The sequence below is a fragment of the Massilia niastensis DSM 21313 genome (assembly GCF_000382345.1).
GTDB lineage: Bacteria > Pseudomonadota > Gammaproteobacteria > Burkholderiales > Burkholderiaceae_D > Telluria > Telluria niastensis.
Genome location: NZ_KB908077.1, coordinates 173,014 through 230,684 on the forward strand (window position 1 = coordinate 173,014; position 57,671 = coordinate 230,684).

40 protein-coding genes (1 of these 40 running past the window's edge) are annotated in these 57,671 nt (G+C 67.4%); 23 read left to right on the forward strand and 17 right to left on the reverse strand.

The window, feature by feature from the left end; genetic code table 11:
• Positions 1 to 372: 372 nt before the first annotated feature.
• On the forward strand, positions 373 to 1,350 hold the full coding sequence (locus H162_RS0102020; RefSeq protein WP_020651772.1) for an aldo/keto reductase: 978 nt from the start codon (positions 373 to 375) through the stop codon (positions 1,348 to 1,350).
• A gap of 110 nt (positions 1,351 to 1,460) precedes the next feature.
• On the opposite strand, the gene H162_RS0102025 is transcribed toward H162_RS0102020, so the two are convergent.
• Both H162_RS0102025 and H162_RS32470 read right to left on the reverse strand, forming a co-directional pair.
• Positions 1,461 to 2,882: an MBOAT family O-acyltransferase gene (locus tag H162_RS0102025; protein ID WP_020651773.1), complete on the reverse strand. Its 1,422-nt coding sequence runs from the start codon at positions 2,880 to 2,882 to the stop codon at positions 1,461 to 1,463.
• A 10-nt stretch (positions 2,883 to 2,892) separates the two neighbouring features.
• Positions 2,893 to 5,613 (reverse strand): AMP-binding protein, encoded by a 2,721-nt coding sequence (locus H162_RS32470; RefSeq protein WP_051109860.1) that lies wholly within the window; start codon positions 5,611 to 5,613, stop codon positions 2,893 to 2,895.
• A 438-nt stretch (positions 5,614 to 6,051) separates the two neighbouring features.
• Here H162_RS32470 and H162_RS0102035 point away from each other — a divergent pair, with 438 nt between their 5' ends.
• Complete coding sequence (locus tag H162_RS0102035; protein ID WP_020651774.1) at positions 6,052 to 6,678, forward strand: DsbA family oxidoreductase; 627 nt, start codon at positions 6,052 to 6,054, stop codon at positions 6,676 to 6,678.
• Between the two features lie 102 nt (positions 6,679 to 6,780).
• Here H162_RS0102035 and H162_RS0102040 read toward each other — a convergent pair whose 3' ends face one another.
• Genes H162_RS0102040 through H162_RS0102055 form a run of 4 tightly spaced genes read right to left on the reverse strand, consistent with a single transcriptional unit; the run spans position 6,781 to position 12,873 of the window.
• Complete coding sequence (locus tag H162_RS0102040) at positions 6,781 to 7,488, reverse strand: ABC transporter permease (protein WP_020651775.1); 708 nt, start codon at positions 7,486 to 7,488, stop codon at positions 6,781 to 6,783.
• On the reverse strand, positions 7,488 to 8,366 hold the full coding sequence (locus tag H162_RS0102045; protein WP_020651776.1) for a formate dehydrogenase accessory sulfurtransferase FdhD: 879 nt from the start codon (positions 8,364 to 8,366) through the stop codon (positions 7,488 to 7,490). The genes H162_RS0102040 and H162_RS0102045 overlap by 1 nt, the downstream gene beginning before the upstream one ends.
• A complete protein-coding gene (fdhF, locus tag H162_RS0102050) occupies positions 8,363 to 11,161 on the reverse strand; it encodes a formate dehydrogenase subunit alpha (protein WP_020651777.1) in 2,799 nt (932 codons plus the stop codon). The genes H162_RS0102045 and fdhF overlap by 4 nt, the downstream gene beginning before the upstream one ends.
• Complete coding sequence (locus tag H162_RS0102055) at positions 11,158 to 12,873, reverse strand: NADH-ubiquinone oxidoreductase-F iron-sulfur binding region domain-containing protein (RefSeq protein WP_020651778.1); 1,716 nt, start codon at positions 12,871 to 12,873, stop codon at positions 11,158 to 11,160. Before H162_RS0102055 ends, fdhF begins: the two co-directional genes overlap by 4 nt.
• Positions 12,874 to 13,047: 174 nt before the next feature.
• On the opposite strand from H162_RS0102055, the gene H162_RS0102060 reads away from it, so the two are divergent.
• Entirely contained in the window at positions 13,048 to 14,538 is a 1,491-nt protein-coding gene (locus H162_RS0102060) for a class I adenylate-forming enzyme family protein (RefSeq protein WP_020651779.1), read from the forward strand.
• 16 nt (positions 14,539 to 14,554) lie between these two features.
• Here the strand turns inward: H162_RS0102060 and H162_RS0102065 are convergent, their stop codons facing one another.
• On the reverse strand, positions 14,555 to 14,794 hold the full coding sequence (locus H162_RS0102065; protein WP_020651780.1) for a hypothetical protein: 240 nt from the start codon (positions 14,792 to 14,794) through the stop codon (positions 14,555 to 14,557).
• Between the two features lie 228 nt (positions 14,795 to 15,022).
• Between H162_RS0102065 and H162_RS0102070 the strand changes: the two genes are divergently transcribed.
• Positions 15,023 to 17,287, forward strand: coding sequence for a family 1 glycosylhydrolase (locus H162_RS0102070; RefSeq protein WP_026354121.1), 2,265 nt, complete (start codon positions 15,023 to 15,025; stop codon positions 17,285 to 17,287).
• A gap of 346 nt (positions 17,288 to 17,633) precedes the next feature.
• Here H162_RS0102070 and msbA read toward each other — a convergent pair whose 3' ends face one another.
• Together msbA and H162_RS0102080 are read right to left on the reverse strand one after the other, a co-directional pair.
• A complete protein-coding gene (gene msbA / locus H162_RS0102075) occupies positions 17,634 to 19,364 on the reverse strand; it encodes a lipid A export permease/ATP-binding protein MsbA (RefSeq protein ID WP_026354122.1) in 1,731 nt (576 codons plus the stop codon).
• Positions 19,354 to 20,607, reverse strand: a complete 1,254-nt coding sequence (locus H162_RS0102080) for an O-antigen ligase family protein (protein WP_020651783.1) — start codon at positions 20,605 to 20,607, stop codon at positions 19,354 to 19,356. The genes msbA and H162_RS0102080 overlap by 11 nt, the downstream gene beginning before the upstream one ends.
• Positions 20,608 to 20,661: 54 nt before the next feature.
• Between H162_RS0102080 and H162_RS29910 the strand changes: the two genes are divergently transcribed.
• From H162_RS29910 to H162_RS32475, 9 genes are all read left to right on the forward strand, one after another.
• Entirely contained in the window at positions 20,662 to 21,501 is an 840-nt protein-coding gene (locus tag H162_RS29910) for a glycosyltransferase family 2 protein (protein ID WP_040786145.1), read from the forward strand.
• Between the two features lie 339 nt (positions 21,502 to 21,840).
• The gene (locus H162_RS0102090) at positions 21,841 to 23,067 is read left to right on the forward strand and encodes a hypothetical protein (protein ID WP_020651785.1); all 1,227 of its coding nucleotides are present in this window, start codon (positions 21,841 to 21,843) and stop codon (positions 23,065 to 23,067) included.
• Between the two features lie 6 nt (positions 23,068 to 23,073).
• Positions 23,074 to 25,398 (forward strand): CHAT domain-containing protein, encoded by a 2,325-nt coding sequence (locus tag H162_RS0102095; RefSeq protein ID WP_020651786.1) that lies wholly within the window; start codon positions 23,074 to 23,076, stop codon positions 25,396 to 25,398.
• Positions 25,399 to 25,401: 3 nt separating this feature from the next.
• On the forward strand, positions 25,402 to 26,193 hold the full coding sequence (locus tag H162_RS0102100) for an ABC transporter permease (protein ID WP_020651787.1): 792 nt from the start codon (positions 25,402 to 25,404) through the stop codon (positions 26,191 to 26,193).
• The gene (locus H162_RS0102105) at positions 26,190 to 26,792 is read left to right on the forward strand and encodes a P-loop NTPase family protein (protein ID WP_020651788.1); all 603 of its coding nucleotides are present in this window, start codon (positions 26,190 to 26,192) and stop codon (positions 26,790 to 26,792) included. Before H162_RS0102100 ends, H162_RS0102105 begins: the two co-directional genes overlap by 4 nt.
• Entirely contained in the window at positions 26,789 to 27,769 is a 981-nt protein-coding gene (locus H162_RS0102110; RefSeq protein WP_020651789.1) for an MlaD family protein, read from the forward strand. The genes H162_RS0102105 and H162_RS0102110 overlap by 4 nt, the downstream gene beginning before the upstream one ends.
• Positions 27,766 to 28,641, forward strand: coding sequence for an outer membrane protein assembly factor BamD (locus tag H162_RS0102115; RefSeq protein ID WP_020651790.1), 876 nt, complete (start codon positions 27,766 to 27,768; stop codon positions 28,639 to 28,641). The genes H162_RS0102110 and H162_RS0102115 overlap by 4 nt, the downstream gene beginning before the upstream one ends.
• Positions 28,638 to 29,480, forward strand: coding sequence for a hypothetical protein (locus tag H162_RS0102120; protein WP_020651791.1), 843 nt, complete (start codon positions 28,638 to 28,640; stop codon positions 29,478 to 29,480). The genes H162_RS0102115 and H162_RS0102120 overlap by 4 nt, the downstream gene beginning before the upstream one ends.
• A 10-nt stretch (positions 29,481 to 29,490) precedes the next feature.
• Entirely contained in the window at positions 29,491 to 31,281 is a 1,791-nt protein-coding gene (locus H162_RS32475; RefSeq protein WP_020651792.1) for an adenylate/guanylate cyclase domain-containing protein, read from the forward strand.
• A 214-nt stretch (positions 31,282 to 31,495) separates the two neighbouring features.
• Here the strand turns inward: H162_RS32475 and dnaE are convergent, their stop codons facing one another.
• On the reverse strand, positions 31,496 to 34,993 hold the full coding sequence (dnaE, locus tag H162_RS0102130) for a DNA polymerase III subunit alpha (RefSeq protein WP_020651793.1): 3,498 nt from the start codon (positions 34,991 to 34,993) through the stop codon (positions 31,496 to 31,498).
• Between the two features lie 152 nt (positions 34,994 to 35,145).
• The gene (locus tag H162_RS0102135) at positions 35,146 to 35,928 is read right to left on the reverse strand and encodes a PEP-CTERM sorting domain-containing protein (protein ID WP_084676907.1); all 783 of its coding nucleotides are present in this window, start codon (positions 35,926 to 35,928) and stop codon (positions 35,146 to 35,148) included.
• Positions 35,929 to 36,169: 241 nt separating this feature from the next.
• On the opposite strand from H162_RS0102135, the gene H162_RS29920 reads away from it, so the two are divergent.
• On the forward strand, positions 36,170 to 37,054 hold the full coding sequence (locus tag H162_RS29920; RefSeq protein WP_051109861.1) for a sulfurtransferase: 885 nt from the start codon (positions 36,170 to 36,172) through the stop codon (positions 37,052 to 37,054).
• A 74-nt stretch (positions 37,055 to 37,128) separates the two neighbouring features.
• Here H162_RS29920 and H162_RS0102145 read toward each other — a convergent pair whose 3' ends face one another.
• The 6 genes from H162_RS0102145 to H162_RS0102170 form a co-directional block, all read right to left on the reverse strand.
• Positions 37,129 to 37,737, reverse strand: coding sequence for a DUF4214 domain-containing protein (locus tag H162_RS0102145; protein ID WP_020651796.1), 609 nt, complete (start codon positions 37,735 to 37,737; stop codon positions 37,129 to 37,131).
• 173 nt (positions 37,738 to 37,910) lie between these two features.
• Positions 37,911 to 39,266, reverse strand: a complete 1,356-nt coding sequence (locus tag H162_RS0102150; RefSeq protein ID WP_020651797.1) for a TolC family outer membrane protein — start codon at positions 39,264 to 39,266, stop codon at positions 37,911 to 37,913.
• A gap of 4 nt (positions 39,267 to 39,270) precedes the next feature.
• Positions 39,271 to 40,623: an HlyD family type I secretion periplasmic adaptor subunit gene (locus H162_RS0102155; protein WP_020651798.1), complete on the reverse strand. Its 1,353-nt coding sequence runs from the start codon at positions 40,621 to 40,623 to the stop codon at positions 39,271 to 39,273.
• Positions 40,623 to 42,617 (reverse strand): type I secretion system permease/ATPase, encoded by a 1,995-nt coding sequence (locus tag H162_RS0102160; protein ID WP_020651799.1) that lies wholly within the window; start codon positions 42,615 to 42,617, stop codon positions 40,623 to 40,625. The genes H162_RS0102155 and H162_RS0102160 overlap by 1 nt, the downstream gene beginning before the upstream one ends.
• A 255-nt stretch (positions 42,618 to 42,872) precedes the next feature.
• Entirely contained in the window at positions 42,873 to 44,810 is a 1,938-nt protein-coding gene (locus H162_RS0102165; protein WP_084676909.1) for a DUF4214 domain-containing protein, read from the reverse strand.
• Between the two features lie 383 nt (positions 44,811 to 45,193).
• A complete protein-coding gene (locus tag H162_RS0102170) occupies positions 45,194 to 46,519 on the reverse strand; it encodes a FecR family protein (protein ID WP_020651801.1) in 1,326 nt (441 codons plus the stop codon).
• 264 nt (positions 46,520 to 46,783) lie between these two features.
• On the opposite strand from H162_RS0102170, the gene H162_RS29925 reads away from it, so the two are divergent.
• The 9 genes from H162_RS29925 to H162_RS0102215 form a co-directional block, all read left to right on the forward strand.
• On the forward strand, positions 46,784 to 48,616 hold the full coding sequence (locus H162_RS29925) for a CHASE2 domain-containing protein (RefSeq protein WP_020651802.1): 1,833 nt from the start codon (positions 46,784 to 46,786) through the stop codon (positions 48,614 to 48,616).
• Positions 48,613 to 49,869 (forward strand): tetratricopeptide repeat protein, encoded by a 1,257-nt coding sequence (locus H162_RS0102180; RefSeq protein WP_040786209.1) that lies wholly within the window; start codon positions 48,613 to 48,615, stop codon positions 49,867 to 49,869. Before H162_RS29925 ends, H162_RS0102180 begins: the two co-directional genes overlap by 4 nt.
• Positions 49,870 to 49,917: 48 nt before the next feature.
• A complete protein-coding gene (locus H162_RS0102185) occupies positions 49,918 to 50,244 on the forward strand; it encodes a VanZ family protein (protein WP_020651804.1) in 327 nt (108 codons plus the stop codon).
• A 19-nt stretch (positions 50,245 to 50,263) separates the two neighbouring features.
• Positions 50,264 to 51,010 carry a Crp/Fnr family transcriptional regulator gene (locus H162_RS0102190; protein ID WP_084676911.1) on the forward strand — a complete coding sequence of 249 codons (747 nt, stop codon included), beginning with the start codon at positions 50,264 to 50,266 and terminating at the stop codon, positions 51,008 to 51,010.
• A 301-nt stretch (positions 51,011 to 51,311) separates the two neighbouring features.
• Positions 51,312 to 52,112 carry an ABC transporter permease gene (locus H162_RS0102195; RefSeq protein ID WP_020651806.1) on the forward strand — a complete coding sequence of 267 codons (801 nt, stop codon included), beginning with the start codon at positions 51,312 to 51,314 and terminating at the stop codon, positions 52,110 to 52,112.
• The gene (locus H162_RS0102200; RefSeq protein ID WP_020651807.1) at positions 52,112 to 53,386 is read left to right on the forward strand and encodes an ABC transporter ATP-binding protein; all 1,275 of its coding nucleotides are present in this window, start codon (positions 52,112 to 52,114) and stop codon (positions 53,384 to 53,386) included. The genes H162_RS0102195 and H162_RS0102200 overlap by 1 nt, the downstream gene beginning before the upstream one ends.
• An 18-nt stretch (positions 53,387 to 53,404) precedes the next feature.
• Positions 53,405 to 54,448: an FkbM family methyltransferase gene (locus tag H162_RS0102205; RefSeq protein ID WP_026354123.1), complete on the forward strand. Its 1,044-nt coding sequence runs from the start codon at positions 53,405 to 53,407 to the stop codon at positions 54,446 to 54,448.
• Entirely contained in the window at positions 54,445 to 55,692 is a 1,248-nt protein-coding gene (locus H162_RS0102210) for an FkbM family methyltransferase (protein WP_020651809.1), read from the forward strand. Before H162_RS0102205 ends, H162_RS0102210 begins: the two co-directional genes overlap by 4 nt.
• Positions 55,693 to 55,695: 3 nt before the next feature.
• Positions 55,696 to 57,671 carry the 5' portion of a glycosyltransferase gene (locus H162_RS0102215; RefSeq protein WP_020651810.1) on the forward strand. 949 nt of this gene lie beyond the right edge of the window, so 1,976 of the gene's 2,925 nt are visible here — the first part of the coding sequence; its start codon is at positions 55,696 to 55,698; its stop codon lies off the right edge, out of view.

Here is a 57,671-nt window from a genome sequence, read left to right on the forward strand (position 1 = left end):
CTACTGAATGATTGATCCTCTGAAGTCTAGCATCGCGCATCGTCCCGGTTGCCGGCGACGTGGGCGCTTCGTTGGAATGTGCAATAACTGGCGCGAATCCGGCAAACGCATGGCGGCATCGGCCTGCCACACTGGACGGACGCTGCTCTCAAGTGAAACAGCATTTTTGAAGGAAGCACCATGACGACCGAGGACAATACCAGGCAAGGCAGGAGTGCGGCACAAGGTGTGAGCCGCCGCGGCTTTCTCGAAACGGGCGTCGCTGTCGGCGCTGCATTCGCAATTGCCCCACTGGCCATGGCAGCAGGACCGCGCCGGCAGGACAAGGCGGGCAATGCCGCCGCCCACACCACCCGACAAGGAGAACGTACGATGCACACGCGTCAATTAGGCAAACTGGAGGTGTCGGCCCTGGGCGCCGGCTGCATGAGCATCAGCGCAAACTACGGGCCGGCGGCGGACAGGGCGCAGGGCATCCGGGTCATTCGCGAAGCATACGAAAGGGGCGTCAGCTTTTTCGATACGGCCGAAGTGCATGGGCCGTACACGAATGAAGAGCTGGTCGGGGAAGCCTTGGCGCCGTTCCGCGACAAGGTTGCCATCGCGACCAAGTTCGGCTTCGATATCAAGAACGGAGGCTTGAATAGCCAGCCGAAACATATCCGCAAAGTGGTCGAGGAGTCGTTGAAGCGCCTTGCTACGGACCGTATCGACCTCTACTACCAGCACCGTGTGGACCCATCGGTGCCGATCGAGGATGTCGCCGGTGCCGTCGCCGAGCTGATCCGGGAAGGCAAGGTTTTGCACTTTGGCCTGTCCGAAGCTGGCCCGGACACGATCCGGCGAGCCCACAAGGTGCAGCCGGTCAGCGCAATCCAGACCGAATACTCGCTGATGAACCGTGACCCGGAACAAAACGGGGTGCTCGCCGTGTGCGAAGAGCTCGGGATCGGCTTTGTTCCATGGGGGCCCGTCGGGATGGGCTTTCTGACGGGCCGCATCGATGCACGGACCAGGTTCGACCCGACAACGGATCTGCGCTCCGGTTTCGACCGGTTCTCTCCCGACAATCTGGCAGCCAATGCTCCCATCCTGGAGCTGTTGAATCGCTTCGCCAGGAAAGAAAACGCCACGCCATCGCAGATCGCGCTGGCGTGGCTGCTGGCGCAAAAACCCTGGATCGTGCCCATTCCAGGCACGCGCAATCCTGCCCACCTTGCCGAGAACCTCGGCGCCGTCAATGTCCGGCTCTCGGAGGCAGACCTCCGCGACATCGATCGTGCTTTCGCCAGGCTTGCCGTGCACGGCGGGCGCATGAACAAAGACCAGATGAAGATCGTGGAGCCGTAAAGGACCATCGGGCTTGCCTCTTCATGTCACGACCTGGTGCTGGCACCCGGATCGCGGCCCTACTGCACGAAGTCATGTTGATGCGAGACCGGGCCGGGCGGCCCGGCCGCTCAGAACTGGAAGTAGATGAAGCCCCCGGTGCCGCGCGTCATCGCCACCACCATGTAGAGCATGGAGGCGAAGCCGGCACCGAACATCCAGGCCGGACGGGTGTTCGCGTAGGCCATGAACTGGTCGCGCCACTGCACCGGCGTGAAATGCAGGGCCGCCGCCGCGCCCAGGGCCAGCAGGCCGGCCACCGAGACCGGGAACTGGCCGTCCCTGAAGACGAACAGTCCCTCGATGTAGCTGGTGGCGAGCGCCAGGTCGGCGCTGCGGAACAGCAGCCGGGTCAGCACCACGACGACGAAGATGAAGGCGACCCGCAGCAGCAGCGTGTGGCCGCGGTAGACGACCGCGCTTTTCCCCTTGCGGGCCCGGACCTCGTCGCGGAAATGGCCGAGCGCCACCATCGAGCCGTGCAGCAGGCCATAGACGACGAAGTTCCATCCCGCCCCATGCCACAGGCCGATGGCCACGAACACGATCAGGAGATTGACGTAGGTGGGCGCGACGCCGGACTGCGCCAGCGGATCGTACAAATAATTGCGGAAGAACGAAGACATCGTGATGTGCCAGCGCTGCCAGAAATTGGCGATGCTGGTGGCCAGGTAGGGCCGGTTGAAGTTCACCGGCAGGCGATAGCCCAGCATGGTCGAGGCGCCGCGCGCCATGTCGGTGTAGCCGCTCAGGTCCAGGTAGACCTGGAAGCTGTAGCCGAACAGCGCCAGCCACAGGAAGGGCGAGGAAAAGCCGCCCGGGTTGGCGAACGCCGGCTCGACCAGGCAGACGCCGAGCGTATCGGCGAGCAGCACCTTCTTCACGATCCCGCGCATGATCAGCGCCAGGCCCTCGAAGCCCTGCTCCCGGCTCACCCGCGGATGCGGTTCGCGCAGCTGCGGCAGGAAGTAGGCGGCGGTGACGATCGGCCCGGACAGCAGGCGCGGGAAGAAGGCCATGAACATGGCGAAGTCCAGCACGCCGCACGGCTTGTCGAGGCGCCTGTGATACAGGTCGATCGGATAGGTGATCGCCTGGAAGGTCATGAACGAGATCCCGACCGGCAGCAGGATGTTCACGAAGGGCACCAGGCTGCCCGCGCCCAGCCAGGCGGACAGCGAATTGACCATCTCCCCGAAGAAGTTCAGGTACTTGAAATAGCACAGCAGGCTGATGCTGAGGACGACCGCACCCGTGATGGCGCGCCTGGCCGCGCCGGCGTCCGGCGCCCGGGCCACCGCGTTACCGGCGACGAAATTGATCGCGGTGAGCGCCAGCAGCAGGCCGCAGAAGCGCCAGTCCACCGTGGCGTAGAAATAATAGCTGGCCGCGACCAGGAGCAGCTTCTGGGCCTCGTGCCTTCCCTGCAGCAGGCGATGCCCGGCCAGCACCAGGACGAAGAAGACGAGATAGGAAAAACCGGTGATATCCAATGCGGACCTCTTATTTGCGGGCCAGTGGGCTCATGCGATGCGCCAGCGCCGTGTTCTCGAACAGCTCGTGGTAGATGATGCTCGACGCGGTCTCTTCGCCCAGGCGCGTGAAGTGGGCCGCATCGACGAAGTACTTGGGTCCTCCCGGCATCGTGTTGCCGAGGTCCACCAGGGTTACCCCGTGGTTCGTGGCCACTTCGGCGATGGTGCGGTTGAACAGGGAACCTGCCTTGTTCAGGCCCTCGTAATCGAGGCAGTGGTTGTAGAACAGCGCCGTCGTCGCCAGCCGCCTGCCCTCCTCGCCGTCGCCGGGCTTGAAGGCCCGCGCCACGGTCAGGAGCACCGGTTCGATCCCGGCGGCCGTCAAGCGGGTCACGATGCCGTCCAGGTTGGCCGCATACGAGTCCGGGAAATGCTTCTCCGGATCGACCGCGCTGGCGCGCACCGGCGTCTCGCGCAAATGCACGGTGTTCTTCGAGATCAGCTCGCGCGACATGACCCAGCGCGGCAGGCTGGGCGCCGGGAGCGGCTGCAGGTCGGGGATGCCCTTGGCGCTGGCCCGGCAGATGTTCGCCATGTCGTTGAAGCCGGCGTAGACCAGCACCATCGTCGGCTGCAGCGGGATGATGCCGCGCTCGACCAGCTGGTCCATCTCGCGCACCGAGTATCCTTCGACCCCGGCATTGATGACGTTCACCAGGCGGCCCGGCATTTCGCGCCGCAGCCGCTGCTCCAGCAGGCTGGGGAAGGTCGCATCGTTGGTCTTGGCATAGGCCCCGGACACCGTGGACGCGCCCACCACCACGATCCTCAGCTCGCCCGGGGCGGGCTTGAGCGGGACCTCGGCGCTGCGAAAGCCGAGCGAATTGGTGGTGAACTCGAGACCGTCGTCCGGATTCTCGTCCTTCATGTTGGGACGGTAGGTGCGCACGCCGTACTTCTCGTTCATCACCACGGTGCTGCCCTTGGTGACCATGTTCAGCGCGCTGCGTCCCGTCTTCAGGTACGAGCGCGCCTGCAAGACCGCCTCGCCGGCCACCAGCAGGCCGAGCATGACCAGCCCGGCCTGGAGCAGGCTGCCCTTGCGCGCGCCCTTGGCGGGGGATGCGGCGGCGGCGTCCGGCGCCGGCTGCGCGCCCTGCCGGAGGGCTTCGAGCGACGCGATCGAGCGCGCTTCCCAGTTTTCCGGCACAAAGCCCAGGTGGCTTTCCAGGGCCAGCGAGAGCTCGACCAGGCTGATCGAATCGCCGCCCAGGTCGAGGAAGCTGTCCGAAGGCCGCACGTCGGCGTTGCCGAGCACCTCGCGGTAGGCCTCGACCAGCGAGCGCGGCGCGGCGTGCGCGCGCTCAGCCGCCTCGTGGCCGAGCCGCAGCACCGCCCGGTAATCGAACTTGTTCGACGACAGGACCGGCAGGACGGCGAGGCGGATCACGGCCAGCGCCGACGAGGGCAGCGAGAAACGCTGCGCCAGGCGCGCCTTGAGGTCGTCCGTATCGACCCTGTCGGTGACGGCGGCGACGATCAGGCGGTCGTCGCCGCTGACGATCCCCTGCACCCCATAGCCGTTGATCCAGCGCTCGATCTCGTCGAGGCTGATGCGCAGGCCGACGATCTTCGAGAAGCGGCTCTTGCGCCCGATGATGGCATAGCAGCCGTTGGCCTTGCGGCAGGCCAGGTCGCCGGTCCGCAGCTCGCGCGGGCCGCTGTCCCTGGCCAGGTCGTCCGCCGACTCGGCATAGCCCATCATGACATTCGGCCCGCGGTACACCAGTTCGCCGGGAGTATCGCTGGCGCCGACCGGCGCGCCGTCCTCGCCCACCAGCTCGAAGCTGCCGCCGGGGATGGGAATGCCGATCGCGTCCACGTTGTCCAGCAGCTGCGCCGGCGGCACGTAGGCCATGCGCGGGCCGGCTTCGGTCTGCCCGTACATGACGAACATCTGCTTGCCGGCCGCCGCGGCCCATTGTCCGTACAGGCTCACCCGCTCGGCCGGCAGCCGCCCGCCGGCCTGGGCGAGGTAGCGCAGGGACGGATAGTGGCGCGAACGGAAACCCATGCGCTCCAGCAGGTCGAAGGTGAAGGGCACGCCGGACAGGCTGGTCGCCCTCTCCTGCTCGAAGAAGGTCCAGAAGCCGGCATCGGCCACCGAGCTCGCGGTCAGCAGCACCGTGGCGCCCGCGTGCAGGTGCGAGTTCAGCACCGACATCCCATACGAGTAGTACAGCGGCAGGCTGGTGATGGCGCGGTCGTCCGGCGTGATGCCGAGGTAGTCGGCGATCGAGGCGGCATTGGCCCCGATGTTGGCCTGCGACAGGCGCACCAGCTTGGGGCTGCCGGTGGTGCCGGAGGTCGACAGCAGGATGCAGAGATCCGGATGCAGCGCCACCGGACGGGCGCTGGCGAGCTGCTCGAAACCCCAGGCCTGCGCCGAGCGCCGGAACACCAGGGCGGCGCCGTAGGTGACGCTGGTGCGGTCGTCGGCGGCGGTGGACCCCGGCTCGGCCAGGATCACCGGATGGCCGCCTTTCAGGCAGGCCAGGTAGGCGACCACGCATTCGACCGTATTCTCGGCTTCCACGATGACCAGGCGCGCCGGTCCCGCCAGCGCGGCCGCCTGGGCGTCGACCGCATCCGCCAGTTCGGCATAGGTCAGCCGCCTGCCGCCGTGACAGACGATGGCGGTGCGGCTTGCGTGTTCACGCAGGCGGCACGCGAAGAAAACGTCGGGCATGCAGGGCTCCTTACCTTGCTGATTGTGGCGAAACTACCAACGCTTACGTCCCGATACCGCACTGGCGCCGATCTTGCCGCAACGCGCTCCATGCCTTCCGCATACCTCAGGAAAAAATAAGTAGGAAGACTCCTACTTAGCGTCAGTGCAATTTACTGCAAATAGCGCAGGAATTCCCATGCAGCCGCGGAGTTTCGACAGGCCGAGGTAGGATCAATCCTACGCATCTCTAGTGTAACGTGTTTATAAACATCGCAATAAAAATCGCGGCTTTCGGTTGCAACTTTGATACAGAGCACTGGATTTTTGAAACTAACAGTACAGCCATGAGGTCGGCATACCGATGTGTTCGCAGGGCACGCCCTGGGATGGCGGCTGCGATGGACCGGACTGGTATTTCGTGCGCCTGCCGCCGGCACGGCGGCGTAGCATGGGCGTATGAATACCTCGCCACAACTGCGCATCGACGTCTGGAGCGATTACGTCTGTCCATTCTGCTATCTCGAGCTGCCGCTGCTGCTCCGGCTCGAGGAAGAACTGGCGGGAGAGCTGCATGTCGTCTGGCGCGCCTTCGAACTGCGTCCCGACCCCAAGCCGACGCTCGACCCGGATGGCGAGTACCTGCACACGACCTGGGAACGCTCGGTCTACCCGATGGCGCGCGAGCGCGGCATGCAGCTGGCCTTGCCGCCGGTGCAGCCGCGCAGCCGCCGGGCCCTCGAAGCCGCGGCCTACGCCGAATCCCAGGGCCGTTTCGCGCCCATGCACGAAGCGCTGTTCCGCGCCTTCTTCGAGGAGGGCCGCGACATCGGCGATGTCGACGTGCTGTGCGCCATCGGCGCGCAAGCGGGCCTGGATGCGGACGCGCTGCGCTCGGCGCTGGCCGATGGCCGCCACCTCGCCGCGGTGCTGGACGATGAAAAACTGGCGGTCGCGCTGGGTGTGACGGCGGTGCCGATCATGTTCCTGCGCAGGGTCAACGCCTCGTGGGAGGACGCGATCCAGCTGCGCGGCGCCGTGCCCTACGAGATGATGAAGGGGGCAGCGGCCCGGCTGATGCTGTAGGGTGGGCAGATTCTGCCCACGCGTTCACGCGACGTCCGCCTGTCCCCGCGTGGACGGACAAGCCGTCCACCCTACCGGGACGGTCGATGCCCATGGGCGCGCTCACAGCCGTCCTCCCGCCGTATGCGCCTCGCCCTGCAGCAGCACCAGCGCACCGTTCATCAGGAGCGCCAGGGTGACCAGCACGATGCCCAGCGCGATCCCCTGCGCGAACTCGCCCTTGCTGGTCTCGAGCGCGATGGCGGTGGTGATGGTGCGGGTCTCGCCCTCGATGTTCCCGCCCACCATCAGGGCGCAGCCGACTTCCGAGATCACCCGGCCGAAGCCGCTGATCACGGCCGCCATCACGCCGTAGCGCGCCTCGTGCAGCACCGTGAACATCACGCGCAGGCGCGAGGCGCCGTGGGCCACCGCGGTCTCGGCGTAGCGCGGGTCGACCGCCTGCACCGCCGCCAGGGTGAAGGCCAGCAGCACCGGCATGCCGATCACGAACTGGCCGGCGATCACGCCCGACTGGCTGAACAGCCATTCGAGCCCGCCCAGCGGCCCGCGGCGCGACAGCAGCAGGTAGAGCAGCAGCCCGATCAGGACCGTCGGCAGCGACAGCGCCGCCTGCGCCAGCCAGACGGCGATGCGGCGGCCCGGGAAGCGGTGCATCGCGATCGCATAGCCGAGCAGCACGGCCGGCGGCGCGGCCAGCAGCAGGCCGAGCAGGCTGGTCTTGACCGAGACCCAGACGATGCGCCAGAGGGCCGCGTCGCCGCTGAACAGCAGCGCGAAAGCGTGCGAGGTAGCGTCCAGCAACGGCATCAGGCCTGGCGGGGCGGCGGCGGGGTGGGTGGCAGATCCAGCAGATGCGGCTCGAGCGCCAGCCGCTCATGGCCGGCCAGCAGCAGGAAATGGCGGCCGCTGCAACGCGCCAGCAGCGCCATGCCGACCTTCTGCGCCACCATGTGGCCCATCTGCGTGGTGCCGGAGCGCGACAGCAGGAAGGGAATCCCCATCTGCGCGCCCTTGATCACCATCTCGGAGGTCAGGCGCCCGGTCGTGTAGAACACCTTGTCCTCGCCCTGCAGGCCGTCCAGCCACATCAGGCCGGCGATGGCGTCGACCGCGTTGTGGCGTCCGACATCCTCGATAAAGTACAGCAGCTCGCCGGTATTCGTGAACAGCGCGCAGCCGTGCACCGAGCCGGCCTGCTTGTAGATCGACTGCTGGGTGCGGATGGTCTCGACGATGCGGTACACGACCGATTGCGGCAGGCGCGCATCAAGCGGCAGCGCGATGCTGTCGACTTCGTCCATCAGCCCGCCGAACACCGAGCCCTGCCCGCAGCCGGTGGTGACCACCTTCTTCGCCGTGCGCGCCTCGACATCGGCGATGCCGCTGCGCGTGACCACGGCGACGGCGTCGACTTCCCAGTCGACCTGGATCGAGACGATGTCCTCGAGCTTGCGCACCAGGCGCTGGTTGCGCAAATAGCCCAGGGTCAGCGCCTCGGGCGCGCCGCCGAGCGTCATCAGGGTGACGATCTCGCGCTTGTCGACGTACACCGTCAGCGGCCGCTCGGCCGGGATCGAGATCGTGGAATGGCGCCCGCGCTCGTCGACGGCCAGGACCTCCTGGGTCAGGCTGGCGCGCGCTTCCGAGAGCAGGGGCCGGTATCGGGTCAGGTCGGTGCAGTTCATGTTGCGGATTGTGCCACGCCTGACAGAACCAGGCCGCCGCCGAAGGAGCCCTGGCCGGCGACCTCCCCGCCCGGGCTCACGCGCACGGCGCAGTACTTGAATTCCGGGATCTTGCCGTAGGGGTCGAGCGCCGGATTGGTCAGCCGGTTGATCGCCGCTTCGTAGTAGCAGAAGGGGACGAAGATCGCGCCGCGCGGCGAACTGTCGTCGGCGCGCGCGTACAGCGCCACCTGGCCGCGGCGCGAGGCGATCGTGATCACGGCGCCCGGCCTCACGCCCAGCGCCACCAGGTCGAGCGGATGCACCAGGGCCACCGGGTCGGGTTCGAGCGCGTCCAGCACCGCGGCGCGGCGCGTCATGCTGCCGGTGTGCCAGTGTTCGAGCTGGCGGCCGGTGATCAGCACCACCGGATAGTCGGCGTCGGGCCGCTCGTTGGCCGGCACGATATCGACCGGCACGAAGCGCGCGCGCCCGCCTTCGCGCGGGAAGGCGTCGGTGAACACCACCGGCTCGCCCGCATCGCCCTCGGCGCGGCAGGGATAGGTCACCGCGCCTTCAAGCTCCAGGCGCTCCCAGGTGATGCCGGCGATGCTGGGCATCAGGCGCCGCATCTCGTCGAACACCTGCGACACATGCTCGTAGCGCCAGTCGAGGCCGAGCCGGCGCGCCATCTCCTGCACGATCCACAGGTCCTGGCGCGCCTCGCCGGGAGGATCCAGGGCCTGGCGGCCCAGCTGGACCAGGCGGTCGGTATTGGTGAAGCTGCCGGTCTTTTCCGGGAAGGCGGACGCCGGCAGCACCACGTCGGCGAGATAGGCCGTCTCGGTCAGGAAGATGTCCTGCACCACCAGGTGCTCGAGCGCGGCCAGCGCGGCGCGCGCATGGTTGGCGTCGGGGTCGGACATGGCCGGGTTCTCGCCCATGATGTACATGCCGCGCACCTTGCCCTGTCCGATGGCATCCATCACCTCGACCACGGTCAGGCCCGGCCGGGCGTCCAGCGGCACGCCCCAGGCTCCCTCGAAGCGGGCGCGCGCCGCGTCGTTGTCGACGCGCTGGTAGTCGGGCAGCATCATCGGGATCAGGCCGGCGTCCGACGCACCCTGCACGTTGTTCTGCCCGCGCAGCGGATGCAGCCCGGTGCCGGGACGGCCGATCTGGCCCGTCATCAGGGCCAGCGCGATCAGGCAGCGCGCATTGTCGGTGCCGTGCACGTGCTGCGAAATCCCCATGCCCCACAGGATCATCGAGGCCTTCGAGGTCGCATACAGGCGCGCCACGTAGCGGATGGTGTCGGCGTCGATGCCGCACACCGGCGCCATCTCTTCGGGGCTGTAGCCAGCCACGTTCCGTTCGAGTTCCTCGTAGCCGACCGTGCGCGCGGCGATGAAGGCGGGATCGACCAGGTTTTCCGTGACGATCACGTGCATCAGGGCGTTGAGCAGGGCCACGTCGGCGTCGGCCTTGAACTGCAGGAAGCGGTGCGCGTGGCGCGCCAGGTCCGGCCGGCGCGGGTCGCACACGATCAGCTTCGTTCCCGCCTTGACCGCGTTCTTGATCCAGGTCGCCGCCACCGGATGGTTCACCGTCGGGTTGGCGCCGATCAGCAGCACGACCTCGGCCCGGGTCACGTCCATCACCGGGTTCGAGACGGCGCCGGAGCCTATCCCCTCCAGCAGCGCCGCGACTGACGAGGCGTGGCACAGGCGGGTGCAATGGTCGACGTTGTTGCTGCCGAAGCCGGTGCGCACCAGTTTCTGGAACAGGTAGGCTTCCTCGTTGCTGCACTTGGCCGAGCCGAAGCCGGCCAGCGCGCGCCCGCCGTGGGTGTCGCGGATGCGCGCCAATGCGCCGCCCGCCAGCGCCAGCGCTTCTTCCCAGCTGGCTTCGCGGAACACCTCGAACACGCGCGCCGGGTCCATCGGCGCATCCGGATCCTTGGGCGCGTCCGCACGGCGGATCAGCGGCATCCTCAAACGGTGCGGGTGGTGGGCGTAGTCGAAGCCGTAGCGCCCCTTCACGCACAGCCGGCCGTGGTTGGCCGGGCCATCCCTGCCCTCGACCGACACGATCCGGTTGTCCCTGATCCGGTAGGTCAGCTGGCAGCCCACCCCGCAATACGGACACACGGAATCGACCTCGCGCTCGGGCCTCACCAGGGCCGCGCCGCGCGCGGGGGTGAGCGCGCCGGTCGGGCAGGCCTGCACGCATTCGCCGCAGGACACGCAGGTCGAGGCGCCGAGCGCATCGTCCTGGTCGAACACGATCTTCGCCTCCTCGCCGCGCCAAGCCAGGCCGATGACGTCGTTGACCTGCACGTCGCGGCAGGCGCGCACGCAGCGCGTGCACTGGATGCAGGCGTCCAGGTTGACCGCGATGGCGGGATGCGACAGGTCGGGCGCCGGCTGCTCGCGGCCAGGGAAGCGCGATCCCTCCACGCCGAGCCGGTCGGCCCATTGCGCCACTTCGTTGGTCGGGGTGTAAGCCGGCTCGCCAATGTCCGACAGCAGCAGTTCCAGCACCATCTTCTGCGCGGCCAGGGCGCGCGGGCTGTCGGTCGCGACCTTCATGCCCTGCGTGGGATGGCGGCAGCAGGACGGCGCCAGCACGCGCTCGCCGTCGATCTCGACCATGCAGGAGCGGCAGTTGCCGACCGCCTCCATGCCCGGCTTGTAGCACAGGTGCGGCACAGCCACGCCTTCGCGCGCGGCGATGTCGATCAGGGTGTCGTGCGCCAGCGCCTCGACCTCGCGGCCGTTGAGCAGGAAGCGCACTGTCTGGACGGCTGCGTTCATGGTTGGACCTCGAGTTCGTGCGGGAAGTAGCGGATCACGCAATCGAAGGGATTCGGGGCCGCCTGCCCGAGGCCGCAGATCGACGCGTCGCGCATGACCTGGGACAGCTCGCCCAGCAGGCCGGTCTCCCAGCGCGGCTGTTCCATCAGCGCCAGCGCCTTGGCGGTGCCGCTGCGGCAGGGCGTGCACTGGCCGCAGGATTCGCTGCGGAAGAAGCGCAGCAGGTTGCGCGCGGCATCGACGGCGCGGTCCTGCTGCGACAGCACGATCACGGCGGCCGAGCCGATGAAGCAGCCGTAGGGCTGCAGGGTGTCGAAGTCGAGCGGGATGTCGGCCAGCGAGGCCGGCAGGATGCCGCCGGAGGCCCCGCCCGGCAGGTAGGCGTACAACTTGTGCCCGTCCTGCATGCCGCCGCAGTATTCCTCGACCAGTTCGCGCAGGGTGATCCCGGCCGGGGCCAGCTTCACGCCCGGCTCGCGCACCCGGCCCGAGACCGAGAACGAGCGCAGCCCATGCCGTCCGTGGCGGCCCTGCCCCGCGAACCACGCGGCGCCGTTCTCGAGGATGGCGCGCACCCAGTACAAGGTCTCGAAGTTGTGCACCAGGGTCGGGCGGCCGAACAGGCCTTTCTGGGCCACATAGGGCGGGCGCAGGCGCGGCATGCCGCGCCGTCCCTCGATCGATTCGAGCATGGCCGACTCTTCGCCGCAGATATAGGCGCCGGCGCCGCGGCGCAGGTGGATGGGCGGCAGGCCGGCCACGGGTGGCCGGGCGCCAAGCTGCGCCAGTTCGGTCTCGAGGATGGCGCGGCAGCCGTGGTATTCGTCGCGCAGGTAGATATAGATCGCCTCGGCCCCGACCGCCCAGGCGGCGACCAGCATTCCTTCCAGGAAGCGGTGCGGGTCGCGCTCGAGGTAGCTGCGGTCCTTGAAGGTGCCCGGTTCGCCCTCGTCGAGATTGACCGCCATCAGGCGCGGTCCCGGTTCGGCGCGCACGATGCGCCATTTGCGCCCGGCCGGAAAACCGGCGCCGCCCAGCCCGCGCAGGCTGGACGCTTCCATCGCGGCGATCGTGTCCTCCACCGTACGGCTCCCGTCCATGCACTCGGCCAGCAGGCGGTAGCCGCCCCCGGCCACGCAGGCATCCAGGCCGATATAGGGTTCCGGCACCTGCTCGACCGCGCCACTGGCGACCCGGGCCAGCACCGCCTCGGGGTCGGCGTGCGGCACCGGATGCCGGCCGACCACCGCCACCGGCGCCTGCTCGCAGCGCCCGACGCAGGGCGCGCCGATGACGCGCACGCCCTCGCCCAGCAGCGCCGGCAGGCGTTCGAGCAGCGCACCGCTGCCGGCCAGCTCGCACGACAGGCTTTCGCACACGCGCACGGTGAGCGCGGCCGGGGCCGGGCCCTCCCCGACGAGGTCGAAATGGTGGTAGAAGCTGGCGACCTCGAAGACCTCGGCCTGCGCCAGGCCCAGCTCGTTTGCGAGCGCGGCCAGGTGCGCGCTCCCAAGGGCGCCGAAGCGGTCCTGGAGCGCATGCAGGTATTCGATCAGCAGATCGCGCCGGCGGGGGGCAGTACCAAACTGCGCGCCCAGCAGCGCGCGCACGTCGTCCTGCGCCTGCGGGTCGAGCTGGCGCCCCCTGGGAGCCTCGCGCTTGCGCTGGCGGCTGGCGCCCTGCACGGCAATCGGAATGATGGGGTGGTTCATTGGACAGCCCTGTTTCGTCTCGTTGTCCGGTCCGCGCGGCCGGCTTCTCTTGATTGAAGTATAAACCCCTGTCCCGGCCTGCGGCTAACAATACTTGCCTTGAAGGCAATGCTGCTTGCGGCATGGCGCGCCAGCGGTTATAAAGTTCTCCCGCCTCCCCTTCAGCCACCCAGCATGCATACCCCTTCCCTCACCCGCATCAGCGACATCGTCCGCCTCGGCGCGGCCCGCGCACCCGACGCGCCGGCCCTGGTCGAGGACGGCCGCAGCTGGACCTATGCCCAGCTGCTGGCCCAGGTCGACGCTTACGCGCAGCTGCTGCCCGAACTCGGCGTGCGCCCGGGCGACCGCGTCATGCTGGTGGCCGAGAACTGCGTCGCCCAGGTGGCCCTGCTGTTCGCCATCGCCCGCCTCGACGCCTGGAGCGTGAATGTCAACGCCCGCCTCAGCGCGGGCGAACTGGCGGCGATCCGCGCCCACAGCGGCGCGCGCCGGGTGCTTTATTTACCGGGCTCTCCGGACGCCGCCCTGCACGCCGAACGCGAGGGCGCGCTGCCCTGCGGCGCCCTGCTGGCCGGGCCCCTCGATGCCGGCTGCGTGCCGGAACCGGTGCGGGCCGACGGCGGCCAGGTCGCGGCCCTGGTCTACACCACCGGCACCACCGGCCAGCCGAAAGGGGTGATGCTCACGCATGCCAACCTGCTGTTCGTGGCGGCGACGTCGAGCGCGCTGCGCGGCCTGACGCCCGGCGACCACGCCTACGGCGGCCTGCCCGTCTCGCATGTCTACGGCCTGACCTCGGTCCTGCTCGGGACCCTGTACGCGGGCGCCTGCCTGCACCTGGCGCCGCGCTTCTCGGCCGAGGCGCTGCTGGAGGCGATCCGCGACGGCAGCCTGACCATCGTCCAGGGCGTGCCGGCCATGTACGCGCGCCTGCTGGCGCTGGCCGGCGCAGCGAAAGCGCCGCTGCCCTCGCGCCTGCGCTTCTGCTACGCCGGCGGCTCGCCGCTCGATCCGGTGCTCAAGCGCGATGCCGAGCGCCTGCTCGGCATGCCCCTGCACAACGGCTACGGCCTGACCGAGAGCTCCCCCACCGTCAGCCAGACCCGGCTCGACGCGCCGCGCACGGACACCTCGGTCGGCCTGCCGATCCCCGGCGTGGCGGTGCGCATCGTCGACCGCGAAGGCAGGGACGCGGCGCCCGGCGAGCCGGGCGAACTGTGGGTGCGCGGGCCCAACGTCATGAAGGGCTATTACCGCGACCCGCAGCAGAGCGCGGCGGTGCTGCGCCCGGGCGGCTGGCTGGCGACCGGCGACGTGGCGCGCCGGGAGGCCGATGGCGCCCTGTTCCTGCTGGGCCGGATCAAGGAACTGATCATCCGCTCGGGCTTCAATGTCTATCCGCTGGAGGTGGAAGCGGCGCTGAACGCCCATCCGGCCGTGCTGCAGTCGGCCGTGGTCGGCCGCGCCCTGCCGGGCGGCGAGGAGGAAGTGGTGGCCTTCGTGGAAGCGGCGCAGGAGATTGCCCCCGAGGCCCTGCAGGCCTGGCTGCGGCCGCGGCTGGCGCCCTACAAGCGGCCGTCGCGCATCGTGTTCATGGCGGCGCTGCCGGCCGCGCCCAGCGGCAAGATACTGAAGAGCAAGCTGAAGGCACTGGCGGATTGAACCTGGCGGCGTCCGCTCAGCGGCGCCGCTTCTTCCAGTTGTAATCGGGGCCGGTGACGTCGACGCCGGGATGCCCGACCACGTCGGGGTGCTCCGAACACATGGTGACGAAGCACAGGCGCTCGCCCCCGCGCTGGCGCTTGCGCAACTCTTCCATGAACTGCATGGCCAGCACCATCTCGCTGGTGTCGAACTGTTCCGAATGCGGATGGCTGACATCGTCGTCCCCGACGGTGGTCCAGTACACCATGTACATGTTTCCTCCTGTTCAAGCAGTTTGTATTCTCCCCCAAATGGAGGAGCTGCGCCTCAGCTCGCGGCAACTTATTTTTCCTGTTAGCAGAAATTAGCCGCAAAAACCTGATTAAAGCCTACAGAAAGTAGGAATTATCCGAAATTTTGCTTTTATGTGCGCCAGTTCACATAAGAGAGGGGATGCCCCCAGTAGTCTGGAGCCTGTCTTCACAGAGCAGGTATAGCCTTTATGAATTCTTTCCTTCATTCCCAGCCGGAGCACCCTCCGGACCTGGCGCTTTGGGGTGGGCTGGAATGCACAGTCAACCGTGTACGCGATAATTACTTCAGCCAGATGGAACGCAATGGCCACGCCGAGCGCCTGCAGGACATCGACCGCTTCGCTTCCCTCGGCATCAAGGCCATCCGCTATCCCGTCCTGTGGGAGCGCACCGCTCCCGATGGCATCGACTCCGCCGACTGGTCCTGGTCGGACGAACGCCTCCCCGCCTTGCAGGAACTCGGTGTCACCCCGATCGTCGGGCTGGTCCACCATGGCAGCGGCCCGCGCCATACCAGCCTGGTCGATCCAGGCTTCCCCGAAAAGCTCGCCGAGTACGCCGGCGCGGTAGCCCGGCGCTACCCCTGGGTCGAGTACTACACCCCCGTCAACGAACCGTTGACCACGGCGCGCTTCTCCGGCCTGGCCGGGGTCTGGTATCCGCACGGCTCGAGCGAGGCCACCTTCGTGCGCGCCCTGCTCGTCGAATGCCGCGCCACCGTGCTCGCGATGCGCGCCATCCGCGCGGTCAATCCCGCCGCCAGGCTGGTCCAGACCGACGATCTCTCCAAGACCTACGGCACGCCCGAGATGGAAGAGATCACCTCCTTCTTCAACGAACGCCGCTGGCTGGGCTGGGACCTGCTGTGCGGGATGGTCGACCACCACCACAAGCTGTGGAACTACCTGCTCGAATCCGACGCCACGGAAGAAGAACTCCTGTGGTTCCGCGACAATCCCTGCCCGCCCGACATCATGGGCGTCAACTACTACGCCACCAGCGAACGCTGGCTGGACCACCGCCCCGAGCGCTATCCGGAAAACCGCCGCCACGTCTACCGCGGCATTCCCCACGCGGACATCGAAACCCCGCGCGCGCTGGCGACCCCGACCCCGGGCATCGCTCCGCTGCTGATGGAAACCTGGGAGCGCTACGGCATCCCGATGGCGATCACCGAGGCCCACATCGACGCCAACCGCGAAGACCAGCTGCGCTGGCTGGTGGAGATCTGGAACTCGGCGCTGAAGGCGCGCCAGCAGGGCGCCGACGTGCGCGCCGTCACCGTCTGGGCCCTGCTCGGCTCCTTCGACTGGAACTGCCTGGTGACCGAATGCCACGGCTACTACGAGCCGGGCCCGTTCGACGTACGCGGCGCCAACCCGCGCCCGACCGCGGTGGCCACCCTGATGCGCGAGCTGTCCAGCGGGCGTCCGCTGTCGAACCCGGTGCTGCAGGGCGAAGGCTGGTGGCGCCGGCCGGGCCGTTTCCTGTGCAAGCCGATCGCCACCCGCACCGCGGTGGCGGACATCGCCGTGCGCGGCCAGTTCAAGTCGGCCCATGTGCAGCCGATCCTGATCAGCGGCGCCACCGGCACCCTGGGTTCGGCCTTCGCGCGCCTGTGCGAAAAGCGCAACCTGGCCTTCCACGTGCTGACGCGCCAGGAGATGGACATCACCGAGCCAGGCTCGGTGGAGGCCGCGATCCAGCGCTTCAAGCCGTGGGCGATCATCAATGCGGGCGGCTATGTCCGCGTCGACGAGGCCGAGGCCGACGAGGCGCGCTGCATGCGCGAGAACACGCTGGGGCCGACCGTGCTGGCCATGGCCTGCATGCGGCACGCGATCCGCTTCATGACCTTCTCGACCGACCTGGTGTTCGACGGCGCCAAGGGCCAGCCCTACGTGGAATCGGACCCGGTCAATCCGCTCGGCGTCTACGGGCGCAGCAAGATGGAAGCCGAGCGGCGCGTGCTCGACGCCGACCCGCAGGCGCTGGTGATACGCACCAGTTCCTTCTTCGGCCCCTGGGACCAGCACAACTTCGTCACGCTGGCCCTGAACGCCCTCGATTGCGGCCAGCCGTTCCGGGCGGCGCGCGACGTGACGGTGTCGCCGACCTATGTGCCCGACCTGGTGAACGTGTCGCTCGACCTGCTGATCGACCGCGAGTGCGGTATCTGGCACCTGAGCAACGGTGAAGCGCTGAGCTGGGCTGAATTCGCCCGGCGCGCCTGCGCCGCGGCCGGGGTGAGCCCGGACCGGCTCGAGGAAGTCGCGCTCGACACCTGCGGCTATGCCGCGCGGCGTCCTGGATTCAGTGCGCTGGGCAGCGAACGCGCGCTGATGCTGCCTTCGCTCGACGACGCGCTCAGGCGCTACGTGGAAGCGGTGCAGGAACGCGCCCACGGCGCCGAGACCGAACTGCCGGGCGAGGCCGCGCACTACGCAAGCTGATTACCTCACGGCCGACATCGGAAGAGCTGTCTGCCATTCGCCGCACTTCCCGTCTGGGAAGTGCGGCTTTTTTTCGGCATTCAGGGTCAGGTCTGTCATTCGGACATGGACGTACAAACCTTGCGAAATCTCAGAACGATTTTACGTATGCTGAGACTTTTTCCTCTTTCCGACCTGGTCCGTGATGCGCGGGTTGCGGCGACAAATACAAACCAGCATTCTGAGATAGAGCAAAGGTGCTCGATCGGTGTCCGAATGACAGACCTGACCCTGAATGCCGAACCCTCGCTTCCCGCCAATCAGTGAAGAGCTCTTTTCGGCTGTGGCGATGAACTGGTCTGCTGGATTATTTGACTTCCGCTGCCGTCGTGAACTGCAGCCGGTACAGGTTCGCATACATCCCGTCGAGCGCCAGCAATTCCTCATGCGTCCCCTGCTCGACGATCCGCCCATGCTCCATCACGACGATGCGGTCCGCCCGTTCGATGGTCGACAGACGGTGCGCAATCACGATCGTGGTGCGCCCCGCCATCAGGGTGTCCAGCGCCGCCTGCACCGCGCGTTCGGACTCGTTGTCAAGCGCCGAGGTGGCTTCGTCGAGGATCAGGATCGGCGCGTCCTTGTAGATCGCGCGCGCGATCGCGACGCGCTGGCGCTGGCCTCCGGACAGGCGCGAGCCGTTCTCGCCGATGCGCGTCTCCACGCCTTCCGGCAGCTTGGCCACCACGTCGGTGAGGTGCGCGGCCTTGACCGCGCCCGCCAGGCGCTCGTAGTCGATCTGCTCGGCGCCATAGGCGATGTTGGCGGCCAGGGTGTCGTCGAACAGCACCACGTTCTGGCTGACCATCGCCAGCTGGCTGCGCAGGCTGGCCAGGCGGATGTCCTTGTAGGGCACGCCGTCGAGCAGCAGGCGGCCGCCTTCCGGATCGTAGAAGCGCGTCACCAGGTTCACAAACGTGGACTTGCCGCCGCCCGAGACGCCGACCAGGGCCACCGTCTGGCCCGGCTGGACGTCGAGCGTCACGTCGTTCAGCGCCAGGCCATGCGCGTTCGGATAGCGGAAGGCCACGCGCTCCAGCACCAGGTGCCCTTTGGCGCGGCCCAGTTCACGGGTGCCGGTGTCGACCTCGGGCTGCGAATCGATCATCTCGAACACGGTTTCGGCCGCCGCGATCCCGCGCTGCATCGGGCCATTCACCTCGGCCAGCGACTTCAGCGGCGTGAGCAGCATCAGCATCATGGTGACGAAGTTGGTGAATTCGCCGACCGTCATGTTGGCCCGGATCGCCAGCACGACCACCAGCGACAGCGCCGCCGAGGTCGCGATCTGGGTGACCGGGGTGGTGGCCGCGAAGGCCACCGTCATGCGCTGCGAAAAGCCGCGCAGCGCCATGCTGCGCGCCTGGAAGCGCGCGCGCTCGTAGCGCTCGCCCGAAAACACCCGGATCACCTGGTGGCCGCGCGCGGCCTCTTCGACCACCCCGGTCATCTCGGACGTGACGCGCTGGCTCTCGCGGTTCAGGCGGCGCAGCCGGCCGGTGGTGGTGCGCACGATGACCGCCGTGAGCGGCACCACGATGATCGCCACCAGGGTCAGCTTCCAGTTCAGATAGAGCAGCGCGGCGAGCAGGCCGATCACCACCAGCACGTCGCGCACGCAGGCCACGAACACCGACTGGATCATGTCCACCACCTGGCGCACGTCGTTCACCACGGTGTTGATGATCTTGCCGGTGGTCTCCTCCTGGAAGCGCGCCACCGGCAGGCGCAGCACGCGCTCGAAGGCCATCGCGCGCAGGTCGTTCAGCACGCGCGAGATCACCCAGTTGTTCAGGTAGGCGGTGGCGAAGGTGCCGATGCCGCGCAGGATGAAGATCGAGACCAGCACCGCCGGGATCCACCACAGCGGGAAGGCGACCTTCTCCTTGAAGCCCTTGTCGAGCAGCAGTTCGAGCGCCTTGCCCAGCAGCGGCTGGGTGGCGGCGGTCAGCGCCATCGCCAGCAGCGCCATCCAGGCGCGCGATTGATAAGGTTTGACGACCGCCAGCAGGCGTTTGACGATAACTCTAGTTTCCACGTTTTTCTTTCGCATTCAGGCACAGGCCCATCAGCAGGAACACCATCAGTGCATAGAACATGCTGCCCTTGAGGGACCAGAAAATCACTTCGGTCATGCCGAAGCTGAAGAAGCACAGCACCACCAGCATGCCGGCCAGGGCCGGCGCGAACTGGGGCAACCCCATGTGGACGGCCTTCCCGACCTGGCGCGAGAAGAACAGGAAGGGCGCCAGCAGGATGGCGATCCAGGCCAGCAGGCCGAACACGCCGCCGGTCGCCAGCGCCTGGAGGGCGTCGTTGTGCAGGTGTTCCATCGGCAGGATCGCCGGGTCGAGCGTCCCGTCCTCCACCAGGTGGCGCAGCTCGGTCCGCACGGCCTTGCGGTCGAGGCCGAACAGCGGCCGCTCCTCGATCAGGATGGCGGCGCCCTTCCACAATTCAAGGCGGATGCCGACATTGCTGAACGCGCTGCCGCCTTCCATCCAGGTGCGCACGTCGGTGATGCCCTGCTCGGCGCGCTGCTGCATGCCGGTGGCCGGGATGAAGAAGGTCGCGCCGACCAGGGCGAAGCTGCCGACCAGCAGCAGCCGCACCCGGCGGCTGTGCAGCATCTGCGCGTAGCTGAGGAACAGCAGCGCGGCCAGGGCCAGCGCCACCCAGCCGCCGCGGCTGCCGGTGGTGACCGAGGCCGCCAGCCCCGCGACTGCGCCGAGCGCCGGCAGGATCGCCTTGCGCGTGCTGTGGCGGTAATCGACCGCCGCCGCCAGCGCGACCAGGCCCAGGCACAGCGCCAGGTCGCCGAAAGTGATCGCATTCAGCCAGCCGCCCGGACGCTCCATGCCCAGCCCCACGCGCTGCCAGAGGATGAAGGGCAGCGCGGCCACGGCGCCGGCCACCACGCCCCACCACAGCACCGCGCGCGGCGGGCGCGCCAGCACCACCAGCATCGCGGCGCTCAGCGCCGCCAGCATGCGCGACGGCTTGTCGAGGTGATCCAGCCCGGCCTCGGGACGCAGCAGCACGCACGCCAGCGCCAGCGCGAACTGGAAACCGAAGGCGGCGACGACCCAGCGGATCTCCTTCCAGTACGGCGCCAGCGCGGCCCACGCCTTGCGCAGCACGAACAGTACCGAGAGCAGGAACAGGAGACTGCTGAAACCGATGCCGGAGGGAGCGATGAGGCTGAGAAAAGGGAATAAGAAGACCTGGGCGCCGATCCAAAGCTGCATCGGCTCCCAGGTTTTCGTCAGCTTATTGTTCATTCACGTTCTTGTGGGATATTCTTGCCACCTTGAGCGAGTGTTTTATCGGATACCATGCAGCAAGCACAGACCATTTCAGTCGTGATCACCACGTATAACCGCCCGGACGCCCTCGCCGCGGTAGTGGAAGCCTGTTTCTTGCAGGACGACAAGAATTTTGAAATCATTATCGCTGATGACGGCTCCACTGCCAACACGCGGGAATGCATCGACCGGCTGCGCGAACGCTCGCCGGTGCCGCTCAAGCACGTCTGGCAGCCGGACGATGGCTTTCGCGCCGCGATGGCGCGCAACCGCGGCACCCTGGCGGCAACCGGCGACTATATCATTTTCCTGGACGGCGATTGCATTCCGCAGCGCGACTTCATCGCGCGCCACCGTGCGCTGGCCCGTCCGGGCTTCCTGGTATCGGGCAGCCGGATCCTGCTCAGCCCCGAACTGACCCGCAAGGTCCTGGACGAACACATCGACCTGCCGGCCATGGGTGTGTTCGACAAGCTGCGCTACCGCCTGCGTGGCGATCTGAACAAGGTGCTGCAGCTGCTGCTGCACTGGCCCGACCTGGGCCGGGTGCGCCGCAAGTTCAGCTGGCGCCGCATCAAGAGCTGCAACCTCGCGGTCTGGCGCGCCGACCTGGAAAAGGTCAACGGCTTCGACGAGAGCTTCCTCGGCTGGGGCCACGAGGATTCCGACCTGGTGGTGCGGCTGTTCCATGCCGGCGTGCTGCGCAAGGACGGCGCCTTCGCCACCGAGGTGCTGCACCTGTGGCACCGCGAAGCCCAGCGCGACCAGGAATCGAGCAACCGCAAGCTGGTGCTCGAGCGCGCCGCCGACAAGACCACCCAGGCCACGCGCGGCTTGCGCGACCATGCGGGCGAAGCCACGCCTGGCTAGGCGCAGACGGGCGAGGTGCTGGCGCTGGGCGGGTCTGGCTGCCGGGTGCGACGCCGGGCTCCATGCACCCCTGAGTGAGTCATCGCTAGCGGCCGGAACCGCATTTCACGCGCGCCATCCTGGACCAATGCATTTGGCAGGACATGGCCCATCACATCGGCTCCAGGGACGTGAATGATGCTGTTTAGCAACGAAATGTGTCTCAGCCGGCGCCCCCGGCGCCGCATTCATGGAACACTCTGTATTAAATGAACAACAAAGCAGGGTTTGGACTTGCGGTGCTTACAAATGGTTACGTAACATCCAGCAACTATTGATGCTGTATAACTATTGGAAACCATGTACCTGAAAAAGACCATCCTGGCCACCGCCATCGCCGCGGCCAGCCTGCCTGCCTTCGCCCAGCAACTGGACTGCAACAAATCCTTCGGCTTCCGCGCCGACGTGAACGGCGCGCGCGGCACGACCCTGTGTTCGGGCAATGTCGACAGCTTCATCAAGTCGGCCGAGAATTTCACGCTCAGCAACACCGGCTACACCCAATCCTCGGCGGCCTCCGCGGTGGGCCGCTTCAACGACGTCAACGTGGTGCTGCGCTACGATGCCGCCTCGAACACCCTGAACTACAACTTCGTCGAACTGGGCGAATCCGGCAGCTTCACCGGCGCCAACCGCGATCTCTCGGAAGAGCAGTTCAGCGAATTCGTGAAGAACTCGGACATCCTGGGCAAGGTCCTGCGCTACCAGGCGAAAAACTCGGCCACCAGCGCCCTGACCGGCGTCGGCGGCGTCATCCCGATGCTCGGCATGGCCGACTTCTCCAGCAGCTTCGACACCGCCAGCAACATCGGCGTGGCGGAAGGCAGCAGCGCGAATGCCAACAACCTGCTCGGCATCGGCCTGAGCTACGGCTCGTACAACATCGACGGCAATGGCGACGACGTCAAGACCACCTCGATTCCGCTGTCGTACACGATCCGCAACGCGATCGACCCGCGCCGCCAGCTGGTGCTGAGCCTGCCGCTCACCCGCGTGACCACCGGCGGCGATTCCGAGGCCTACCATGGCGGCCTGGGCGTGGCCTACCGTTTCCCGCTGAGCGACCGCTGGACCCTGACCCCGGGCGCCCGCTACTCGGTGGTGGCGTCGCGCGACCGCGCCACCGTCTCGACCGTGATGTCGGCCTCGCTGATGAGCACCTACGTGCTGCCGCTGGGCGGCGTCGACCTGGCCATCGGCAACATGATCGGCCTGTACCAGACCGGCAAGTTCTCGAGCCGCGAATTCTCGTTCGACCCGGACGTGCGCCTGAAGATGACCCGCAACGGCCTCATGGCCTCGGTCCCGACCTCGCTGTTCAATTCGAAGATGGCCGCCGAATTCTCGCTGATCGATACCCGCTACCTGGGCGACGAGCCCTTCGTCACCGACAGCCAGGAAATCGGCTTCACGCTGGGCACCAACCGCCGCGCCTCGAACGCCCGCTCGTTCACCCGCTTCGGCGCCACCTACGTGCACAGCAAGAGCTTCAAGGGCTTCACGGTCAACCTCGGCTTCTGGTTCTGATATCCGGTGAAACCCCGCACCGCCCTGCGGCGCCTGCGCCGGCACGCACGCCTGCTGGGCGTGGTGCTGGCGCTCGGCGCCTGCGCTCCGGCCTGGGCCGACCGCAGCACCGACCAGGTGGGGCTGGCGGCGGCCGGGCGCTTCGATGAACTCGAACGCCAGCTGGAAAGCCAGGCCGCGCGGGGTCCGCTCGACACGCGCGACCGCCACGCGCTGTGCTATACCTATTCGCGCATCAAGCGCTACGCGAAACTGCTGGACTGCCTGGACCAGCTGCAGGCCGGCCTGGCCGGCGGCGACCGCAGCACCCGCCTGTTCGCGCTCGAAGACGCCACCCCGGCGGTCGGCATCATGCGCGCCGAAGCCCTGGTCGAGCTGGGACAGTACGCCAATGCGGTGCGGGAAGCCGAACGCACCCTCGCCTGGCTGCAGGACGACGGCAGCGACGACCTCGACATGGTCGCCAATGCCCTGGCGATCCTCTCGGTCGCCCATACCCTGGGCGGCGACCGCGATGCGGGCCTGGCCGCGGCGCAGCGCATCGAAGCCCTGCGCATCGGCTTCCTGAGTGCGCATGCCGGCGCCAAGGCGATGGCGCTGGCGCGCGCCCGCATGGCGCTGCGCGACTATCCCGGCGTGCTGGCCGCGCTGGCCGCCGACAAGACCTTCGCGCTGAACGTGTTCCTGGACCGGCTCGCCACCGGTTCGTATTTCACCGGCGTCAACAACTGGGTCTGGGTCGAGCTGCCGCGCGCCTACATGCTGACCAAGGCCCTGATCGAGACCGGCCGCGCGCAGGAAGCGCGCGCCACGCTCGAGCGCCTGCTGGCGCTGCCGCAGACCCGCCATAACGGCGAACTCTACTGGATGCTGCTGGACGAACGGGCGCGCCTGGCCGCGGCCGACCAGGACCCGCGCGTGGCGCTGGCCAGCCTGCGCGAAGCGATCGACACGGTCGAGCAGCAACGCGCCAGCATCCATACCGAAGCCAGCAAGATCGGCTTCGTGGGCGACAAGGAAAGCCTGTACGCGCGCGCCATCGCCACCGCGCTGGCGCTGGGCGAACAGGCCCAGGCCTACGAGCTGATGGAGCGCGCCAAGTCGCGCGCCCTGGTCGACCTGCTGGCCGCGCGCGGCGCCGCGGCGCTGCAGGCGCACGACCCGGCGGCCCGCCTGGCGTTGCAGGAATTCCGGCACGCGCTTGATGACGCGTCGGTCCAGCTGCCGCTCGAGGCGGGCGCGGCGCCGGAGCGGGCGCGCAGCGCCGCCGGCCATGCCGCGCTGCTGAAGAAGGCGCACCCGGCGCTGGCCTCGCTGGTCAGCGTCGACACCCTGCCGCTGGCCGGGGTGCGCAGCCACCTGGACGCGCGCGAAACCCTGGTCGAATACCACTGGCACGGCCAGCAGCTGGTGGTGATGGCCGTCACCCGCGACGCCCTGGCCGCCGCCGTCGCCCCCAGCGACGGGCTGGAACAGCAGGTGCGGCTGCTGCGCGAAGCGATCATCGCGCGCCAGGACACGCGCGAACTGGCGGGCGCCCTGTACCGCCGCCTGCTGGCGCCGGTGGCCGGGCTGGTCGCCGGACGCGACCTCGTGATCGTCCCGGCCGGCATCCTGCATTACCTGCCGTTCGGGGTCCTGCACGACGGCGCCGACACGCTGCTGGCGCGCCACGGCCTGCGCTTCCTGCCGAGCGCCAGCGTGCAGAAGTACCTGCCGCCGGCGCGCCGCACGCCCCCGCGCCAGATGCTGGTGCTGGGCAACCCCGACCTCGGCAACGCCGAGCTCGACCTGCCGAACGCCCAGCAGGAAGCCGACCTGATCGCGCGCCTGGTGCCCGACAGCACGGTGCTGCTGCGCGAGCAGGCCTCCGAGACGCGTTTCCGCGAACTGTCCGGCCGCCACCGCTACCTGCACCTGGCGGCGCACGGCCAGTTCCGCAGCGCCAACCCGCTGGCCTCGCGCCTGGCGCTGGCGTCCGACGGCCGGCACGACGGCACGCTGACCGTGTCCGAGATCTACGGCTTGCGCCTGGACGCCGACCTGGTCACCCTGTCGGCCTGCGAGACCGGCTTGAACAAATCCACCAACGGCGACGACCTGATCGGCATGACGCGCGGTTTCCTGTACGCGGGCAGCAGCAACATCGTCGCCAGCCTGTGGGAGGTGGACGACGCCGCCACGGCCGAGCTGATGCAGCAGTTCTACCGCAACCTGCTGGCCGGGCAGTCCAAGCGCGCCGCGCTGCGCGAAGCCCAGCTGGCCCTGCGCGCGCGCCGTCCCGACCCGCTGCACTGGGCGGCGTTCTACCTGACCGGCAACGGCGAGTAAGCCATGGCGCATCCTTCGCCCGCCAGGCCGCCGGCGCCGCTGATCTACCTGCGCGAATTCGTATTTCTATGGCGCGACTGCCTGGCGGGCGCCGGCCTGCTGCGCCGCCCGCCCTACCAGCGCCGCTTCCTGCAGCTGTTCCTGGACGGCGCGGTCAAGGCGGCCGCCGGTCCCGGCCTGCGCGTTGCCGCGGTCGGGGCGCTCGCCATCGCCGCCGCGCTCGACGCGCTGTCGGCCGACACCGAGGCCGCGGTGCGCCTGCTGGTGCTGGCGCTGATGCGCGAACTGGGCCCGCTGCTGGCGGCGCTGATCGTCCTGATCCGGGTCGGCATCCCGCTCACCGGCGACATCGGCATGATGCAGGAGCGCGGCGAACTGCGCGCCCTGCGCCTGCTCGGCCTGCCCAGCCGCGAATACGTGGCGGTGCCCGCCCTGTTCGCGCTCGCGGCCCTGACCGTGGTGCTGACGCTCTACCTCCAGCTGACGGTGCTGGGCGGCGGCATCGTGCTCGGCGCCGCCCTGCTCGGCCTGTCCCCGGCGGCGGCCTTCGGCCAGGCGACGCTGCTGGTGACGCCGGGCGACCTGCTGTACACCCTGCTCAAGAGCGCGGGCTTCGGCCTGCTCATCGGCAGCCTGTGCGTGCACGACGGCCTGAAGGCGAGCGCCGACCCGGCCGGCATGCCCGACGCCCTGGCGCGCGCGGCGATGCAATGCCTGTCGCTGCTGCTGCTGCTGAACCTGCTGCTGGCCTTCCTGTTGTACCGGCCGCTGTTCGCGTCCGTCGCCCGCCCATGAAGCGCCCGGTCCTGTTCGAACTCAGCGCCGGCGGCGCCGCGCCCGTGGCCGTGCTGCAGGGCGCGACTTGCGCGCTGGCATTCGCCCGCCAGCGCGATCGCGCGGCCTTCGTCGAGCTGCTGCTGCTCGGCGCGGACGCCGGCGGCGCGCCGCCGGAGCGCTTCCAGGTCGGCCGCTGGGAATGCCGGCGCCGGGTGGCGGCCGGACGCATCGGCCTGGTGTCGCAGCAGCCGCACCTGTTCCTGCGCCTGAGCGTGTTCGACAACCTGGCCCTGGCCGACGACGGCGCGCCGCGCTTCGCCGAACGGCTGGCGCGCTGCCTGGCCGAGACCGGCCTGCTGGCGGACGTCGATCCGCGCCAGCCGGCCGCGACCCTGGACTGGACCCGGCAGGTGCAGCTGAATTTCGTCCAGGCCTGGCTGCGCGAGCCGGAATGCCTGCTGTTCGACGCCGTGTTCGACCATGACGACGGCGCCGGCCTGCTCGACCTGCCGCGCCTGTTCCGCAGCCGCTATCCATTCCGCGCCGTGTGCCACCTGGCGCCGGCCGGCCGCCTGCCCGCCGCGCTGGGCGTCACCGAGATCATCGACATCGCATGAAGGCTTCCGCCTCCCCCTGGTCCGACACCGGCCCCTCGCTGAAGCGGCGCGCCTGGCTGTTCGCGGCGCCGGCCATCGCCGGCCTGGTCGCCGTGCTGCTGCTGTTCGCCCACCGCCAGGGCGCCTTCTCGACCGAGGACAGGCTGCACTTCCTGGCGCCGAGCGCGCTCGGCATCAGCGCCGGCATGCCGGCCAAGCTGAACGGCTTCGTGGTCGGTTCGGTGCGCGAGATCGTGCTGCTGCCGCCCTCGGCCGACTCGCCGCTGCGCGTGCGGGTCGAACTCGGCATCTACAAGGACTACATGCGCTACATCCCCAAGGCCACGGTGGCGCGCCTGCTGCAGGAGGGGCTGATCGGCCAGAGCGTGATCGAGCTGCAGCCGCGCCGCTACGACGCGCGGCCGGTGGCCAGCGGCGAAGTGCTGGGCTTCGAACGCAGCCGCAACGTCGGCGAGATCGCCGAACACCTGGAACAGCAGCTGGCGCCGGTGCTGGCCAGCACGCGCAGCCTGGGCGCGGGCCTGGCCGACCCGGACGGCGACTTCCAGCAGGCGCTCAAGGGCGCCCGCATGCTGGCCGAGGCCCTGCCGGCCACCAACGCCCAGGCGCGCCAGACGCTGGCCCAGGCCAGCGCCGGCGTCGACCAGCTGTCGCAGGCGGCCGCGCGCACGCTCGGCAGCGCCGACCGCTCGCTGGCGACGGTGTCGGCGGCGGTGCCCGGACTGCTCGAGAAACTCGACCGGACCGCCGGCAACCTGGCGGCGGCCAGCGACAGCCTGCGCGTGGTCGGCGGGGCGTCCGAGGAAGCGCTGCCGGGGATCCTGGGCGAGGTGCGCCAGCTCTCCGGCGACGGCCGGCGCGTGGTCGACGGCGCCCTGGGGAGCTGGCCTTTGAGGACGATGGTGGCGCCGGCGCCCGAAGCGCTGCCGCTCGACAGCCAGCAGGGGCTGGATCTGCCGTACAGGACGCCGCGGTGAGCCTGCTGCGCCGGTCCGCCGCCACCCTGCTCCTGCCTGCCGTGCTGGCCGGCTGCGCCGCCACGCTTGACAACGCCGCGCCGGCGCGGCGCCAGGTCGCGCTGCTGAACCAGCGCGGGGTCGAACTGCACCGCAACGGCGACCCGGCCGCGGCCGCGCGCCTGTTCGAGCAGGCGGTGCGCGCGGCCCAGGCCATCGAACACGAGGACGGCATCGCGCAAGGCCTGCTGAACCTGGCGCGCGCGCGCCTGCAGCAGGACATGCCGGACGCAGCCGACGCCGCGCTCGACCGGCTGCTGGCGCCATCGGCGCTGGCCTTCCCGGCCGCGCGCCGCGCCGAGGCGCTGCTGCACAAGACCAACTTGGCGCTCCAGCGGCGCGACCTCGATGCCGCGGCGCGCTGGCACGGGCAGGCGCTGGCCGCCTGCGCCTGCGCCTGCGCGCAAGGTCCGGCCCTGCTCAACCTCGGGGCGCGCATCGCCCTCGAACGCGACGATCCGGAGGCGGCCCTGCGCGACGCCCGCGCCGCGCTGGCGCGCCACCGCAGCGACGGCAACCTGGTCGAGGCGGCGAATGCGCTGCGCCTGGCCGGCGCCGCCCAACTGGCGCGCCATGGACGCGATGGGCGCGCCGCCGCCCTGCCCGAACTCGCCGAAGCGCTGGAACTCGACAAGCGCCTGGCGCTGAGCGACAAGATCGTGCAGGACCTGGTCCTGCTCGGCCATGCGTCCGACGCCGGCGCCCGCCGCGCCTGGTGGCTGCGGGCGCGCGACGTGGCGCAGGCCGCCGGCAAGACGCGCCTCCTGGCCGACATCGACACCCTGCTGGCGGCGCCGTCCGCCCCACCCGAACCACCAAGGAACCCAGAATGAACCGTAGCGCCATTATCCTGCTGAGCCTCTGCTGCCTGGCCCTGCCGGCGCGCGCCACCCCGGCCGCCGGCGCGGCCGGCATGGTGCTCGACCTGCGCGGCAACGCCCAGGCCATTACCGGCGCCGACAGCGCCCGCCTCGACCTGCTCGGCTACGTCAGGCCGGGCCAGCAGATCCGGCTGGACGAACAGGGCCAGGCATCGGTGTCGCATTACGCCAGCAAGCTGGTCTACCTGCTGCGCGGTCCGCTGCTGGCCCAGGTCGAGGCCGGCGGCATCCGGGTACTCAAGGGCGCCCCCGCCCAGACCCGCTCGCTGTCCGAAAAGCTGGTGACGGCCGCCATCGACCCACGCCTGAGCCCGGCCGCGGTGAAGATGCGCGCCCTCGGCGACGTCGCCCTGCTGGCGCCGGCCAACCGCGCGGTGCTGACCGGCGCCCGTCCGCGCTTCGAATGGCAGGCCGAGGGCGGCACCAGCTACCGCGTCCAGGTCAGCGAACTCGACGGCCGGGCGGTGGCGGCCGGCGCCAGCGGCGACGGGCGCTGGGAGTTGCCGGCGTCGGCGGCGCTGGCGCCGGGCGCCAGTTACCGCTGGAGCGTGAGCTTCACCGGCGAAGATGGCCAGCAGTACAGCAACAGCGCCGTCTTCAGCCTGGCCTCCGCCGATGAACAGGCGGCCGCCCGGGCGCTGCGCCCGGCGCCGGACGCCGCGATCGAGGACTGGGTGCTGTACGCGGCGATCCTGAAGGAGCGCCGCATGGACGACGAAGCGCGCACGGTGTGGCGCGAGATCGCGGCGCGCCGCCCGGACCTGGAACTGGTGCGCACGCTGGCGCGCTGAACGATTCCCGATGCCGATTCCCGTGTCCCGCCGCCCGTGGTGGGCGGCGCTCGCGCTGGCCGTGGCGCTGCTGTCCGCCCTGGCCGCGCGCGTGCTCGACCCGCGCCTGTTCGACCTGGCCACCTCCGCCAACCGCGCCTGGGCGCCGCAGCCGCTGCGCCATGACGTCGTGGTGGTCGGCATCGACGACGCCTTCCTGGATGCGATCGACGAACCGCTGGCGCTGAGCCACGCCCACCTCGCCGGCTTCCTGCGCGCGGCCGCCGGCGCCGGCCCGGCCGCCGTCGGGCTCGACCTGGTGCTGCCCGAAAAGCGCTTCGACCGGGTGCTGCTGGCCGGCGACCCGCAGCGCGACCTGCACCGGCTGCTGCTGGCCGGCCTGCTCGAATCGATGCGCAGCACCCCGCTGGTGCTGGCCAAGGTCTGGGACCACCGGCGCGGCCACTTCCGCGACATCCAGATCGACTATGCCTCGGTGCTGGCCATGCAGGAGGGCCCGGTGCGCTCGACCGCGTCGGCGCTGGTGCTGGCCGACGCCGACGGCCGCGTGCGGAAGTATGCCGGCGCCGCGGTCCAGCCGGGCGGCTTCGCCTGGACCCTGGCCAGCGAACTGAGTGCGGCAATGGGCGTGCGCCGGAGCTGGGAAGGCATGATCAACTACCAGATCGGCGACGAATTCAGCTACATCCCGCTGCAGGATGTGCTGCGCCTGGCGCGCGAAGGCCGCGACGCCCGCCTGCGCGAACTATTCGGCGGCAAGATCGTCCTGCTCGGCACGGTCGAGGAGGACACCGACCTGATCGAGGCGCCGGTGCCGCTCGCCACCTGGCTGCCGGGCAAGCACGCGGTGCCCGGCGTGCTGGTGCACGCGCAGACCGTGCGCAGCATGCTCAACGGCGGGCTGATCGTGCCGGCGCCGCCCATGCTGGCCTGGGCCCTGACCCTCGCCGGCGCCCTGTTCCTGGCCGGACGCACGGGGGCGCGCAAGCTGGCGCTGCTGCTGGCCTGGTGCGCCGGCGCCCTGCTGCTCTGCCTGCTCCTGCTGCGGCAGCAGGTCTGGCTGCCGGTGGCCGGGACGGTAAGCGCCGCGCTGCTGGCCAGCCTGGCGCGTGCGCTGTGGCAGGCCTGGCACGATGCGCGCGCCAAGCGCGCCTTGCGCAGTTCCTTCGCCGGCTACGTCAGCCCGGCGGTGCTGCGGGAAATCGAGGCCGGCCGGCTCGACGCCGGCGCCGGCTCCAGCGTGTGCGAGGTGTGCGTGCTGTTTTCCGACATCCGCGGCTTCACCGCCCTGAGCGAGCGGCTGGCGCCGGAAGCCGTGGTGGCGCTGCTGAACCGCTACTTCAGCCGCATGACGGCCGTGGTGCACAAGCATGGCGGCACGGTCGACAAGTTCATCGGCGACGGCCTGATGGCCGTATTCGGCGCACCGAACGTCCTGCCCAGCAGCGAAAAGGCGGCCCTCGAGGCCGCGCACGAGATGCTGGTCGAACTGGCGGCCCTGAACGGGGAATGGCGGGACGAGCACGGCGCGCCGCTCGAGATCGGGATCGGGGTACACAGCGGCAAGGCGATCGCGGGCCACATCGGCTCGCCCGAGCGCCACGCGTTCACGGTGGTGGGCGACACCGTCAACGTGGCGGCGCGGCTGGAAGCGCTGTCGAAGGAGGTCGGCTATCCGATCGTCTGCTCGCAGGCGGTCGCCGCCGCCCTGGGCCATCCGCCGGTGCTGGCCGCTCTCGGCGAGCACCAGCTGCGCGGGCGCAAGGGCAGCCTGGCCCTGTATGGCTGGCGGCCCGCCTGATACTGGGTCCCCACCTGTGAAGGTGTCGCAAAAGTAACCGTAGGGTGGGCAGCTTTGCTGCCCACGCGTTCAGCCAGCGCATAGACGGACGATACGCATTACGTGCTTGAACGCGTGGGCGGGAAACCCGCCCACCCTACAACTGACGGCCCGCCGGCGCACCAATGAAAACGGCGCGTCCGCAGACGCGCCGTGCGGCAGACGACAGTGCGGATCAGTACTCGACCGCGACGCCCTTGGCGCCCAGCGTGAGCTCGAGCGCATGCTTGAGCGTATCCGACGGCGCCACCCGCCAGTCGTCCCCGAGCTGCATCACGCACTCGATCCCCTGCGGCCTGATGCGCAGGCTGACGGGCAGGCCGTCGGCCACGCGGTAAGGCTGCAGCACTTCGGCGATCTTGGCCGGGCTGACGCCGACCGACAGGTCCATCTCCAGCTTGTGCCCGTACTGGATGCGCGAGGCCGCGATGTCGAACACCTTCTCGGCCGTGATGCGCAGGCCGCCGTTGAAGCGGTCTTCCGATACCTTGCCGACCACCAGCAGGAACTCGTCTTCCTTGAAGATGTTCTTGTTGGCTTCGAACACCTCGTTGTAGATCGTCACCTCCACCACCGAGGTCTTGTCGTCCAGGGTGACGATCAGGATCTTGCCGCGCTGGGTCATCTGGGGGCGCACGCCGGTGATCACGCCGCACAGCATGCGCGGGTCGCGCGAGGGCTCCAGGTCCTTCAGCTTGGTCTTGGCGAAGCGGCGCACTTCCTGCGCATAGGAGTCGAACATGTGGCCCGACAGGTAGTAGCCGAGCGCGATCTTCTCTTCGGCCAGCTTCTGGCGGTCGGTCCACGGCGTGGCCTTCACGTACTCCGGCGGGGCCACCAGGTCGCTGTCGTCGCCGCCGAACAGGCTGACCTGGTTGGCCGAGGCCGCGGCCTGGTCGGCCACCTCGATCGCGAAGCTGACCGAGGCCAGCAGGATCGCGCGGTCGACGCCGAAGCAGTCCATGGCGCCGGCGCGGATCAGGGATTCGACGGTGCGGCGGTTGATCTGCTTGCGGTCCACGCGCTTGCAGAAGTCGAACAGGTCCTTGAACTTGCCGCCGCTCTTGCGCGCCGCGATGATCGCCTCGATCGCGCCCTGGCCGGCGCCCTTGACGCCGCCCAGGCCGTAGCGGATGTTGGTCACGCGCTTGCCGGTGACCGACGGCGCCTGGCCTTCCGGCGTGAAGCGGAACTGCGACTCGTTGACGTCCGGCGGCAGCACGGTCAGGTTGCACACGTCGATCGAGTCCTCGACCAGGATCTTGATCTTGTCGGTGTCTTCCATGGCCAGCGACATGTTGGCTGCCATGAACGCGGCGGTGTGGTGGACCTTGAGATAGGCCGTGTGGTACGACAGCAGCGCATAGGCGGCCGCGTGCGACTTGTTGAAGCCGTAGCCCGCGAACTTCTCCATCAGGTCGAAGATCTCGTCGGCCTTCTCGGTGGTGAGCCCGCGCTCGCCCGCGCCCTTGCGGAAGATCTCGCGGTGCTCGGCCATTTCCTCGGCCTTCTTCTTGCCCATCGCGCGGCGCAGCATGTCCGCGCCGCCCAGCGAGTAGCCGCCGATGATCTGCGCCATCTGCATCACCTGCTCCTGGTAGACCATGATGCCGTAGGTCTCGGACAGGATGCCCTCGGTGCGCGGGTCGGGATAGTCGAACTTCTCGCCGTGCTTGCGCTTGCAGAAGTCGGGGATCAGGTCCATCGGGCCTGGACGGTACAGCGCCACCAGCGCGATGATGTCCTCGAAGCGGTCGGGACGCGCGTCCTTCAGCATGCCCTGCATGCCGCGCGATTCGAGCTGGAAGATGGCGACGGTCTTGGCGTCGGAGAGCAGCTTGTACGACGCCCTGTCGGTCAGCGGCAGCGTGGCCAGGTCGAAGGCGCTTTCCGCCGGATCGAGGTCACGGATGTAGTTGACCGCGCGGTCGAGGATGGTCAGGGTGGTCAGGCCCAGGAAGTCGAACTTCACCAGGCCGACCGCCTCCACGTCGTCCTTGTCGTACTGCGACACCACGCCGGCGTCGCCGCCCTGGGTGTACAGCGGCGAGAAGTCGGTCAGCTTGCCCGGCGCGATCAGCACGCCGCCGGCGTGCATGCCGATGTTGCGGGTGATGCCTTCGACCTGCTGCGCCAGGTCGAGCAGCTGCTTGACCTCTTCCTCGTTCTCGAGGCGCTCCTTGAGCATCGGTTCCTCCTCGATCGCCTCGGCGATCGAGACCTGCTTGCCGGGCTTGAACGGGATCAGCTTGGAGATGCCGTCGCAGAAGTTGTAGCCGAAATCGAGCACGCGGCCGACGTCGCGGATCGCGCCCTTGGCCGCCATGGTGCCGAAGGTGGCGATCTGCGACACCGCGTCGCGGCCGTACAGGTCCTTCACGTGCTGGATCACCAGTTCGCGCTTTTCCTGGCAGAAGTCGATGTCGAAGTCGGGCATCGAGACGCGTTCCGGGTTCAGGAAGCGTTCGAACAGCAGGTTGTAGCGCAGCGGATCGAGGTCGGTGATCTTCAGCGCATACGCGACCAGCGAACCCGCGCCCGAGCCGCGGCCGGGGCCGATCGGCACGCCGTTGTTCTTGCCCCACTGGATGAATTCCGCAACGATCAGGAAGTAGCCCGGGAACTTCATCTTGATGATGGTCTGGTTCTCGAACTCGAGGCGCTCCTCGTAGCGCGGACGCGCTTCCTCGCGCTTGGCCGGGTCCGGGAACAGCTGCTCGAGGCGCTCTTCCAGGCCCTTCTTGGTTTCGGCGACCAGGAAGTCGTCGATGGTCATGCCGTCCGGCGTCGGGAAGTCGGGCAGCTGCGGCTTGCCCAGGGTGAGCGTGACGTTGCAGCGCTTGGCGATTTCGACCGAGTTGGCGAGCGCGCCCGGCAGGTCGGCGAACAGCGCCGCCATCTCGGCCTGCGACTTGAAGCACATCTCTTCGTTGAAGCGGCGCACGCGCTTGGCGTTGGCCAGCATCTCGCCCTCGGCGATACAGACGCGCGCCTCGTGGGCGATGAATTCGTCCTTGCTCAGGAACTGCACCGGATGGGTCGCCACCACCGGCAGGCCCAGGCGCGTGGCCAGCGCCACCGAGTGGCGCACCTGCTGCTCCTGGTTCGCCTGGCCGGCGCGCTGGATCTCGATATAGAAATGGCCCGGGAAGACCTCGGCCCAGCGCTGGGCGGCGCGTTCGGCCTTGGCCAGGTCGCCGTTCTCGATCGCCTGTCCGATGTCGCCGAAGTGCGCGCCCGACAGCACGATCAGCGCGTTCGCCTGCGGCGTCTCCGGTTCCAGGGTCGAGGTGCTGGTGGCGAGCGCCTCCAGCCATTCGGCGCGGATCTCCGCCCTGCCCTTGTACTGGTTGGTCAGCCAGGCCTTCGACAGCAGGTCGCACAGCTGCAGGTAGCCGGTGTGGTTCTTCGCCAGCAGCAGCAGGCGCGAGGGCTTGTCGCGGTTGTCGTCGTTGGTGATCCAGGCGTCGACCCCGACGATCGGCTTGATCCCCTTCCCGCGCGCGGCTTTATAAAAACGCACGAGGCAGAACATGTTGGCCAGGTCGGTGACGGCCAGCGCGGGCTGCTGGTCCTTGGCGGCCGCCTTGACGAGGTCGTCGATGCGGACGAGGCCGTCGACGATCGAGTATTCGGAGTGGACGCGCAGGTGGGTGAAGATCGGGGAAGTCATCCTGACATTTTACATTGCCGGACGGACTTGCATGAAGCGGACAGCCGCGATTGGCGTTGCTTCCAGGCACCAATTTACCGCTTCCCATAGGGGGCATGGGGCGAAAAAAAACCTGGCCGGGCAGCCAGGTTTTCGGGTCGGGCGGGAACGGCTCAGGCGCGCTTGCGGCGGGTGAATGCTGCCAGGCCGGCCAGCGCCAGGCCCATCAGCGAGATGGTGCCCGGTTCCGGGACTTCACGCACGTTCACGTTGTCGATGCGCACGGTCAGGCCCTTGTCGATGGTGGCGGTGCGGATGCCGATGGTGTCGAACGATGCGATTTTCAGCGAGCCCGTCGGTTTTGCCTGGGCGTCGGGCGTCTTGAGCGAGACCAGCTCGGCGGTGCTCGGGTTCAGCCATGCATCGAAGCTGTTGTAAACACTCGAGCCATTGCTCTTGTACAGGTGGGCGAACAGGCGGTAGGTGGTGTTTTCCACCAGATCGCTGCCGTTGATGAAGTAGCCTTCGGTGCCGCCCAGGCGCACGAACAGGTCGTTGGTGCAGCTGCTGTTGACGGCGGTGTTGCCGCAATTGGCCTTGAAGCCGATGTTCGGGCCCAGGTAGGCGTTGTCCAGGTTGCTGGAGTTGCCGAACCACAGGCCGAGGAAGTCGTTGCCGTCCACCTTGCCCGAGTACTGGAAGGAGAAATCGATGAGCACGCCGCCGTCCTGGCGTTCCGCCAGCTTCAGGTAGGCGGCCTTGTTCGAATTGCCCGAGAATTGCAGGGCCTGGTCGCCCGGCTTGGCGGTCGGTACCAGCGCGGCGACGGAACTGCCGGTCCAGCCGGTGGTCCAGGCTTCCGGCGCGGCGCCGTTCAGGGCGCTAGCGTTGATCGGAGCGGCGGTGGCGATGCCTGCACTCAGGGCCATGGTCAGGAAAGCAGTATGACGAATCATTTCTTATAATCAATCTGGTTGGGAAGAATCCACCCTGCATGCAATTTTAATGCCAGTAGGAAATTTCCCTGCAAATACAAATACTTGAGATTTTCATCAGAAGTTTCCCAATACCTACTGTCAAGTTTTCCGACACTGGGGAAGTGTCGCGAAAACGCGGCCAAACCGTCGCCAACATGCGGCCATTCAGCGCGACTGCCTTATAATATCGCCCTGCCTTTCTCAGCCGACCGCCGAAATCATGTCTTCAGTTACCTCCTACGTTAACATCGCTGCCTATAAATTCATTACGCTCGACAACCTGGAAGAAATGCGTCCGCAATACCAGGCGCTGTGTAACGACCTGGGACTGAGAGGGACGATCCTCCTGACACCGGAAGGCATCAACATGTTCCTGTCGGGTACGCGCGAAAACATCGACCGCTACCTGGACTGGGTGCGCACCGACGCCCGCCTGGCCGACCTGGAATGGAAGGAAAGCCTGTCGACCGAGCAGTCGCACAAGCGCATGCTGGTGAAGATCAAGAAAGAAATCATCACGATGCGCATGCCGCTGATCAAGCCGGAACTCGGCCGCGCGCCCTCGGTGGACGCCAGGACGCTCAAGCGCTGGCTCGACCAGGGCCACGACGACGAGGGTGTGCCGGTGGTGATGATGGAAACCCGCAACGCCTTTGAAGTCGATGTCGGCACCTTCAACAACACGCTCGACTACCGCATCGACAAGTTCACCGAGTTTCCCGAGGTGGCAGCCAGGCACAAGGACGAACTGGCCGGCAAGACGGTCGTGACCTTCTGCACCGGCGGCATCCGTTGCGAAAAAGCCGCCATCCACATGAAGGACATCGGCTACGACCGCGTGTTCCAGCTCGACGGCGGCATCCTCAAGTACTTCGAGGAAGTCGGCGGCGACCATTACACGGGCGACTGCTTCGTGTTCGACTACCGTACCGCACTCAACCCGAAGCTGGAACCGACCGAGACGGTCCAGTGCTTTGCCTGCCGCGCGGTGGTGACGCCACGCCAGCAACTGTCGCCGGCATATGTGGTCGGTGCCTCTTGCCCACATTGCGCCCCGGAGCCCGCCGCGAAGGCGAGCACCGGGGAACGCGTTGCTTCGGCATGAAATATTCTTTCAACGCGACACTGCGTTTGAAACAGGGATTTCATTGTGCGCGGACGCCGGGTCCGCGCGAATTCTCAGAACAGCGGCGGCTCGACACCGGTTGGGCTGCCAACCAGGGTGACGTCTTCCATACCGGTACCACCTGATACCATGCGGCTGATCCAGCTGTCGACATAGCCCGGGTCCTGGGCCGCGGCCGCGCTCTGCAGATTCCTCACCGTGTCGACGAAATCAACTGCGACCTGGATGGCGGCCGGGCCGGCGTAGGCCGCCACTTCGCTCGGCAGATCGAGGCGCTGGGTGAAGACAGCCGCGGCATTGGCTTTGCCGGCGAAGACCACGCCGTCGCTATTACCGGCCGCCGCCCTGGAGACGTCGTTCACCACTGCATCGATGGTGATCACTCCCCGGTTCATCAGGTCGGACCAATAGTTCAAGCCCCCCTCCTCCGCCGCACGGCCGAACAGGTTGTCATAGACCTCGTTGACGATAGCGCGGTTGTCCATGCCGGCATACTTGACGCGGTACTCCTGCGACAGTCCGAATTGGCGCGACATTTCCGCCAGCGCGTTGGGATTATTGGCGAGCGCATTCGTCCAGTATTGCAGGCCGCCCGTATCAGCCGGACGGCCGAAATATGCAACGTAGAGCTTCTGCACCGCGATCGTATTCGTATCTGCCATTTGAGCCTCCTATAGATTGGTGAACCGATGCTACTCCAACCATAAAAAAAGCGGCGCGCATACTGAAGAGTGCGCAGGTTAATTGCTTTTAGGAGATATTTCCCAAAAGATAGAAGCAAGATGAGGGGAGATGGGGATGGACAAACTCCGCTTGCGCGGAGTTTGCCATGGGATCAGCGGAAATAAGGCGTCAGTTCGCGGACCGGATCCGCCTGCAGGGTGCCTGCGGCGGCGCGCAGGCGCATCAGGCCCACCAGGTACGCATAGCGCGCCTGGGCAAGGTCACGCTGGCTGGTGAACAGCTGTTGCTGGGCATTGAGCAGGTCGAGGTTGATGCGGACGCCCCCTTTGATGCTCTGCTCGGTCGCGGTCATCAGCAGCTTTCCGGACTCGACAGCCTTGACGAGCGCCTCGATCTTGCGGCCGCTGCTCATCACAAGGCTGTGTGCTTTTCGCAACTCGACCAGGACCTGGCTGGTGCGCGCATCCAGCTCGGCCTGGGCCCGCCCGTAGGTCGCCGCGGCCTGGCGCGTGGTCGCGTTGACGGCGCCGCCCGAATAGATCGGGATATTGATCTGCACACCCAAGGTGCGGTTGGTCGATTCCTGGCCCAGGTTGGTCAGCGTTTCACTGTCGTTCTTGCTGTAGGCGGCGACGAAGTCCACGCGCGGCAAATGCCCTGCCTTGTTGCGGCCGATGTCCAGGCGCGCGTTCTCGACCGCGAGGCGGGCAGCGGCGAGCTGGTTGTTACGCTGCAGCGCCAGCCTGCTCCAGTCCTCGTAGGACACCGGGCTGAGCTCGACTGGCCGGAAATTGTTTCCCAGCTTGTCCAGTTCGCCCGGTTCCATGCCGATCACGCCCTGGAGCGTGTTACGGGCCGCCACGACATTGTCCTGCGCCTCGATCAGCTGCGCTTCCGCGAGATCGAGCCGGGCCTGGGTTTCCAGCATGTCGGTCCTGGTGCCCTCGCCTTTTTCGAACAGGCGCTGGTTGACCTTCTGGTGCTCGAGATTGGCGTCGCGCTGGACCCGGGCCAGCGCCAGCTGGTCTTCCGCGTACAGCGCGTCGAGATAGGCGGTCACCACGCGCACCGAGACGTCGTCGATGCTGGCTTCATATTGCTGCTCGCTCTGCGCGGTCTGCACCTTGCCCTGGCGGTAGCGCGCGATGCCTTCCATGTTGAAGAGCGGCTGGCGCAACTGCACCACGGCCGAACGGCTGGTATAGCGCGGATGCGTCGTCGTCGGGCGGCCGAGCTGCATGAACTCCTGGTCCGCCACGTTCTTGTTGATCGAAAAATTGCCCGCAACGTTAGGCAGCAGCTGCGAGCGGCCGAGGATGCGGTTTTCCTTGCCGCTCTCGTTCTCGAAGTAATGCATGCGGAAGGTCGGGTCGTTCTTCAGCGCGGCCTCGTAGGCCTGCTGCAGCGACACGGCGCCGGCGCCGCCGGCGCCGGTCAGCAGGAGCGCGCCGAGCGCGCAGGCGCGCAGTACCGCTCCGCGCTTGCGGTTCTTGGTGGTTCCCGTCATATGGTCAGTCCTCGCTCAGCGCAGAATGGGCACGGTCGATGATCGGCTTGATCAGGTAGTTCATCATCGTGCGCTCGCCGGTCTTGACGAACAGCTCGACCGGCATGCCGGAGCGGATGTCCATCTTGTGCTGGGCGATCTTCTTCGCGCCTTCCGGCGTGACCTTCACGTGCACCTTGTAGTACGGCACGCCGGTACGCTCGTCCACGCTGCGGTCGGCCGATACATGGGTCAGCTCGCCTTCGATGTGCGGCGTCTTGTTGGTATTGAAGGCCGAGAAGATCAGCTCGACCGGCAGGCCCGGATGCACCTTGTCGACCAGGTTGACCGGCAGCTGGCCATCGACGATCAGGGACCCATTGCTCGGAACGATGTCCATCATCTTGAAACCGGACGGCACCACGCCGCCATTGGTGAACACCGCCAGGCCGACCACCGTGCCGCTGGCCGGCGCCTTGACCTCGACGTTCGACAGTTCGAAGTGCTGCGCCTGCAGGCGCGCAGCCTGCGCTTCGGCTTCCTTCTGGAATTCGGACAGCTGGCCGCGCACTTCCTTCTGGTAATCCTGCCCGCGCTGCGAGCGGCGCAGGGTCAGCTCGACCACCTGGCGCTGGGAACGGCCGATGTTGCCGATGTCTTCCGAGATGCTGCCGTTCAGCTGGGCATAGGTGCGCTCGAGCTCGAGCAGGCGGTTGCGGGCAATATAGCCTTCCTTCGCCAGGTCGCGCATGCCGGCCAGCTGCTCCTTGAGGATGGCAACCTGCTCCTTCTTGGCTTCGCGCGATTCCTGCAGTCCGGTGATCTGCAGCTTCAGGCCGGCGATGTTTTCGTCGATGCCGCCGAGCTCATTCTGCAGCGAACCCTGGCGCGAGGACAGCAGCTGGTTCTGCAGGTTCATCAGTTCGATGACGCGCGGCTCGGCGCGGCGCTTTTCCAGCTCCGCCGGGAAGGTGATCTTCCTGAGGCCATCACGCTCGGCGGTCAGGCGCGCGACGTTCGCCAGCGCCGACAGGTACTGGGCTTCGGTAACCTCGACGGCGGACTGCGCCACGACCGGGTTCATCCGCACCAGGACCTGGCCGGCCTTGACCAGGTCGCCATCGCGCACCAGCAATTGCTGGACGGTGCCGCCGGTTTGATGCTGTACTGCCTGGCGGTTCGATTCGCTGGCCACGGTGCCGGACAGCGGCACGCCCTTGTCCAGCGGAGCGAGCAAGGCCCACAGCAGGAAGCCGCCAAAGCCGACCAGCACAACCAGCCAGCCGATGCGGCTGAAGGTACGCGCATCCGTGTTCACTTCAAGCGGCGTCGCATCATGGGTGACGACTTCCGCGCTATCGCTCTTCAACAACTTCATCAGTTCGACTCTCCACTATTGGCCGCCGGCGTGCCGGCAGCCGGGGCAGCGCTGGCGGGCGGTGCAAAGGATGGGGTGGCAGCCGCTCGTGCGGCCTGGGACGCAAAGGACGGCGCATCGGCGTTGGCGGCGTTCGCCGCGGGTGCTGCCGGCCCGGCCGCCGCCTTGGCTGCCGCTGCGGCGGCGCGGCGCGCACCGGCGGCGGCGGCCAGCGACACGGCCGGCGAACCAGGGGCTGGAGGAGCCGCCGGCCCCTCGCCCGGGGCGGCGTTCCTGGCCATCTGCTGTTGCGCAGCCTCGAGGGCCTTTTTGTTGGCTTCCTGCATGGCAGCCAGCACCTGCTGGGTCGGGCCAAAGGCCTGCACCGCGCCCTCGCGCATCATCAGGAGCTTGGTCGTCGCGCCCAGCACGCTCGGACGGTGGGTGATCAGCACGATGGTCTTGCCACGCTTGCGCAGGTCGACCACCGCATTGACCAGCGCCTGCTCGCCCGCGTCGTCGAGGTTCGAGTTCGGCTCGTCGAGCACGATCAGGGCCGGGTCGTCGTACATCGCACGGGCCAGGCCCAGGCGCTGCCGCTGGCCACCGGACAAACCGGCGCCACCGTCGCCCAGCGGCGTGTCGTAGCCTTTCGGCAGGTGCAGGATCATGTCGTGCACACCGGCGCGCTTGGCGGCCTGCACGACCTTTTCCGCATCGACCTCGCCGAAGCGGGCGATGTTCTCGCTCACGCTACCGGCAAACAGTTCGATGTCCTGCGGCAGGTAGCCGATGTTCGGGCCAAGTTCGCCCTTGTTCCATTGATAGATATCGGCGCCGTCGAGGCGCACCTTGCCCATCATCGACGGCCAGACGCCGACCAGCAGGCGCGCCAGGGTCGATTTGCCGGAACCGCTGGGGCCGATCACGCCGAGCACGTCGCCCGGAACGATGCCGAAGCTCACGTTGCGCACGATCGGCGTGGTCACGCCCGGCGGCGCGGCGGTGACGCCTTCCACGGTCAGCGCGCCCTGCGGCTTGGGCAGGGCCATGCCGGCCGAACGGGCCGGGTTCGATTCGAGCAGGCGGGTCAGGCGCTCATAGGCGCTGCGGGTGCTGCTCCAGCTCTTCCAGACGCCGATCACCTGCTGGACCGGTTGCAGGGTACGGCCGACCAGGATCGAGGCGGCGATCATCATGCCGGGGGTGATCTTGTTTTCGAGCACCAGCAGCGCGCCGAAGCCGAGCACCAGGGATTGCTGGGCGGTCTGCACGAACTTGGTGCTGCTGCCGATGACCGCAGCCTTCTGGCTGGCATCGGCCTGCAGCGACAGGAATTTGCCATGGGTCTTGAACCAGCGGCCCATCAGATTGGGCAGCATGCCCATCGACTCGATGACTTCGGCATTGCGCAGGTTGTTGGTGGCCATCGTGCTGGCGGCGATCGCCATCGTGTTGGCTTCCGACAGCGGAGCACGGGTGACCTTCTCGTTGACGATGGCCAGCACCACCAGGATCGCGGTGCCCCCCAGTGCAAACAGGCCCAGCGTCGGTTCGAACAGGAAGATGACGATCAGGTAGACCGGGAACCAGGGCGCATCGAAGAACGCAAACAATGCGTTACCGGTCAGGAACTGGCGCAGGTTGGTCAGGTCGGTCAGCGCCTGGCCGGCATTGCCGCCGGCAAGCTTCAGGTTCTGTTCGAACGCGGCCGTATAGATGCGCTTGTTGAGCGTCATGTCGAACTTGGCGCCGACCCGCACCAGCACATAGGAGCGCACCGTCTCGAGCGCCGCCACGAACAGGTAGGCGCCGAGCATCAGCACGGTCAGCATCAAGAGGGTGATTTCGTTGCGGCTGGCGAGCACACGGTCGTACACCTGCAGCATGTACAGGGACGGTGTCAGCATCAGGAGGTTGATGATGGCGCTGAAGACGCCAACGGTCAGGAAAGTACTCTTAAAAGCAAGCAGTGCCCGCTCGATGTCGTTTTTTTCGTTTAGCAGTTTTTTCATGGGCGATGGCCGTGGTGTCGATCAGTGCCGAGCTGGCCTCGGCCTGGGCCGCACATCCGCTGATCCACGGAAATTGTACGGCGTAGGCATTATGACCCAAAACGGTTGAGATTTGTGATGCACATCACAAATTATAGCAATTATGACCATACATGGTCGCGTACGTTCCACACTGTCTGGACGAAAAAAACCCGCCACCTTGCGGTGGCGGGTTTCCCTGTTTCACGCTAACCCGCCGAGGCGGGCGTCACATGATTAGGCGGTCGGAGCCTTCAGGGAGATGATGCCGTTAGCCAGCACCAGGTCTTCAGCGTCGACACCGGTCAGGGTGATGGTCTGCTCAGCAACAGCTGCGCTGTCCGAACCGTAGACTTCGGTTTCCAGGGTGACCTTGACGCCGGTCGCGGTCTGGACGAAGAACACTTCCAGCTTCGCGTTGTCGCCGTCAGCCAGCTTGCCGGTGTTCAGGGTGAAGTCGCTGCCGATGAACAGCGAGTCAGCACCAACGCGGCCGAAGCTGGTGATGGTGGTGGCATCAGCACCGTCGAACACGAAGATGTCGGCGCCAGCGGTACCTGCAGCGGTAGCACCCAGGAAGACCGGAGCCTTGAAGTCGTTGTCAGCGAATGCCTTGGTGGCAGCGGTGACAGCAGCGTTCAGGGCAGCCAGCTCTTCAGCGTTAGCCTGGGCTTCTTCGTAGGCTGCAACTGCTTCTGCCAGGTCTTCCACGTTGGTGTTAGCGGTTTCCAGCGCGGTGGTCTGGGTAGCGACAGCAGCCGACAGCGGGTTGTTCGCTGCGATGTCGAGCGCCACGTAGGCGTTCAGCGCGGTGTTGAAAGCAGCCAGGCCAGCCGAACCTTCTTCCACCAGGATGTCACGCTGCAGCAGGATCTGGGCTGCGGTCGGGACGCCGTCGTACGCGCCGACGTCGTCTTCGCTGACCAGGGCGACCAGGGCGTCACGTGCGGCGACTTCAGCAGCGCTTTCGTCCAGCAGGTGAACGTCCAGCTTGGCAGCGAACACTGCGTCAGCGGCAGTTGCCTGCTCAACCAGGGCTGCCTGGTGGGCGACGACTGCTTCCAGCAGGGCGGTTGCGGCCGGACGGTTTGCTGCGGTCACGGTCGTAGCCAGTTGCAGGGCGCCGGTGGTTGCGTTCTTGACGATCACGCCAGTCACTTGGCCGTCAGCGGCGACAGTGACGCTGGTGCCTGCGATCACGTTGAACGAGCCCAGTGCAGCCTGCTGGTCAGCCAGCGCGGCCTTGACTTCTGCATCAACGGTTTTCTTGGCGGCGGCAGCCGATGCCACGGCAGCGATCGCATCGCCCAGGCCTTCGACTTCTGCCACGGCTTCGTTAGCGTCAGCCAGGTTGCCTTCTGCGGTCACAACAGCAGCAGCCAGAGCTTTGGTCTTGTCGGCGATCAGGGCCGCCTGGATTGCAGCCGAAGCGTCGCTGAAGTCGATGGTGCCACCGATTTCGCCTTCGACAGCCACTTCGGTATCGACCAGAGCGTCGGCGACGTCGCCAGCGGTGGTGTCGGTTTCTGCGTCGTCGTCCAGGTCCAGGGTGCCCAGGAAATCAGCAACTGCGTCCTTGGCAGCTTCCAGAGCAGCCAGGCCCGACACGACGGTGAACTCGGTGCCAGCGGCAACGACGGCAGCGACGGTAGCAGCCAGGGCAGCCGGAGCGATCGCTGCGGTCAGCGATGCGTCGGTGGTGATGCTGGTGATGAAAGCTTTAGCCAGTGCCAGGGCGTCTGCGCCAGCGTAGCCAGCCTGCTCGGCCTGGGTGTCCAGTGCGGTGGTGAAGGCGGTAGCGCCTGCAACCTTGTTCTCGACGGCTTCCTTGTCGGTGGTCAGGGCGCCAGCTGCGACTTCAGCAACGATGGTGCTGACCTTGATGGTGCCTGCGTCGAGCAGCTTGACCCAGTAGTCGCGGCCGTCGTTGGCGCGGGTAGCCTGGTTGAACAGGTTGCCGTAGATTTTGTCAACGATCTGGGCGTTGGTCAGGCCTTTGAACAGGTCGGTGTATTCCGGCGAGGTGGAGAAGGTTGCCGACACAGCAGCGGTAGCGCCCTTGTTGTTGGCAACGATGTTGGTCCAGTAGTCCAGGCCAGCAACATCAGCCGGACGGTTGAAGTAAGCGACGTACAGTTGTTGAACTGCTGCAACGTGTGCGGTAACGATTGCCATGTAAAAGCTCCAATAAAGATCGATCGATCGAATGTTGATTTAATGTTGCAAGAGTGGCGCTGCACCCCTGTAAGGCCAACGGATCGCATAATGACAGATGGCATCGAACGGGGAATGTGACGGCCATCACAAATCCACCGAAGTTTTCAGGAATTTTACAAATCTTGGACAAAAAATCCTTTATACATACCTGTTTTTAAAGGCTTTCTCTCCAATTCTCACCACGACACTCCGCTTTTATCGTCAATACAAATGCACGCGCTTATTACATCTTGAAACAATATGCAGCACCTTGTTGATCGCCCGGTTAATTCAGGGATTGTAAAGACCCACAAAAAAAACCCCGGACTATCCGGGGTTTTCATTTTCAGGAACGGGACCGCTCAACGCCAGGTGGTGCCGCCATTGACCGTGCGGCGATCATCGATCCGCCCGTCGAAGAGATAGGCGGCAGTCCCTGAGGAACCGCGCTCATTGCTCAGCAAACCCTGGATATTCAGGTAGCCGTGACGCCCCGCGGCATCGCCGTAGAGGCGGCCATCGCCCGTTACCGAACCCTCGCCGCGCAGTTTGACCAATTCATCCTTCGTGGTGAGATCCATGCTGGTCGCAAAGCTGCGCCTGCCAAAATCGACATTCAGCGTGCCGCTCGACAGGCTGGCCTTGGACGTGGTGATAATCCCGCCCCCGTATTCGGTGACCACATAGGCTTCGCTGCCGCGCAGGCTGAATCCGACACTGCCGTTATTCGGCGCCACATAATCCTTGCCCGGAGTACGGAACAGCGCGAAATACCCATTCAATGCGATCAGCTCGTTCTTTGCCCCCTCGGCGGCATAATTGATGGTCGGCGCCGCAATGCCCACGCTTTGCCAGCGGCCCCAGACGATATTGCGTTCCGGCTGGGTGTCGGGCACGACAACGATGGGTGGCGTGGGGACCGGGACAGGCATGGGAGGCATATCCGCCATCGAGATCTTTCTGATGACCGGAGCCAGGTCCGCATTCTTCTTCGCTTCCACGCTCGTATCCGACTGGCTGTTTCCGCCATGCTTGGCCAGGGGCTCGTCCGCGCGCGGCGGCGACACCTGGTCCGGCGACAGGGGGCTAGCTTCCAGCAATTGCGGCGCCGCCTGGCCGCGACGCACCTGCACCAGCTGGCCACGCTGGGCGGCGCTCAGCTCGCGGCTGGTCGCGCCCTCGCAGGGCCCGGCGCCATCCGGCCGGCAAGCGCCCACGAAGCCGCTCACCACCACGCCGCCGGAAATGACGGCCACGCGCGACGTGTCCTTGTCGGTGAAGACGGTAAAATCGGTGCCGCGCACGCCGATGGCGGCAACCGGAGTATTGAAGCGGAAGTTCTGGCGCGCCAGCTTGACGGCCTCGCCCGACTTGCTGCGTGCTACGCCACTCAGCAGCTCGAGCTTGATCCGGGTATTCGCCGGGTTCTGCTTGTCGACGTGGTAGGTGACGATGCGCGCTTTCGTCTGGGGACGCAGGATGAACAGGCCGTTGTCGACCGTCTTTACATAGAGGAAGCCGTCAGCGCCGGTCGAGAGCATCTGCCCTTCCTGGACCGTTGCGCCTTCCACGGCCGGCTGCTCGCCGGCGTCGGCCTTGCCGGCAACGAAGATGATCTTGCCCGCATCGGCCGCATGGGAGAGCTGCGCCGCGCATGCAAGCGTTGCAATAATGAATAATTTAAGCAAGCTGGTCCCCTTTCCCTTCCACTGTACCGCGCAGCAAGAGCGCAGTTCTGTGACGGTCGTCACATTTTACCAAAAGGCTGAGTTCGCTTAGCAGCCTTACACTCTGTAGCATTTCCGAAAAAACCAATGCACACGAGCAATCTCAAGCGATATACTGTTTTTTTTATTTAATTTGCGACAACCTGACGAGCGCAGCACGTGGCCGAACCTAGAAGACAAGCCAGACCCCGTGGACGCTGGGTCATTGCCGCGCTGGCATTCCTTGTGACGATCTGGTCGCAACTGGGCTACCTGGCCCCCGTCCAGGTGTCGTTTTTGCCCAACGAATGGCTGCGTGACACCTTCTTGCGCCTGCAGGTCAGCGATGAACCGGATCCGCGCATCCTCGTGGTCGACATCGACGAGGCGTCGCTGAACCAGCTCGGCCCATGGCCATGGTCGCGCGAGCGCCTTGCCCACCTCGTCGAAATCCTGTTGACCGACTACCAGGCGCGCGGCGTGGCGCTCGATATCGTCTTGCCATCGGAGTCCGGCACGCCGGGCGATGCGCGGCTTGCCCTGCTGGCCCGGCATGGACCGCTGGTTCCCGCACAGGCTTTCGATTTCGATTTCGCCGGTAACCGGCCACAACCGGTCAGGGATGGCCAGCTGGGCGGTGCGGTCACGACTTACCAGGGCGGCGTTCCCGCGACCGGCTACGTGGCCAACTATGCGGCGCTGGCTGGCGCACCGCATATCGGCGCGATCGGCTTCATTCCCGATCCCGATGGCACGCTGCGCCGCGTGCCGCTCGTCACCCGATTCGCAGGCAAGCACTACCCCGCGCTTGGACTGGCACTGGTCAATTGTTGTACCGGGAAGGCGCCGCTGGCGCTCGACGATACGGGACTGATGCGCGTTCCCTACCAGCGCGACTGGCGCGCCTATACCGTGGTGAGCGCCGGCGACATCCTCGCGCAGCGCATCGTTCCCGCCAGCGCCAGCGGCAGGCTGGTGATCGTGGGCTCCTCCTCGCTCGGCATGGGCGACCGCGTCTCGACGCCGCTCGCGGCCAGCCGGCCCGGGCTCGGCGTGCAGGCCACCATCCTGTCGGCCCTGCTCGACCGCCAGGAGGGCAGCACGCCCGCTCCCTGGCCCGGCCGCCTGCTGGCCTGCGCCTTCGCGCTCGTCTCCGTCATCGCCTGCACCCTGGTGCTCCCGCGCCTGTCGGCCGCCGCCAGCGTCGGACTGCTGGCCGCCAGCTCGGCCCTGTGGCTGGGACTGGCCTATGTCGCCAGCGTCCACGATCCCGATTTCGCGCCGATCGGTCCGCTGGGAACCAATGTATTCCTGCTGACCGTGGCGATTCCCTACCAGTGGCACCAGTCCCAGCGCCGTTCGCGCCACCTGCTGCAGACGCTGCGTCAATATGTGGCGCCGGCCGTGGTCGAGGAACTCCTGCGCAGCGCGGAAGAAGATCCGCTCAAGCCGCGCCAGTGCGACGTGACGACCCTGGTGGCCGACATGGAAGGCTACACCAGCCAGGTCGAATCCCTCCCGGTGGCCGATGCGGCCAGGCTCACCCGCGATTTCCTCGACTGCCTGACCGGTCCCGTGATCGACCACCAGGGCACGCTGGACAAATACACGGGCGACGGCATGATGGCGTTCTGGGGCGCCCCGCTGCCGCTGGAGCAGCATGCCGACCTGGCGCTGGACGCGGCCTGCGCGATCAACCTGCGCGTCGCCGCGCTCAGCGCCGAGCGGGTACGCAAGGGTTTCCAGCCGCTGCGCGTGCGGATCGGCATCGAAAGCGGGGTCGCCATGGCCGGGGACTTCGGCACTTCGTTCCGCAGCATTTATACTGCGGTCGGAGACAGCGTCAACACCGCCGCCCGCCTCGAGCAGGTGGCGCGCGACTTCCCGCATAACGTCATCATCGGCTCCGGCACCGTCGAACGTGCGCGGCGCCACCGTTTCCTCGCCCTGGGCGAGCGCCTCTTGCGTGGCAAAGAAAGACCAACTCCTCTGTTTACCCTCGATACCATCAACCCGAAGAACGTCGCTTCGCGTACCGATACGCTGCCCAGCGCCACTGCTCCAGGGTGGCCGGCATGATCGCGCGCCTGATCGCCTTGCTGCTGGCAGCGGCAACGCCGGGCTGGGTCCTGGCACAGTCGGCAGGCCCGGATACGGAAGCGCCGGACAATGCCGGCACGCCACAGCAGCAGTTGTACCAGGACGCCCTGCAGTCGCTGGCCGACGGCCGCAAGAGCGACGCGTCGGAAGCCCTGTCGCGCCTGATCGAACAGGAGCCCCAGCACGCCGGCGCCTGGCTCGACCTGGCCCTGATCCAGTGCAGCCTCGGCCATGCGGACAAGGCCGAACGCCTGTTCGCCAATGTCGAGACACGCTTTTCCCCGTCGCGCGACATCCTCGAGCTGATCGCCGAAGCGCGCGATTCCGGCTGCGCCGACTGGCGGCCGGCCAGCTCGGCAACGGTGAATATCAGCCGTGGCGTGGATGACAACGTCAACCAGGGCGCCAGCAACTCGACTTTCATCGTCACCGGTCCCGATGGCGAGATCGAACTGCCGCTGCTGGAAGATTTCCTGCCCAAGCGCGACCAGTACACCCAGGCCAGCGTGGACTACGTACGCGACATGACCGCCAACGGCAGTATCGGTTTCCTGCAATTCCAGGGACGCCATTACGACCGCCTGCACGAGTACGACACCGGGGCGCTGTTTGCCGGTATCGAAACGCCCTATCGCCTTGGCCGCTGGGCGCTGCGCACCACCGGCCTGGTGGGCCTTACCATCCTCGGCAGCAAGCTGTACCAGCGCCAGGTACAGGCCCAGGCCCGGGTGACGCCGCCGCTGCCGCTGCCGCCGCGCACCCAGCTGCACCTGCTCGGCAGCGTCACGCACACCAGCTATGCGTCCCTGTCCGCCTTCGACTCGAACGTCTACGAGCTGCGCGCACTGCTCGGGCACCAGGCCGATTCGTTCAGCGCCAGCCTCAACGCCGGACTGCTGAGCGACCGCGCGCGCGACCAGCGGCCGGGCGGCAACCGGCACGGCAATTCCCTGAGCGTGTCGGTACGCAAGCCGCTCGGCTGGAACACCATGGCGGAACTGGCCTATACCCGGCAGAGCTGGAACAGCGCCACGCCGTATTCGCCGGCGCTGCTGATCGACGAGGTGCGCGCCCAGCGTACCCATATGCTGCGCGCCGCATTGTCTTATCAGGTAAGCAAGCGCCAGAGTGTTGCGCTGGAAGCACGTGACGTGCGCAACCGCGAAAACATTTCTATCTTTCAGTACAATAACCGCCAGGTACAGTTGAGCTGGCAGTGGCGTTACCCCTGAGCCAGACAGTACAATCGTCCCGTTTGTATCGACGGAAGCAATGTCCTGATGGGCCTGGAAGCAATCCTGTTTGTCTGCGCGGCCGCGGGCCTGTGCGCCGGATGCCTGGTGCCGAACCGCTGGCTGCCCCCTTTGCCCAACGATAAATTCCTGCATTTTGCCGGGTTTGCCGTGCTGACTGTGCTGGCGCTCCGGCTCGCCCAGGGAACCGGCGAAGCGATGTGGTGGCTGGCCGGATTACTGGTGGGCGGCTGGCTGATCGAATGCCTGCAAGCCCTGGTGCCGGATCGCCGCTTCTGCCGGCGCGACCTGGCCGCGAACGCTGCCGGTATTGCAACTGCCGCGCTGGCCGCCCTGGTCGCCGGGCACTTTTGACAAGATCATTCCCTTATCGATGAGTTCAACCGCCAAGCTTACCCCGCGAAACGATACGACCGTAGCGGCGCCCGACACCCAGGAGCGCCAGATCCAGGTCCATTTGCGCAAGATTCCCTTGCTGGCAGAGTTGACCGACGAGGAGATCCTGAAAGTCAAAGGTGAGCTGCGCTACCGCCATTTCCCGAAGCGCTCGGTGGTGCTGCACAAGGGCGGCAACGCCGATGCCCTGCTGTTCCTGCTGTCCGGCCAGTTGCAGGTGATCGACGTCACCGAAGACGGCCGCGCGGTCGGCCTGCGCATGCTGACGGCGGGCGACTTCTTCGGCGAGATCGCCCTGATCAACCAGTCGACCCGCTCGGCCTCCGTGGTCGCCACCACCGAGGTGCTGGTCGCTTTCCTGCCGGCGTCGATCGCGCTGCACCTGTTCTCGCACTCGCCCTCGGTGGCGCGCAAGATGCTCGGCCACCTGGCCCAGAAGATCCAGAGCGATTCCGAATTCCGCGCCCTGCTCAGTATTAACAATACAACGCGCCGCATTTATACCTACATCACCCTGATGCAGCACAGCGTGGACAAGGATGGCAAGCGCGTGGTCGAGAACCTGCCGACCCACCAGGACATTGCCAACATGATCAACACGAGCCGTGAAACCGTGACCCGGGCGCTGCTGACCCTGGCGCAGCAGGGCGTGGTGCAGAAGGATGCGCAGCGCCTGATCATCCTCGACCCGGACGCCCTGCAGCGGCTGGCGCAAGGCGACTGAGAATTCCAGAGAAGCATCGTGAATGCCGTAGGGTGGACGGGTTTCCCGTCCACGCGGCGATCGTTGGATGCGAGATCATCGCGCCCGCGATCGGCCCCGCTAACGATCACCGCGTGGACGGCATAGCCGTCCACCCTACGGGCAGGCACCTCCCGATCTGTCACATGAAAAGACAGATGGTTACAATTGAACAAGTTGTTGGCTGGACCGTAGAGTATAATTTTGCGCTCACCCCGTCTTGCCTTACTATGACAACAACCCTCCCGCCCCGTTCCGAGGCGCTTTCCGCACTGCCTACCGTATGATTTCGCCGATGATGCTGCGCGGCCTGTGGGCCTACCGCGGTTTCGTGCTGGGCAGCGTCAAGCGCGAGTTCCAGTCGAAATACGCGAATGCGATCCTGGGCGCCGTCTGGTCGCTGCTCAGCCCGCTTGCCATGATCCTCGTGTATACGGTGATCTTCGCCGAGGTCATGCGCGCCAAGCTGCCCGGCAGCGACTCGAACCTGGCCTATTCGGTCTACCTGTGCGCCGGCATCCTGACCTGGGGCCTGTTCGCCGAGATCGTCGCGCGCGGCCAGAACATGTTCATCGAGCAGGCCAACCTGCTCAAGAAAATCAGTTTCCCGCGCATCTGCCTGCCGCTCATCGTGGTGCTCAGCGCGCTGGTCAACTTCGGCATCATCTTCGGCCTGTTCACCCTGTTCCTGATCGTCAGCGGGAATTTCCCCGGCCTGGCGTACTTTGCCCTGCTGCCGGTGCTGGTCCTGCAGGTGCTGCTGGCGCTCGGCATCGGCATGGTGACCGGCATCCTGAACGTGTTCTTCCGCGACGTCGGCCAGTTCATGACGATCGCCATGCAATTCTGGTTCTGGTTCACGCCGATCGTCTATCCGGCCAGCATCCTGCCGGACACGGTGCGCCCGCTGCTGGCCTACAATCCGATGGCGCCCGTGATCCAGGCTTACCAGACCGTGCTGGTCAAGGGCGAACTGCCCGACTGGGGCAGCCTGCTGCCGGTGCTGGTCCTGGCGCTGCTGCTGTGCGTGCTGGGCCTGCGCATGTTCCGCAAGCGCGCCGGCGAAATGGTGGATGAACTCTGATGGGCGCTATCGTCGCACAGGGCCTGGGCAAGGCCTACAAACAATATCCGACGCGCTGGGCGCGGGTGGCCGACTGGGTGCTGCCGGGACGCCCCCGGCATGCGCTCAAGTGGGTGCTGCAGGACATCAGCTTCGAGATCCGGCCGGGCGAATCGGTCGGGCTGATCGGCGTCAACGGCGCCGGCAAGAGCACCCTGCTCAAGCTCATCACCGGCACCTCCCAGCCGACCACCGGCGGGGTGCGCCTGGAGGGCCGCGTGGCCGCCCTGCTCGAACTGGGGATGGGCTTCCATCCCGATTTCACCGGGCGCCAGAACGCCATCATGGCCGGCCAGCTGCTCGGCCTGGCGGTCGAGGACATCCATGCGCGCATGCCCGAGATCCTGGCCTTCGCCGACATCGGCGACTACATCGACCAGCCGGTGCGGGTCTACTCGAGCGGCATGCAGGTGCGCCTGGCCTTCGCCGTGGCCACCTGCGTGCGCCCCGACATCCTGATCGTCGACGAAGCGCTGGCGGTGGGCGACGTGTTCTTCCAGCAGAAGTGCTTCGCCCGCATCGAGAGCTTCATCCAGGCCGGCACCACCCTGCTGTTCGTGTCGCACAGCGCCGGCACCATCCTGAACATCTGCGACCGCTGCATCTTCCTGCGCGGCGGCCAGGTCGCCTTCGACGGCGCGCCGGCCGATGCGCTCGACCTGTACCAGGCCGAGCTGCTGGGACGGATCGACCAGGCGCCGGACCAGATCCTCATCCATACCGCGCCGGCCCAGCCGATCGAGCGCGCCCGGATGACGGCCCTGGCGGGCAAGACCGGCAGCATCTCGACGCCCGGCGCCGACTGCGTCGGCGTGCGCCTGCTGGACCGCCACGGCCACGAGCGCAGCACCCTGGTGGCGGACGAAGCGGCCACGCTGCAGATCGACTACCTGCTGCACGAGGACGTGATCGACCCGCATGTCGGCTTCAAGATCCGCAACCGCTTCGGCGCCGTGCTGTTCGAGACCAACAGCTATTGCATGCGGCGCGCGCCGGGGCCGGCCGCGGCGGGCTCCGTGCTGACCGCGAGCTTTTCCCTGAACCTGTCGCTGTTCCCGGACGAATACACGCTCACCGTCGGCCTGGGCGCCGGCGGCCATGGCGAAGGCTCGTTCGAGAAAGTGCTGAACTACCTGCACGAGGTGCACAGCTTCGTGGTTGCGCCGAATCCCGCCTCCATCGTCTGGGGCGGCCTGGTCAACCTGCATCCGCAGCTGCAGTTCGATATCCGCTGAATCAACCACCGAATTCCCATGCCAGAAACTAGCGCAAATTTGCCGGACCAGGACCACGCCGCCGTGGTGCGCGGCCTGTACCGGGGCTTCCTCGGCCGCGAGCCGGATCCGGCCGGCCTCCAGTACTGGAGCGAACGGCTGGCGCACGGCGCCGGCGCCGGCGATCTGCTGTCGGCCTTGACCTCGTCGGACGAATACCGCCTCGCGCACGGCGCGCAGGGCAGCCTGGAGGACCTGAAGGCGCGCGTGGCCGGCGCCGCCGCCGGCATGCTGGCGCGCCCGCTCACGGTGGTCGACATCGGCGCCCAGGAACTCGAGAACGAGGACCACGTGTACGCGCCGCTGACCCGCCAGGGCCTGCCCTACCGCATCATCGGCTTCGAGCCGCAGCAGGAAAAGATCGAGGCCAGCCGCCTCCGCAACCCGGACAGCCGGGTCACGCTGTACCCGACCTTCATCGGCGACGGCGCGCCGCAGACCTTCCACATGAATAACGACGACGCCACCTCGTCGCTGCTGCCGTTCAACCGGGAGCTGACCAGCCAGCTGCGCGACCTCGACCACCTGCACACGGTGCGGACCGCGGAAGTGGCGACCAGCCGCCTGGACGAGGTGCTGGCCGACGCCGGCCCGGTCGACTTCCTCAAGCTCGACATCCAGGGCTTCGAGCTGCCGGTGCTGCGCCACGCCACCGAGGTCCTGCGCCGCACCAACGTCGTGCACTGCGAAGTCTCGTTCGCGCCGATCTATGCCGAACAGGCGCTGTTCTCCGAGATCGAGACCCTGCTGCGCGCGGCCGGCTTCTACCTGCTCGACTTCCATACGCTGGTGCGCTACCCGAGCGCCGGCATTCCCGCCCAGCGCTCGCGCGACCGGCTCGGCTGGGGCGACGCGATCTTCGTGCGCGAAGCCGCGCTGTGCGGCGCGCAGGACCTGCTGGCGCAGGCCCTGGTGGCGCTGTTCGTGTACGACAAGCCGTCGGCCGCCGCCGCGCTGGCGCGCCGCGCCGACGCCGCCGGCGCGACCGGGCTGGGCGCCCTGTTCGACGAAGGCGCGCCATGAACTACTTCGTGTCCTACGCCCAGAACAACGAGGACGTGCTGCTGTGGCGCGCCCTCGGCCATGTCGAGAACGGCTTCTACATCGACGTCGGCGCCAACGACCCGGTCGAGCATTCGGTCACCAAGGCGTTCTACGAGCGCGGCTGGCGCGGCATCAGCATCGAGCCCCTGCCCTCGTTCCACCAGGCCTTCCTGGAGCAGCGCCCGCGCGACATCAACCTGGCGATCGCCGCCGGCGCGAGCGAGGGCGAGCTGACCCTGTACGACGTGCCGTCCGTGCGCGGCTGGGCCTCGCCGGAAGCGGCGGTAGCCGACATGCACCGCGCCGAGGGCTACGACGTCGCCGAGCTGAAGGTGCCGGTGAAGACGCTGGCGTCGGTGTGCGAGGAGCACGTCGGCGGCGAGATCCACTTCCTGAAGATCGACGTCGAGGGCTTCGAAGGCGAGGTGCTGCGCGGGATGGACTTCAGGCGCTGGCGCCCGTGGGTGCTGGTGATCGAAGCGACCCTGCCGAACAGCCGCGAGACCAACCATGCGGCGTGGGAGCCGATGGTGACCGGCAGCGGCTACCGCTACGCCTGGTTCGATGGCCTGAACCGCTACTACGTGGCCGAGGAGCACGCCGAGCTGCTGGCGAAGCTGGACATCCAGCCGAACGTGTTCGACGGCTACATCTCGCACCACCTGGACAAGGCCTGGGCGGCCAACCACGCCGTCCAGGAAGAGCTCAAGCACCTGCACGAACTGCAGGAACAGCTCGACCGGGCCAATGACCGGGTCGAGCAGGCGGCGCGCGACAGGATGCACGCCGACGCCCGGATCGCGGCGCTGGCCGAGACCGTGGCGCTGGAACAGGCGAACGCCGAAAAGCTGCTGGCCTGGGCCAGGAGCATGGAAGCGAACCTGATCGCGGTGCACGGCAGCACCTCGTGGAAGATCACGCACCCGCTGCGCCTGGCCGGCCGCCTGGTCCACGCGCTGCGGCGCCCGCAGCGCCTGCGCCGGATCGTCACCCGCCTGACCCGCACCGAGGCGCTGCGCCGCCTCCTGATCCCGATCCTGCTGCGCTTCCCGGCGCTGAACCGGCGCGTCGCCGCCTCGCTGGCGGCGATCAAGCAAGACCCGCCCGCCCCGCTGCCGGAAGGCGTGCCCGCCGTGCCCGACGAACTCCGCGGCCTGCCGGCCTCGGTCCGCGCCGTGCTGGCCGACCTGCAGCGCGCGCGCAGCATCCACACAGGCAGCTGACACATGCGTATCGTAATCGACCTACTCGGATACCACGGCCGCGTCGACCCGGCCGCGCTGGCGCTGGCCCTCGACCTGGCGCGCCACGCCAAGACCCGCGAACTCCTGGTCGCGGCCCCGCTGCACGACCCGGCCGCGCTCGAAAGCCTGCGGCTCGAGCCGTCCCTGCGGCACGCGCGGGTGCGCGCCTTCGACGTGGTGGCCAGCGGCCGCACGCGCGAACTGGTGCGCCGCCATGCGCTGTCCGGCCTGGAGCCGGACGTGGTGCTGGCCATCGAACGCGGCGCACGCCGCGCCCCATCCGGCGCGCCCGACGACCTCCCTTATCCGGTGCTCGAGGCCGACCCGCGCAGCGCCGACCCGGCCGCGCTGTGGACCGCGCTCGACGCCACCGCCGGCGAGCGGGTGCGCCCGCAGCCGGGCGCGCGCCCGAAGCTGGCCTACGTCTCGCCGCTGCCGCCCCTGAAATCGGGCATCGCCGACTACAGCGCCGAACTGGTGCCGGAGCTGGCCGCCTGGTATGACATCGAGCTGGTGGTGGACCAGGAACAGGTGGAAGACCGGCGCCTCGACGGCTACACGCTGCGCACGCCCGACTGGCTGCGCGCCAATGCGCACGAGGTCGACCGCGTGCTCTACCACTTCGGCAATTCGCACGCCCACCAGCACATGTTCGAGCTGGTGCGCGAGGTGCCGGGCGTGGTGGTGCTGCACGACTTCTACTTCTCCGGCGTGCTCGACAACCTCGAGCGCGAAGGCTACCTGGACAAGGGCTTCCTGCGCGCGCTCTACGAATCGCACGGCTACACCGGCCTGCTCGACCACGTGAAGCAGGGCCGCAATCCGTCGATCTGGAAGTACCCGCTCAACAAGGGCGTGCTCGACAGCGCACAGGGCGTGATCGTCCATTCCGACTTCTCGAAGCAGCTGGCGAGCGACTGGTATGGCCCGGATGCCGCCGACGGCTGGCGCACCATCCCGCTGCTGCGCGGCCGCCCGGCCGATGCGGCCACGCCCGCGGCGCGCGCCGCCGCCCGCGCCCGCCTCGGGCTGGCCGAAGGCGGGCACGTGATCGCCAGCTTCGGCATGCTCGGGCGCACCAAGCTGAATGCCGAACTGCTGGATGCCTTCCTCTCCTCGCCGCTGGCCCTCGACCCGGCCTGCATCCTGGTATTCGTCGGCGAGAACGATCCCGGCCCCTACGGCGCCGACCTGCTGGCGAAGATCGAAGCCAGCCCAGCGGCCGGGCGCATCCGCATCACCGGCTTCGTCGACGCCGCCACCTATGCCGACTACCTGGCGGCCTGCGACTGCGCGGTGCAGCTGCGCACCGCCACCCGCGGCGAGACCTCGGCCTCGGTGCTCGACTGCCTGCTGTACGGCATCCCGACCATCGTCAACGCCCACGGCTCGACCGCCTCGCTGGCCGACGACCTGCTGCTCAAGCTGCCGGACGCCTTCGCGCCGGCGCAGCTGGCGCAGGCGCTGGCCAGCCTGCGCAGCGACGGCGCGCTGCGCGACCGGCTGGCGCGCCGCGCCCAGGAATACATGCAGGCCGAGCATGCCCCGGCCCGCGTCGGCCGCCTGGTCGCCGACGCCATCGAACATTTCGCGCGCCACGGCCGCCATGCCGGCTACCGCTCGCTGGTCGCGGCGGTCGCTCCGCTGTGCCCGGTCTCCGAGCTGCACGACCTGGCCGCCGCGATCGCCTTCAACCGCGCCCCGGCGCCGCAGCGCCAGCTGCTGGTCGACGTCTCGGCGGTGGTGCAGTCCGACCTGAAGACCGGCATCCAGCGCGTGGTGCGCAGCATCCTGCTGGCGATGATCGCCGATCCGCCGCCGGGCTACCGGATCGAACCGGTGTACTCGAGCGGCGGCAACCGCCCCTACCATTACGCGCGCCGCTTCGGCCTGGGCATGGTGGGCGAGACCGTGCTGGCGCTGGAAGACGCGCCGGTCGACCTGCGCCCGGGCGACAT

Bases quoted from the DNA above. Each gene is read 5' to 3' on its own strand.
- H162_RS0102040 (WP_020651775.1), bottom strand. From the start codon at position 7,488: ATGCCGTTGCTGGACGCTACCTCGCACGCTTTCGCGCTGCTGTTCAGC.
- H162_RS29910 (WP_040786145.1), top strand. From the start codon at position 20,662: ATGCAGCAAGCACAGACCATTTCAGTCGTGATCACCACGTATAACCGC.
- H162_RS0102155 (WP_020651798.1), bottom strand. From the start codon at position 40,623: ATGAAGTTGTTGAAGAGCGATAGCGCGGAAGTCGTCACCCATGATGCG.
- H162_RS29920 (WP_051109861.1), top strand. From the start codon at position 36,170: ATGTCTTCAGTTACCTCCTACGTTAACATCGCTGCCTATAAATTCATT.
- H162_RS0102185 (WP_020651804.1), top strand. From the start codon at position 49,918: ATGGGCCTGGAAGCAATCCTGTTTGTCTGCGCGGCCGCGGGCCTGTGC.
- H162_RS0102080 (WP_020651783.1), bottom strand. From the start codon at position 20,607: ATGAACAATAAGCTGACGAAAACCTGGGAGCCGATGCAGCTTTGGATC.
- H162_RS0102180 (WP_040786209.1), top strand. From the start codon at position 48,613: ATGATCGCGCGCCTGATCGCCTTGCTGCTGGCAGCGGCAACGCCGGGC.
- H162_RS0102070 (WP_026354121.1), top strand. From the start codon at position 15,023: ATGAATTCTTTCCTTCATTCCCAGCCGGAGCACCCTCCGGACCTGGCG.
- H162_RS0102055 (WP_020651778.1), bottom strand. From the start codon at position 12,873: ATGAACCACCCCATCATTCCGATTGCCGTGCAGGGCGCCAGCCGCCAG.
- H162_RS0102060 (WP_020651779.1), top strand. From the start codon at position 13,048: ATGCATACCCCTTCCCTCACCCGCATCAGCGACATCGTCCGCCTCGGC.
- H162_RS0102105 (WP_020651788.1), top strand. From the start codon at position 26,190: ATGAAGCGCCCGGTCCTGTTCGAACTCAGCGCCGGCGGCGCCGCGCCC.
- H162_RS0102120 (WP_020651791.1), top strand. From the start codon at position 28,638: ATGAACCGTAGCGCCATTATCCTGCTGAGCCTCTGCTGCCTGGCCCTG.
- H162_RS0102035 (WP_020651774.1), top strand. From the start codon at position 6,052: ATGAATACCTCGCCACAACTGCGCATCGACGTCTGGAGCGATTACGTC.
- H162_RS0102045 (WP_020651776.1), bottom strand. From the start codon at position 8,366: ATGAACTGCACCGACCTGACCCGATACCGGCCCCTGCTCTCGGAAGCG.
- H162_RS0102165 (WP_084676909.1), bottom strand. From the start codon at position 44,810: ATGGCAATCGTTACCGCACACGTTGCAGCAGTTCAACAACTGTACGTC.
- H162_RS0102190 (WP_084676911.1), top strand. From the start codon at position 50,264: ATGAGTTCAACCGCCAAGCTTACCCCGCGAAACGATACGACCGTAGCG.
- H162_RS0102145 (WP_020651796.1), bottom strand. From the start codon at position 37,737: ATGGCAGATACGAATACGATCGCGGTGCAGAAGCTCTACGTTGCATAT.
- H162_RS0102160 (WP_020651799.1), bottom strand. From the start codon at position 42,617: ATGAAAAAACTGCTAAACGAAAAAAACGACATCGAGCGGGCACTGCTT.
- H162_RS0102135 (WP_084676907.1), bottom strand. From the start codon at position 35,928: ATGATTCGTCATACTGCTTTCCTGACCATGGCCCTGAGTGCAGGCATC.
- H162_RS0102195 (WP_020651806.1), top strand. From the start codon at position 51,312: ATGATTTCGCCGATGATGCTGCGCGGCCTGTGGGCCTACCGCGGTTTC.
- H162_RS0102100 (WP_020651787.1), top strand. From the start codon at position 25,402: ATGGCGCATCCTTCGCCCGCCAGGCCGCCGGCGCCGCTGATCTACCTG.
- fdhF (WP_020651777.1), bottom strand. From the start codon at position 11,161: ATGAACGCAGCCGTCCAGACAGTGCGCTTCCTGCTCAACGGCCGCGAG.
- dnaE (WP_020651793.1), bottom strand. From the start codon at position 34,993: ATGACTTCCCCGATCTTCACCCACCTGCGCGTCCACTCCGAATACTCG.
- H162_RS0102200 (WP_020651807.1), top strand. From the start codon at position 52,112: ATGGGCGCTATCGTCGCACAGGGCCTGGGCAAGGCCTACAAACAATAT.
- H162_RS0102020 (WP_020651772.1), top strand. From the start codon at position 373: ATGCACACGCGTCAATTAGGCAAACTGGAGGTGTCGGCCCTGGGCGCC.
- H162_RS32470 (WP_051109860.1), bottom strand. From the start codon at position 5,613: ATGCCCGACGTTTTCTTCGCGTGCCGCCTGCGTGAACACGCAAGCCGC.
- H162_RS0102090 (WP_020651785.1), top strand. From the start codon at position 21,841: ATGTACCTGAAAAAGACCATCCTGGCCACCGCCATCGCCGCGGCCAGC.
- H162_RS0102205 (WP_026354123.1), top strand. From the start codon at position 53,405: ATGCCAGAAACTAGCGCAAATTTGCCGGACCAGGACCACGCCGCCGTG.
- H162_RS0102110 (WP_020651789.1), top strand. From the start codon at position 26,789: ATGAAGGCTTCCGCCTCCCCCTGGTCCGACACCGGCCCCTCGCTGAAG.
- H162_RS32475 (WP_020651792.1), top strand. From the start codon at position 29,491: ATGCCGATTCCCGTGTCCCGCCGCCCGTGGTGGGCGGCGCTCGCGCTG.
- H162_RS0102210 (WP_020651809.1), top strand. From the start codon at position 54,445: ATGAACTACTTCGTGTCCTACGCCCAGAACAACGAGGACGTGCTGCTG.
- H162_RS0102065 (WP_020651780.1), bottom strand. From the start codon at position 14,794: ATGTACATGGTGTACTGGACCACCGTCGGGGACGACGATGTCAGCCAT.
- H162_RS0102150 (WP_020651797.1), bottom strand. From the start codon at position 39,266: ATGACGGGAACCACCAAGAACCGCAAGCGCGGAGCGGTACTGCGCGCC.